Below are 55,514 nucleotides of genomic sequence, written 5' to 3' on the forward strand. Positions count from 1 at the left end.
TGGTAACAGTCAATCAGCCTAAGATGCTATATGCACTGTCTTAGGAGGGGCAATGAGATGTCCTCATCTTGAAGGCTGTTCAAAACAGAAATGGACTGCGAACGCTTAGTCATTCAAGAATCCCACCCGTACACCGCAAGGTGGAAGGCTTGCGGCTTTAGCCGTGGGAGTCTCAAAAGCATATTCAGGAAATGTACCAAAAGCCCGTACATCGCAAAGGGACATTAGCGAAGGCAGATCTACAGAAAATTGTTCTCGGGAATGAGTATGATGTGCAGCGCATGCTTTATTCGTTAATCCGTCCTATTTTCCCTGAAGCAAGAGTTGAAATTTATGAGGACGGGGGATATAAAAGCTATCGCTATGATATTTTTTTTGATGATTATGAAACGGTTATCGAAGTCAAATGCTCCCGTCCATCCATGCAGGAACGTGAACTCACCGAGCAAATCGGATCTGATGCTTTTCACTATCAAGAAAAGTACATTTACTTCTTTATCTACGATAAGCATAGAGTAATAGCAAACGTCGATGCTTTCTCCAAAGCATATAGTAAATCGCTGGATACACACGAAAAGCAGATCGAAACAATTATTATCCAGCCCATTTCTTTTTAGAACACGATCCAAGTTCGTAAAAAATAGCAAAGCTCCATATTATGAATAAAGGCACCCAGGATTTTATTTTCAGATTTAAGGGTAACGTTTGCCCAACGTCAAGTAGACAGTGGAAGAAGAAAAGATCTGACACCAATCATTTGGTTATGATTGGTGTCATTTTTATGCGCAGATTGTTGAAGAGAGTGCCGGTATGAGCAAGCCCCCATTTCGTTGAACACTAAAAAGCTTTGGACTGCAAGCTGACGTCCGGTACTCATTGGCTTCAGCTATTGGCCTAACGGACGGATGAGTTTTTCCAGTTGATTAGTAGGATTGGGGCCTGACCGCATACATGTGAGCGAGCTTTTTTATGCTTTTTACACCCAGCGCAACCCTTTCGGATAGTGATTTTTCAACAGGCCCTCCGATTGCTTGCCCCAGCCGATGGAAAAGCCGTCTACGGCGACGAGTGTCCAGCCGTTCGCTCCGTCCCGGGCGAGCGCTTCGCCTTTCAAATAGCGCAGCAGGTCGGGATCGTCCGCGCTGTAAGCGGCGACGCGGGCAGCCTCAGCGGGCGTGATGGCGAGCGCGAGCGCATGGGCAGGCTCCAGCCGATTTTTTTTCACCGTACCGAGATGCAGGCCGACGCGCGCGACCTTGAGCTTGTCCCAGTCCATTTCCGGGATGGGCGAGTAGTACAGTTGCTCGCCAAACAGGACAAAGGCGGATTCGTCGGCAAATGCGTCTGCGAGCTGCGGCATCGCTTCCTTGGCAAAAGCGCGCCAGGCAGCCAGCGCTTCCTTGCGTCCGGCGGGAGCGGCGGTTTTGGCGGCCCGCTTGTCCTTGCGCTTGCCAGACGCTGCGATTGGGGCTGCGTTTGCATCGGCGCTTTTTTGCAGCTTGGCGAGGTAGTGGCCTTCGCCTTGCAAGCGATGCGGCCACAGGCGCGCAGTATCGCTGAGCGCTTCGCAGGCGGGATTGGCCCAGCTTGGCTGACCGGGAGCGAACCATTCCGGCTGCGGCAGCGGGACGATTGTAAATTCCGGATGGCGGGCGAGAAAATCGACGAGAGACTGCTCGTTTTCCAGCGGAGCGAACGTGCAAGTGGAGTAGACGAGCGTTCCGCCCGGCTTGAGCATGGCGCTGGCGGCGTCGAGAATGTCTTGCTGCATGAGGTGGCATTCCGTCACTTTGTCCGGCGACCAGTCTTCCACCGCTTCCGGCAGCTTGCGGAACATCCCTTCGCCGGAGCACGGGGCATCAACGAGAATTTTATCGAAAAACTGCGGAAAACGCTCCTGCAGCCGCTCCGGCGTCTCGTTGGTCACGACGGCGTTTTTGACGCCGCAGCGCTCCAGGTTTTCCGCCAACGCTTTCACGCGAACCGGGTGAATTTCGTTGGCAACGAGCAAGCCTTCGCCGTTTAGTCCCGCAGCGAGCTGAGTAGACTTGCCGCCGGGAGCCGCGCACAGGTCGAGGATGCGCTCGCCCGGCTGTGCGTCGAGCGCCTCGGCGGCGGACATGGCGCTTGGCTCTTGCAGGTAGTACAAGCCCGCCGCGTGAAACGGATGCTTGCCGGGGCGGTCTTGCTCGCGGTAGCGAAACCCGTTTGCGCACCAGGCAACCGGCTCCAGCGCAAACGGGGAGAGCGAGAGAAAACGCTCGCGCGCGACCTTGAGCGGATTGACTCGCAAGCCGTGCGTGACGGGCTGGTCGTAGGAAGCGATGAACGCTTCGTATTCCTGTTCGAGCAGGTTTTTCATTCGTTCGGTGAAAAGTCCGGGTAGATTTTGTGTCATAAACGCCTCCGTTGTCAGATTTTGGCCGCATGTAAAAGGAAAAGCTAGAATCATGGCGAATCATAGAAAATGAGGTGAGAGCTTGTTATGAAGGGATCCCGTGCAGAACGCTACCGTTCCCGGCGGAGGAACGACTCGGAAGTCAGCCGATTTTGGATCATGGGGTTGCTTTTCTCACTGCTGGTGCTCGCTTTTGAATTCTTCATCGAAATTCCCGCCGATGCAGAGTGGCTTGTCGATATGGAGATGGCCTTGTTCTCGGCCAGCTTTACGTTGCTCGCTTTTTACCTGCTCGGGCTTACCTTTGCCTTTTCCCGCCACCAACAGGCAGGGAAGATCAATCACCAGATCATCATCTATGTATGGTTGGGAGCGATCTTGTTTCACCTTTTCCTGCTCATCAGCAATTTGTCCAATCAACATGTGTACAAAGCAGGGATCATTTTATTTTTAGGGCCTTTGTTTTTAACTGTCTACCATTTTATCACGTACTTGTCCGCTTTGCGCGAGGAGCGTGAGGAGCAGGAAGCGGCCACGGCTGCTTCGCTGGAGCGCACGGCTTACCAGATGATTCTGGAGGGCGGCAAGGTGTACAGCGAAATCAACCGGTTAAAAACAGAGTATCCGGAAGTGGACCAGATGCTTCGCGCCAACGACTTTCACGATAGATTGGAGCGCTACGCCCTGGAGATGCAGCAGTATTTGCAGGTGAAAAACTTCGAGCGCAAGGACGTGGAGCTGTTGGAGGGGCACTACTATTTCTTGGAAAATTTGCTGAGTCTCGCGAAGCAGCACCCGGGGATCATCGAATCTCGCGCGTATTCGCACCGCGCAGACAAGTAAAGCAAAAAGGAGAGGGAAGCAAATGTTTTGGAAAAAGGACAAAGGACTTGCGGAAAAAGAGACAGCAGCGGCAGCAGTGACACCCTTGGCAACAGAGAGCGAAGCACAGCAGCAAGACGCGTGGAAAAAGGAACTGCGCGGACTGTACGAACAGATAGGGGCGATCATTTCCCAGCACAATGAGGTAAATGCTCAACACGACGGGCTTGCCCGTCTGGCCACCCAAATGAAAAACGTCGTGGAGAAAATCCAGGCCATCAACGAAAAAGACGACGAGTCTGCCAACCAGCTCTCCGTGCGCGGAGAGCGGCTGACCGTCATCTGCAAAGATTCGGTCGAGCGCTCGGAGGCGGGCAAAAAGGCGATGACCGAAGTGGTCGATGTGATGAGCCAGCTAGAAAAAGAATCGACGAACACGTCCCGCTCGATGAGCCGGCTGGAAGAACGCTCCTCGGAGATCACGAGCATCGTCAAGGTCATTAGCGATATCGCCAACCAGACGAATTTGCTCGCGCTGAATGCCGCGATTGAGGCGGCGCGCGCAGGCGAGCAGGGACGAGGCTTCGCAGTCGTGGCGGACGAGGTGCGCAAGCTGGCAGAAATGACGGCGAACTCGACGAAAACGATTGCCGAGCTGATCGGCAAAATCCAGGAGGAAACAAAAGAAGCGCTCGCCAACAGCGAGAAGAGCGGCAACGCGATCAAAAACGGACTGGCGATCAGCAAGGAAGCGTCCGAAAAAATGGACGGAATCGTGCGCGCTTTCCACGAAGTCAACGAAGAAGTGGCAGGCGTCATGCAGATTATCCAGCAGCAAAAGCGCTTTGCCGACGAGGTGTCCAGCCAGGTCAATGCAGCGCGCGGCCTGTTGGACGACCTGAACGAAGATTTGATCGGCCACGTAAAAGAAGCGGGCGTCGTCGACCAGCTTTTGCAGAGCAGCCTGAAAGAAGTCAAAAAAGTATTGTCCTAATAAAATTATTCCTCGACAAAGTGAAACGGAAAGTCCCTCCCCGCAGTCTTAATGGGTGAGGGACTTTTTTGTGCAGCTAAGGCTAGGTTAATCGCTTGGCACAGCCGAGTTTTTTAGCCGAGGCGAGAGCTTCGCCGGGAGAGAGCGGCTAGCCCACCCGTTCTAGTACGGGTCTACTACAGGCAATGGCTGCTCCAGCATGTAGCGATACACAGGCACCTCATCTCCGGCTTCGACCGGAATGAAGTTGAAGGTGACATAGCTGTCGACCGATTCCGGCTCCAGGGCGAGTGCAATGAAGTTGGCGTTTGGCTGGGTCATGCTGAATACATAGCTGCCGGCCGGGAAAGTCTTGGTCGTCTTGGTCACATTGGTCGTGACTTCGTTTGTAAAATGCCCGTTTTCGTACGTCGTGTTTACTTTGTTTTCGCTGACGGTGTAGCGCTCGACAGGCACGGTTGTCTCTTCGGACAGCTTGCTTACCTCCACTCCGAGCTTTTTCAGCTTGGCTGCCACGTCGTGATAGGCAGCAGGCATGATGTAGGCGGTAGGGCGTTCGCGCTCCAGCACGGGGTAGGCGTCAGTCGAGCTGACCCAGTCGATGGGGACCGACACTTTTTTGGCCTGTGCCACGTCGACGACGACCAGCGACTGATTCGGGATGAGTTTGTTTTCGCTCGTGATGACGAGTTTGTCGTCGTCGTTTGCTTTTCTGCCTTTTTCGGTGACTTCCTCGCGGGCGCGGGCGACGGCTGCCTTGATCGCATCGGCATGGGCGGCGGTGGACTGGATGATGGCGGCGTGCGTGACGGCCTGGCTGTAGACGCGACGCTCAAAATCGGCCCGTCCGATGCCGATGCCGCGCGTTTCCACGAGGAAGGTCAACGTATTTTTCAAACCGAGCGCATTGCGCCCGATGCGCGTCTCCGTGCTGCCTTCCGTGGCGGTCACCTTGCCGTCCTTGCCTTTGGCGAGCGTGAAGTAGGCGTGGTGGGAAAGCTGCTCCTTGTCCAGCGCTTTTTGCGCATCGGCCAACAGGAGCGAGTCGGACAGCTTGCGCAGCGACTCGGGAATATTCAAGTTTTTGGCGGACGAGATCAGGACGTCATAGGAGGAGATTGCGCCCTTTTCCCCGACGTGGGCAAACTGGCTGTAGTTGACGCCGTATTCGTGCGCGTCGAGGATCACGTCTGGCTGAAACTCATTGATCGCCTGATGTACGGCTTGCACCTCGGGATACTCGACCTTCATGTAGTCGCGGTTGGCATCCAGATCGGTAGCGATGTAGCGCTTGAACTGGTAGGAGCCGTCCGGGTTGAGCCGGGGGACGATGGCGACGTTGACCTTGTCGAGCAAATCGGCGCCGAGCGCGTCTTCAGCCAGCCATTTGGCGATGACGAGGGCGGATTCTCCGGCGGCAGGCTCGTTTCCGTGAATTTGCGCTTGCAGCCAGACGAGCGGCTTTGTCTGGTTTTGCTTGACGGTCGTCATGTCTTTGCTGAACAAAAGGAGCGGGATGTCCCGTCCCTCCAGCGAGGTTCCGATCGAAACCAGCTTGGCGTGCTTGCTGGTTTCTGCCAACTTGCTTATGTATGCCAGCATTTCTTCCTGGGTAGTGAAGGCGACCTTTCCTTTGGCAAAGCCAGGGGTGCCGAAATCGAGTTGCGGGTCGGGGAACAGACTTTTGACCTCTGCAGGCTGTACATAGCTTGGGCCGAGGCCATAGTACGGAACAGGAGCGTCCGTCTGGGCAGCGTGGGCGGTCGGCGGCGCCCAGGGGAGTGCAAAACCGCTTGACAAAAGCGACACGGCAAGGGCAGCAGATGTGATGCAACGTACCTTCTTGGTCATAGGTTCCCTCCACGGATCAACAGAGAATGGTTGTACATTCTTAAAATATCAGATAATTTAAAAAATAATAATCACCCTCTTTATTCATTTTCACAGGAGAGAAAGCGGGACTTCCGTGTGATTCGCCATGAATAATATGGTATCATTTTCATATTGATACAAAAGTTTACTGTATTCAAACAAGTGAAATGGAGGAATTTTTCTTCAGGACAGGGGGATGACATGGTCAGAAAAATCAGCGTTTTGCTCCTTTTGATGACGGCCATCGCCGTATGCACCTTTATTCCCGGCCCGGCTTCTGTCTCAGCTTCCGCTACTGTGCCGCTCTGGCAAAAGCCCGCCGAAAAAGAAACGACCAGCAAGCCAAACGGCGCCACGCACAAAAAGCGAGAGTTTGTGTTTGGCGACGGAGATGTGTACTGGAGCCAGCAAATTAGCGGCAAGAAAAATGCGAAGCCATACGTTATCACCGTACCGATTCAGGGCAACAGCCAAAACATGATGTTCCGCTACCGGGCGTACAACGAATCGAAGCAGCCATTTTGGCAAGCCGTGACGCTGGATCAGGTCAAGACGCTCCCGCTTGCTGCCGGGTTCGTCGAAACAGAGGGACGATACATTTGGCTCGGCATGCCGATCGTCTACGTCGACAAGGGCCGAGGCACGATTGAAGAGCATCCCGAGCTGGCGCTGCCGATCCAGGTCAAACAAAGCGCAAACGGCGTCGTGCTGGAAATCAGGCTGCCGATCAAGGCGGGCTATATGAGCGAGATGTGGGCGCTGGAATCGAGGGAACCGCTCGTGCCGTGGGGCGAGCAAGCGATTGACCAAATCTGGCTTGCGCTCGATGTCACGCAAAACGCAAAGTGGCTGTATGACGGCTACTACTACAAAAGTCCCTCGACCTACGAGCCTACTTCCGCGAACGCCTATTGGCGGATTCCCGAAAATTACGTCTTGCGCTCCTTTTTGTACACGGGAGGCAGCAGGGCAGCGCGCAACATGGGATATGTGATGTTGAAAACAAGCTTGCTCCAGCAGGAGCCGGAGGGGTACTGGAAGACGCTTCCCCGTTCGCTGTGGCTGAGCGAGGACTACGGGATTCCGGACGGCTTTTACGATACGCGCTTTAACACGGGAGCAGCGGACTTGATGCTGCGCGGATGCGTCCAGTACGCGGAAGAGTCGTTTTGCCAGGCGGCGCAAAAATACGGGGCGTATTTTCAAAGGCATGCGGCGAGCAACCATTATGTCGTGAATGGGATTCAGTCGGGCTGGCTCGTTGCCGATTACGCTTCTGCGAAAAATCCCGCCGCCCAGACGCATGTCTCGCTCAACCACCAGTTGGCTGAAATCAATTTTCTGTACAGCAGCTACCTGCAATTTGGCGATCCGACCGACAAAGACCTGGCAGACCTGATGCTCGCGGGAGTTGTCAATCTGGGCACCCGCTGGCTGTTGGCAAACGGCGATTTGCACTACGCCTATTTTCCCGACGGCACATTCGGGAGAGCGGACTACCCGTACCTGACCTACAACGATCTGGTCGAAACCCAGCGGCTGTACCGTCTGCTCCACGGAACAGAGGAGCAGACGATTGCCCGGCTTACAGCGAGCAAGCTGGCCTGGATGCAAAAAAACAACGTCGCTTACAGATAAAAAGAAAAGGCTGCTGGATCGCTCGGTCTGATATTATCCCCTTTGAGTAGACAGTGAAAAAAGCCCAAGCATATTGGCTTGGATGGTACACTGATACGTGGAGGGGATCAGTCGCTTTGCTTTGGCTTTTGCAGGGCGAACAAGGTCAGAAAGCTGACCGCCTCCCGCAGCTCCACGCTCAAGCGCCCCGCGATATCCGGTGTGATGCCTTCCTTGTACACCGGCTCCTCCGCGAGCAGCGCGAAGCCGTTTTCTGCGGCAAGCTGCTTCGCCTCCCAAGGCATCATCGTGTTTTGAATCGTGTTTTCCTCGTACAGCCGCCGATAGCTGTGGGCGCGAGGTCCTGCTGTCGGACCCAAAATGCCGAGGACGAGAATGCCTCCCGGCGCGAGTACGCGGCGCAGCTCCAGCAAAGCTTTCAAGGGGGCGGGCGTAAATTCCACCACGTTAATGGACATCACACCTGCAAACGTACCATCTGCAAACGGCAGCTTGCTGATATCTGCTGTCTGAAACTGAACATTTTCCGGGAAATGCTTTTTCCGTTCCTCGGCGAGACGAATCATTTCCCCGGCAATGTCGACCCCCTCCACTGTATAGCCGTGCCCGGCCAGCTTGCAGCTTGCATAGCCATCCCCGCAGCCAGCGTCCAGAATCGGTCCCCGTCCGGGGGCGACGTGCCGCATGAAAAACGGGAGGATCGTGCTGCGGCTGCCTTTTTCCCACATCTGCTCACTGCGTTTGTGCCAGTCGGCGGCAAACGAATCCCACTGCCTGGCTGCTTCTTGACTCCATTGACTTGACAACCTTCCCACCTCCTGCTCGGATTTGCGCTGCCTTTATTGTACCAAGCGGGCGCTCGATTGCGTACTTTAATCGGTGAAAGCGTTTGAGCGTTTTCGCGTTATTCCGTGTTCTTGCGCGAGGAAGCGCTTCCAATGTAATCTCAAGATAACGACAAAATAATCCCAATAAACCAAAAAGTAATAATAATTGAAAAAGAAGGAAAGCGGAGGGGTAGGCAAATGAGCAACACCGATTTTTTCCCGATTCAGGACTGGGACTATCTGGAGTTTTACGTAGGAAACGCCAAGCAGGCGATGCATTACTTCACCAAGGCGTTCGGCTTTGAGCCAGTCGCGTATGCCGGGCTGGAAACAGGCTCGCGCGAAAAAGTCTCCTACGTGTTGAAGCAAAAGCACATGACTTTTGTCATCAGCGGCGCTCTGACGCCTGACCACCCTATCGCCGAATTTGTGAAAAAGCACGGCGATGGAGTGAAAGACGTCGCCCTGCGCGTGGACGACTGTGAGCAAGCGTACAGCGAGGCTGTATCCCGCGGCGCGATCCCGATTATGGAGCCGACCGAATACACGGACGAATTTGGTACCGTGAAAAAAGCGGTAATCGGCACATACGGCGAAAACATTCATTCCTTCATCGAACGGAAAAACTACAACGGCCCGTTCCTGCCCGGCTATACCGCTTTCGAGTCTTCGGTAAAAGCCGAGAGCACCGGACTGATCGGAATCGACCACGTCGTCGGAAACGTGGAAGTGATGGACGAATGGGTAGGTTATTACCAGCGGGTCATGGGCTTCACGGCGGTGCAAAACTTCAGCGAGGACGACATTTCCACCGAGTATTCGGCGCTCATGTCCAAAGTGATGCAAAACGGTACAGGCCGCATCAAGTTCCCGATCAACGAGCCGGCGGAAGGCCGCCGCAAGTCGCAAATCCAGGAGTTTCTGGAGTTTTACAAAGGTCCAGGCGTGCAGCACATCGCGATCTTGACCAACGACATCATCGAAACCGTCTCGAAGCTGCGTGAAAACGGCGTAGACTTCCTCACGGTGCCCGACACCTACTACGAAGACTTGAAGGAGCGCGTAGGCGAAATCGACGAGGATATCGAAGCGCTGAAAAAGCTGGGTGTCCTGGTAGACCGCGACGATGAAGGCTACCTGCTGCAACTGTTCAGCAAGCCGATTGTGGACCGTCCGACGCTGTTTATCGAAATCATCCAGCGCAAAGGGGCACGCGGCTTCGGCAACGGCAACTTCAAGGCGCTGTTCGAGGCGCTGGAGCGCGAGCAGGAGCGCCGCGGCAACCTGTAACGCTTCGTTTACACGCATCATCTGGAAACTGGAAAAGCCGTCTGTTGTGCGCCGAACGTGCAACAGGCGGCTTTTTTGCGTGAGGGAGGGCGAACAAGCAGAAGCAAAGCGTGCATGCCGCCGGAAAATCTGTGCGTTTGCGCCCGCGATGCTCGGCTTTTGGGACGGTTGCTTTTCGCGACAGGGAGGCTTGCGTGCCCTCAGACAAATTTTCCTGTTCTGCCTACTCTGATAATTCGCTTGACCGCTTCTTCGCCCGCTGGAGATAATGGAGCAAAGGGCAGCCGCTTGCCGGATTTCGAGCGGGCCCGGAAGTGTGCGAAGAGGGTGAGCCGATGAACATGTCTTTGATGATACCACTGGCGGAGCGGACGGCTGTTTTGATCGTAGCCGCTTTGCTGTTTACGCGGGTGCGGGCTTTCCGCAGCATCTTGAACCAGCAGGCGACCTGGCGGGAAAAGGCCGTGATGGTGCTCATCTTTTCCGCGATTTCGATTCTCGGGACGTACAACGGCATCTGGTACCAGGACGCGATCGCCAATTCCCGCGTCATCGGCACGGTAGTAGCCGGATTGCTCGCAGGCCCATGGGTCGGGCTGATGACGGGCCTTGTCGCTGGCATACACCGCTATTCGCTTGGCGGCTTCACCGACCTGGCCTGCACGATCTCCACGATCAGCGAAGGGGTCATGGCCGGACTGATTTACCAGTTTCGCCGCAACCGCAATCAGGAGATCGGCTGGACTACCGCGCTGGTCGTAGGCTTTTTGGCGGAATGGATGCAGATGGGGATTATTTTGCTCGTGGCCCGGCCGTACGAGGACGCGCTTGCACTCGTGCAATCGATCAGCATCCCGATGTCTGTCGTCAACTCGCTCGGCATCGCCATCCTGATTATCATTATTGACCTGGTGAAAAAAGAAGAAGACCGGATCGGCGCACTCCAGGCGCAGCGGACTATGCAGGTCGCGGATAAAACGCTGTCCTATTTGCGCGAAGGCTTGACCTATGAATCGGCGAAAAAGGTGGCGGAGGAAATTTTGCGCACGACGCGGGTAGCCGCCGTCGCGATTACCGATACGCGCTGCGTGCTTGCCCATGTCGGCGCAGGCTCGTCGCACCACGTGGTGGGAGAAGGCATCTCTACCAAGGCGACCAAGGAAGTGCTGGAAAGCAAAAAGCTGATGATCGCCCGGACAAAAGAGGAGATCGGTTGCATGGAGACGAGCTGCTCCTTGCGCTATGCGATTATCGTCCCGCTGATGCGCAGGCGGGAGGTCGCGGGCGTGCTCAAACTGTACCAGGATCGCTCGCGCATGCTCTCGGCGGTCGATCTGGAGCTGGTGCGCGGCTTGGGCAACCTGATTTCTACCCAACTGGAGCTGGCCGAGCTGGAAAAGCAGTCGCGGCTGCTCGCGGACGCGGAGATCAAAGCGCTGCACGCGCAGATCAACCCGCATTTTTTGTTCAATGCGCTCAATACGATTGTGTCTTTCATCCGCTTCCGGCCGGAGCAGGCGCGCGAGCTGCTGATTCATCTCGGCGAGTATTTTCGCCGCAACTTACACGACTCCAGCGGCTATGTCAGCCTGGCCGGAGAGCTGGAGCACATCGAGGCGTATTTGGCGATCGAACGGGCGCGCTTTGGCGAAAAGCTGCATGTGGAATACGACATTGAGGCCGGGGTGGAACGGTACACGGTACCTGGTCTGATTCTTCAGCCGCTTGTGGAAAACGCGGTCAAGCACGGGCTGCTCCCTAAGCGCGCGGGAGGCACGGTCAAGATTCGGGCGAGAAGAGTCCAGCACGATACGCTCGAACTGACCGTGGCGGACGATGGAGTCGGGATGGACACAGACCCGTTTTTGCTCGCCCAGACGCAAAAAAGCGATCGGCGCCGTCTGTCGGGAATCGGCCTGTCCAACGTGAAAAACAGGCTCGCCTCGATCTACGGCGAGCCTTATGGAATCGTCATCGAAAGCAGCGCGGGGAAAGGGACGACGTGTACGATACAATTGCCAATAGGAGTGAGTAGCAGTGCTAAAAGTGTTCATCGTGGATGACGAGGCACCGGCGCGGGAGGAACTGCGCTATTTGCTTGCGCAGTTTCCCGATGTGTCGGTAATCGGGGAAGCGGCTAGCGGGGAAGAGGCGATCGAAGCCGTCATGCAGTTGGAGCCGGATGCGGTCTTCTTGGACATCCACCTGCAAGATCGGGATGGCGTCGACGTGGGTCAGGAGCTTCTGGAGTCGATGGTGCGTCCGCCGGTCATCATTTTCGCGAGCGCCTATGAAATCCATGCGGTTCGCGCTTTTGAAACAGAAGCGGTCGATTACATCGTCAAGCCGTTTAGCGAGACGCGGCTGGAAAAGACGATGAATCGCGTCCGTAAGATGCTGCACGCGCAAAAAACGCGGGCCGAGCCAGCGCGCTTTTCCGAGGAACAACTGCAAAGCCTGCTGCAAACCGTCCTGGCCGATCAGCAGCCCCGGCGTGTACCTGTGGAAAAAAACGGAAAAATCATACTGATCGACCCGAACGAAATCGTCTTCGCCACCTTGGAAGGACGTTACGCAAGCATTTACACCGACTGCGAGCAGTACGCCACCAGCTTTACGCTGCAGGAGCTGGAGAGCCGCCTGTCGCGCCAGCAGTTTTTCCGGACGCACCGGGCGTTTATCGTCAATTTGGCAAAAACGGCTGAGCTGGTTCCGTGGTTCAAAGGCTCGATTCACCTGGTCATGCAGGACAGCCGCAAGACAGAGGTGCCCGTCAGCCGCAACGTGGTGAAGGAGTTGAAAAAGCGGCTGGGATTCTAGTGGCTGGATGCTACTTCGCTTGGGGATAGCGGGCGCAATCGACTACGGTGGTTGCGCCAGGCGTCATGCGGTTTTTTTGCGGCGTCACCTATCATTGCTTGGCTCGCTTCCATGATCGAAACAGGCTCTGGTGATGCGCATGGCGGAAAAACGGCTGGAAAAGCACTTTTCAACACTTTTCCCGGCAGCCAGGAATTGAAGAGTGGCGATAAAGCGTAGACTGGAGAGAGCTGAGAGAGAAGGGAGAAATGGTATGCTTCGCGTATATCCTTCAAATTTGAGATATTCTGTCGATCTGGGCTGGCTGCGCAGCCATCTGAGCTTTTCCTTCGGGGAGTATTTCGACGAAAACAATACGAGCTTTGGCGTCATGCGCGTTTGCAACGACGATTTTGTGGCGGGCGGCAAAGGCTTCGGCCCGCATCCGCACAGCGACATGGAGATTGTCACCGTCGTTTTGGCGGGCGCGATCAAGCATGAGGACAATCTCGGCCACATCGAAATTACTTCCGCAGGCGAAGTGCAGCGCATGACAGCGGGCAGCGGCATCGTGCATGCCGAGTACAACGCTTCGGAATCCGAGGAGCTGAACATACTTCAGCTCTGGTTCATGCCGGAGCGGCGCGGGCTTGCGCCTTCCTTTGAGAGCGTGCGCTACAATGCCTGCGGCCTCGTGAATCGACTGTTGCCTGTCGTGTCCAGAGAGGGAGGGGAAGGGATCGCTTCCATTCATCAGGACATGACGATCTATTTGAGCAGGCTGGAGCGGGAAAAGCAGCTTGTTTTCACGCAGGAGCGGGGACGCCGCGTGTTTCTGTTTGTCATCGACGGCAAGCTTGCGGTGAATGGAGTCGAACTGGCGGCAAGAGATTCCGCACGCATAGAGGATGAGCCCGTCTTGACGCTCGCCGCCGGGGAAGACAGCTTTTTCATGCTGATTGATTTGCCGTAAAGGAGGGATGAAGATGAAGGAAACGTTGTTGGTCAAGCATGCGGTTGGCGGGAGAACGTTCGTAGATTCTTCCAGACAGGCTGTAGCCTATCAGGTGCAGCAGGCGGGCGAGGGGTGGAAGTTCGTGCTTTCGGGCGTGCCAGTCGCTGTGTTAGAGGAAATTTTGAAGTGGAAAGACGAGCTGAACGTCTTTCTGTTTCAGGAGGAAGCGGGGCAGCCGGTCAAGAAAATCTGGTTTTACGTCAAGGATGGCCCTGTCACGTACGATGCAGCCGCCGAGCAGCTCACGATTGCGGCCGAGTCCCGAATCGAGTACGTTCCTGACAAGTTTGGTTCCAGCGCGTAAGCGAGTAAAGCAAGCCGAAGTGGGGACGGAGTGAGCCGAAGCGGTGACGAAGCGAGCCGAAGCGAGGCCGGAGCGAACCAAAGCGAAGCCGAACCAAACCGAATCTCGACCAAACCAAGCTTTATGAAGACTGAAGCAAAAAGAAGCAGGCACGGCCGGACTTAACAAAATCTCCGGGAAACAGCAGACGAGCACGCATTTACTACGCTATACGCGCCGATCCGCAACCGCTTGTCCAAAAACGAAAAAGACCCGTCTTCCGCACAAAAATACGTGCGCGGGCTGACGGGTCTTTTGCTTTTCAAGACGATTACAGCGAATGATGGTCGTTTTTCCTGCGGGTCACCAGATAGCCGCCAAGGACGATCAGTACAAGGCCAATCGCTCCGCCGATTTGGGTCGAGAGGAAGTTCGCCATCAGGAACACCAGAGCCACGACTGTCAGGATGCCGACGGGGATGAGCAGCGCAGCTTTGCGGCCGCCAAACACGTACAGTTCGAATAGGCCCAGCGCAGGTCCGAGCAGGAAAAACGGCCACGTCCGGCTCATGTCTCCGTCAGCGAGCAACTGGCTGAAAAAGAACAGCGGAGCGTAGACGAGCAAAATGCCGCCGGGAACGAGCAGCCCGGCGCGTTGGGGCTTCGGATTCATGAAGAAAAACAGATGAAAGCCGATGGCAGGGATGAGCAGAAAGACGGGCCACAGCTTGTCAATGGCAAGCGGGATGCCCAAATAAGTTGCCAAAACGAAGATCGCACCGATCCCGATTAGAAGATAGCCTCCGAGTTGTTGCATGAACGAGCTCTCCTTTTGGATGTGTTTGGCTAAGTGTAGCACGATTTGCCAGAGAGTGGATCAGCCTTGGGGCGGAGAGCGTTCTACGACCGCGGCTGCCTCTCTTTTGCCAAAAGGAAAGAGAGGCAGGCGGCCAGCAATCATGCTACTCGATATAGTATTTCAATGCGAACAAACCGATCACCACAAAGATAAGGCAAATGGAAAAAATTTTGATGCTTTTGATTGTTCCTTCGATCATTTCGATTTCTTTTTTGCTGTATTTCATTGAGTCGCGAGTCTCCCTTCCGGTTCATCATTCTTGTCCGAAAGCGAGGGTTGCCTAAAAAACGCGACCCGAATTTGAGCGGCATGAGCTTGAGCCAGTGGATCCGCTTTTGAATCAGGAACAAAAAAAGATCGAGAAGCGCGAGCAGCAAAAACAGGATAGCCGTCGGGGTATCCGTCAGGAAGTCCCGGTATAGTTTGAACTCGCCAGCAGCGATCGGCGAAGGGGGCCGATAGCCAGCGACGTGAAAGACGCCATGGTGCGCGGGTGAATACGCGGCTGGGGAGGCTGGGGAGTCCGGGGACGCCCATTCGCTTGGGAAGGAGCCGGATGGCAACAGGCACAGGCAGGCGATCAACAGCGCTGCCAGCCATGTGCGCACAGGAGAGGGGGAAGACGTCAGCAGCATGATGTTCCTCCGTTCAACATGATCCCGTCCCTTCTGTTACGAATCAGCAAGAGAAAGGTTTCGCTTTTTTGTATGCGTTTTCACTCAAACGGATATGTTGCATCTCGTGCTTGTTTTTGTACCGTTCAGCCATTTTTTGTTTAGGCCATGCCCTCCTTCGTGATACCTTGTGGTAAGATGAATTGCCTGAATTTTTAATTATTAAAAGAAAGAGAAAAGGAGGCGGATCGAATGAAAAAATGGCTTCTCTCCCTCCTGATTTGGGGCGGGATTGCCGCTTTGGGTGCGGTTGGCTTTGGGATCATCGCGCTCAGCCGCGGAGAGTCAGTCAACTCGTTCTGGTTGCTGACTGCTGCATTTTGCACTTATGCCGTTGCTTACCGTTTTTACAGCCGTTTTATTGCCAGAAAAATTATGGGGCTTGATGACAATCGGGCCACACCTGCAGAAGTAAACAACGACGGAAAAGACTTTGTACCGACGAACAAATGGATTTTGTTCGGGCATCACTTCGCCGCGATTGCCGGAGCGGGGCCGCTGGTAGGCCCGACCTTGGCGGCCCAGATGGGGTATTTGCCGGGGACGATCTGGATTATCGTCGGGGTCGTGATCGGCGGAGCGGTGCAGGATTTCGTCATTTTGTTCGGCTCCATGCGCCGCAACGGGAAAACGCTGGGACAGATCGCCAAAGAAGAGATCGGTCCGGTTGGCGGCGTGCTCGCCTTGGTCGGAATCATTGCGATTATGGTCATTTTGATTGCTGTTTTGGCGATGGTCGTTGTAAACGCTCTCGCGGAGTCTCCGTGGGCTACCTTTACGATTTTCATGACGCTGCCGATCGCTGTGTTGATGGGGCTGTACATGCGCTACATTCGCCCGGGCCGGGTAATGGAAGGCTCGCTGATCGGTCTGGCGCTCTTGTTCTTCTCCCTCTGGCTGGGACAGCTTGTCGCGGCTTCGCCAACGTGGGGCCCTGCTTTTACGTTCAGCAAGGTGCAACTCGCGTGGATGATTATCATTTACGGCTTTATCGCTTCGGTTTTGCCTGTCTGGCTGCTTTTGGCGCCGCGCGATTACCTCAGTTCGTTTTTGAAGGTCGGAACGATTGCCGTGCTGGCCGTAGGAATCGTGCTGACGCTGCCACCGCTGCACATGCCTGCTCTGACCAAGTTCATTGATGGGACGGGTCCTGTGTTTGCGGGCAACTTGTTCCCGTTCTTGTTCATTACGATTGCCTGCGGGGCGGTATCCGGTTTCCACGCGCTCGTCTCGTCCGGTACGACGCCGAAGATGATCGCCAAAGAATCGCATGCGCCGCTGATCGGCTACGGCGGGATGCTGATGGAGTCCGGCGTGGCGATCATGGCGATGATTGCAGCGTGTGTTCTGACGCCTGGCGTTTACTTTGCGATCAACTCTCCGGCGGCCGTTATCGGCGTGGACGCTGCGGCAGCCGCTTCGACCATTACCGGCTGGGGCTTTACCGTCACGCCTGACCAGTTGACGACGCTCGCCAACGACATCCAGGAAAAGACCGTTCTCTCCCGGACAGGCGGCGCTCCGTCGCTGGCGATCGGGATGGCGACGATCTTCTCCGGCATTTTGGGCGGAAAAGCGCTGATGGCGTTCTGGTACCACTTCGCGATTTTGTTTGAAGCTGTTTTCATCTTGACCACGATTGATGCGGGAACCCGCGTAGGGCGCTTCATGGTGCAAGACATGCTCGGCAACGTCATCCCGAAAATGAAGCAGGTCAACTGGCTGCCAGGGAACCTGATCGGCTCGGCGATCATCACGTTCGGGTGGGGCTACTTCCTGCTGCAAGGCGTGATGGACCCGCTCGGCGGCATCTACACCTTGTGGCCGCTGTTCGGAATCGCCAACCAGATGCTTGCTGCGATTGCCTTTACGGTCGGCACGACCTTGATTTTCAAAATGGGCAAGGCGGCCTATTCGTGGGTCACGCTCGTTCCGATGGCTTGGCTGACAACGGCTACGCTGACAGCAGGCTGGCAAAAGCTGTTCCATGCTGATCCGAAAATCGGCTTCCTCGCCCATGCGGAAGCATTCCAAAAGGCACTGGATGCCGGAACGCTGCCGAACGGCGTAAAAACGATTGAGGCCGCGCAAAAAATGATTCTGAACGACCAGATTGACGCAGCGGTGTGCGCGATCTTCATGGTCATCACGATCGGCATTATCCTCGACGGGGCGCGCGTGTGGATCAACATCCTGCGCGGCAAGCAGTATCCGCTGTACGAGTCGCCGTACATCCAGTCCAAAGGGCCTGTGATTGACGGAAAAGGACACCATGTCGCATGAAACGAAAGCTGAGAGAGATGCGTAAGGCGCTGCGGCGGGTCAGCTCGGCGATCAAAACGGTTTTCGGCATGCCGGACTACGATCGCTACCTCCAGCATTGGTACGAAACGCACGGCGCTCCAGGCATTTTTCCGATGACCGAGCGCGAGTATTACATGTACGCCCTGCGCGAACGGTTTGAAAAAGGCGGAGTGACGCGCTGCTGCTAGTTCGCTCAACAACAAAGGGTGCCTCGACTGTCATTAGCTGACGGGCGGGCACCCTTTTTCACGGGGGAGCAAGGCGCAGAGGGCGCGTTCGGGCAGCCAGGCTATTGCGCCGCATCGGCTGTTCCATATCGCTGTAGGCGGTAGCAAGCTGCTCAGTTTCTGCCTGGACAGGTGTTTTTTCCAGAAAAAGCAAAACGAGAAAAGGCACGGGCATCCGGAGCATGACTCGTTTCCTCGGAAAATCCCTCTTGACGGTGTTATTTCTGGGACGAATTTTCGGCAAAAACGTTACAGTATTTTCCAGATGGCAATTCAGGCAATCCGCTTGCTTTGCGTGTGGTGTAACCGCAGGTAAAGTATGGTACACTAAAAAGAAAGTCAAGTTTTAGGTGGCGATATGCGTGCAAGCATCAACTCTGGCGGCGCTAAAAGAGCTGGCTCTGCAATGCGCCCGTTCAGCGGGTGAGCTGAGTCTGAAACGAATGAAGGAGCCTTTTACCGTCGAATATAAGACGTCTGCCTCCGATCTTGTCACGGCCGTAGATAAAGAAGTGGAGAAGCATGTCGTCAACATGATTTTGCAGCGGTTTCCGGATCACGGGATTTTGGGGGAAGAGCGCACCTTTGCGGAAGACCCTGCCAAGTACGAGACGCTGTGGGTCATTGACCCGATCGATGGTACGACCAACTTTGTGCATCAGCAGATCAATTTTTCCGTTTCCATTGCCGTTTATCATAAGGGAGAGGGCCTTGTCGGCGTGGTTTACGATCCTTCGCGCGACGAGCTGTTTTACGCCGTAAAAGGCGAGGGAGCGTATTTGAACGACCGCCCGCTTCGTCTGGACCGCGCAGTCAGCCTGGAAGAAGCGCTGTTGTGCACGAGCGTTTTTTGGAACAAGCGCGCCGAGCAGATGGGCATTGATTTGATCGTGAAAAAGCTCGCCGGAAAAGTGCGCGGAATGCGTCTTCTGGGCAGTGCCGCGCTGGAGATGGCGTACGTTGCGGCCGGAAGACTGGATGGGTACGTGAGCCTTTCGCTCAACGCGTGGGATTTTGGGGCCGGGCGAATCATCGTGGAAGAAGCAGGCGGCCGGGTGACGACAATGACGGGCACACCGTTGCCCTACGACCAAAAAAGCAGCGTGATGGCCTGCAACCCGACCTTTTATGAGGAACTGCAACATTACCTGAAATCCGAAAATACGGATGTACCGTCATAAAACGAACAGGCACACAGACAAAAACCTGCTGGATATGGGCATCCAGCGGGTTTTCCTTTTAGGCAGGGCAAAATGGGGCGGGATGGTTGCCAGGCGCATATGCTATCACAGCATAGCCAGACGACGAAGAGCAACTGCGTTTGGCACGAAGTCGGCTTGTCCCAGAAGGAGGGATAAACATGACGCTGATCGGGGAAAGTGTCCAGTTGATCTTGCAGCACCAGGCGAGAACCGGGGCGTATCTCGCTTCGCCCGGTTTTGCTCACTATCAATATGCGTGGTTGCGGGATGGAACGTTTACGGCATACGCGATGAATCGGATCGGCGAGCATGAGAGCGCCCGCAAGTTTTACCGATGGTGCGATTTTGTGATCCGAAAGCATGAGGCAAAGGCAAGAGCGGCCATTGCAGCAGCGAAAACAGGAGCAGATGCGGGCAAGGACCGCTTTTTGCATACGCGCTTTACAGCAGACGGAGAAGAAGTGGCTGGCGAATGGGGCAACTTTCAGCTCGATGGCTACGGGACATGGCTGTGGGGGCTGGCGGAGCATGTACGGATGAGCGGGGAGCATGATTTGATCCAACAACTGAAGCCTTCGATTGAGCTGACCATTGATTATGTCACAGCGTGCTGGCAGCTCCCTAACTTTGATTGCTGGGAAGAGGGCGGAGAGCGAATCCACCCGGTAACGCTGGGCGCGATTTATGCCGGAATCAAAGCGATGGAGCCTTGTTTGCCCGAGCGCGCTGCCGAGCTGGCGCGGCTAGGCGAGACGATTCGCCAGTTCATACGGGAGCATGGCACAGCCCACGGGCGATTTATCAAATCAGTGGGCGATCAGGCGGTGGATGCCAGTCTGCTCTGGCTGGCTTTGCCGTACGGGGTGGTCGCGGCGAATGATCCGCTCATGCAAAAAACGGTGCAAGCTATCGAAAAAGAGCTGCGCGCAGGCTATGGCGTGCATCGGTACCCGACTGATACGTATTACGGCGGGGGACAGTGGCTGCTGTTAACGGCCTGGTTGGGCTGGTATTACGTGCAGACGGGTAGGCGCGAGGAAGCAGAGAAGATGCTCGGATGGATCGCTTCCCAACGCCAGCCGGGCGGCTTTCCGGAGCAAGTGCAGGAGCATTTGCTGTCGCCTGGGCATTACGAGTCGTGGGTCGAAAAAGAAGGCAAACCAGCCGTGCCGCTTCTCTGGTCGCATGCGATGTTTCTCGTCCTTGCAACAGAGCTTGGCATGCAGCTATAGCCAGGAAGCGGGCTTCCTGGCTTTTTTTATGTAGATCAAGCATGGATACGGGCAACCAAGGATGCGTCAATTGTCAGGCGCAGCCAAGTTTTTTTAATTGCTGACAGCTCTTGTCACCATTTCTTGCTATGCTCAGCTTGAGCCTGAACCGTGTCAGGATAAAAAGCGATCACCGCATCCATCTCGCGTCGCAGCGAGACGATGAGGGCAGCAGGCGCTTCTACTGTCGCTTCTCGTCCCAAACCGAGAACAAACCGGGCTACCCAGTCCAACTCCGAGGAGGCGACAGTGTCGGTAATCAGTGCGGAGCCATCAGCCAATAGGGAAATCCGGTTGCCGAACTGATGGTGGCTCTCGGCCAGTTTGCAGCCTTTTCTCGTCAGGCGGATGCGCAGAGGAAGCAGCTCTGGCTCTTCCGGCTGGGCCACGGGCAGATCAAGGGCGGGGGCAGGGGCGTCCACGATCGTCATCGCCTGGATGAGCGCGAGCTTCACGTCGAGCTTTGGCTCCGCCTCCGCCGGGAGAAACAGGACGGGACATTTGATGTGTGCATAGGCGTCTTCGTAGTGCAAATCGCAGACCGTCTCCATGATTTGCAGGTTGATCGCAGCGGGAATCTGGTACGTAATCCAACCGTCAGGGAGCGGGTAGATCGTCACGTGCTCAAACCATTTTTCGTAATACGGGTCCCATGGTTGCCAATGCTGCTTCGCGTATGGAACAAATTCCTCCCATCCAAAAGGCGACCAGGCATCCTGAGAGCAAGACCGTCATCATTCCTCCTGTCAAACATTTGCTGCCGATTGATGTGCCGATCGAAACAAGCAAGGAAATCGTGGCTTTTCTAAAAAGCTTGCTTCCGGAGGCTGCTTCCGGCTGAGCCGGGCTTCATCGTCGCGAGCAGGACGCCGCCGAGCGTGACGACGCCACCAGCCAGCGTCACCAGCGTAGGAACCTCGCCCAGCCACGCCCAGGCGATGAGAAAAGCGAGCACGGGCGTCATGTAAAGCGAGCTTGTAGCCTCCGAGGTCCCGACGACAGAGGTCACATAGGCGAGGGCCAGGTAAGCGACGACGCTGGGGAAAATGCCCAAATAGACGACGCTGAGCGTCACATCCCACGGCGCTTGTGCGATTGCTGTGCCCAGTCCTGGCCAAAAGCAGAGCATGAAGAGCGTGCCAGCCCAAAGCGTATAGGCCGTGAAGGCAAACACGCCGTATTTTTCCACGTACCGTTTTTGAAAGGCAAAATAAATGCTTTCGCTGATCGCGGCAAGCAAAATCAGGAATATTCCGTCACTTGCTTGCAGCGCCTCGCCCATCCCGAGCGAGCAGATGACGACTCCGGCAAACGCGATCAGCGCTCCACACCAGCCTCTTGGGCCAAACTGCTCCCGGAAGAAGACGAGCGCGAACAAGGCGGAAAAAATCGGCGTCGTCGTAACAAACAGGCTGGCTGCTCCCGCGCTCACGGTCTGTTCCCCGAAGTTCAGCGCAGTATGGTAGGCGGCAAAGCCAAGGCCGCCCAGCAACACAAGCGCGGGAAGGTCCTTCCACGCGGGCAGGCGCAGGCGGAAAAACGGAGCGAGCAGCAATAAAAACAGCGAGCCGATGAGAAAGCGCAGCAAGGATAAATGCTCCGGCGAATACGCCTGCAGGCCGACGCGAATTCCCGTGAAAGCAGAGGCCCACAGGAGCAGGCTGATGCTGTGGGCAGCGAACAGTCGTCTTTTGGAATAGGCAGCCACGGTCAAAACGTCCTCTCTTTTTGTGATAAATCCAACCAGTCGATCTTCCTTGCTTCATGGTAAGCAAGAAGTGGTAAAATAGCTGCAACCACTCAGCCAACAAAAAAACCAACCACTTTGCCACTGAAAAAGGAGACGGGAGGAAACGAAGGTTGGAGCGAGAACGACAGCAAGCCGCTGGCAAGCTTCCGAAATATCAGCAAATTATCGCCTATATCAAGCAGAAAATCTCGACAGGAGAATGGCCGATCGGCAGTAAAATTCCTAGCCAGCGCGTTCTGGCAGACACATTTGGCGTCAACCGCAGCACAGTGGTTACGGCTCTGGAGGAACTGGCAGCAGACGGTTTGATCGAGGGCAAGCTGGGGATGGGGACTGTGGTCGTCAACAATTCGTGGACATTGCTCGCCACCACGCCGCCTCCCGATTGGAACGAATACGTCAAAGCGGGCTGGCACAAGCCGAGCCAGGCCGCCGTGCACCAGATCAATCAGGATGAATCCGACAGCAGCCTGATCCAGCTTGGCAAAGGGGAGCTGTCTCCGGAAATTTTTCCACTGGAGCTGATGAAGCAGGTTATGGAGCGGGTGACAGCGCGGCTCACGCGGTTTGGCTACGAGGAGCCGAGAGGGTATTTGCCGCTGCGGGAGGCGGTGAGCGAATACGTGAAAAGGCAAGGAATCGAGGCTTCCGCTTCCTCCATCCTGATCGTTTCGGGGGCGTTGCAGGCGCTGCAGCTCATTTCTGTCGGGCTGCTGCATCGCGGTTCTACCGTTTATTTGGAGCAGCCTTCCTATCTCAATTCGTTGCATGTGTTCCAATCTGCGGGGATGAAGCTGGCGGGCTTGCCGATGGATGAGGAGGGGCTAGTCCCGGCAGGAATGGCCGCCCGCCGCCGCCAGGAGAGCGGAGCGATTTTGTACACCAATCCTTGCTTCCACAACCCGACAGGCATCCTGATGACGGAAAAACGTCGGCAGGAGCTGATGCGGGTGTGCGAGGAAGAGCGCCTGCCTGTGATCGAGGACGATATTTACCGCGAGCTGTGGACGGCACAACCTCCGCCCCCGCCGCTCAAGGCCCGGGATCGGCACGGCCACGTCCTGTACCTCGGCAGCTTGTCCAAATCGCTGACCCCCGGCTTGCGCATCGGCTGGGTAGTCGGACCGGAGCCGGTCATCGCCCGGCTGGCGGACATCAAGATGCAGACGGATTACGGCGCCAGCTCGCTCTCCCAGCGCGTGGCGGCAGAGTGGCTGGCGAGCGGGCTGTACGAGCAGCACATGCACTACGTCCGCAAAGAGCTGGCGAAGCGCCAGGCCGCAGCGATTTGTGCGCTGGAAAAGCACATGGGCCAGCTCGCCAGTTGGGACGTGCCTGGCGGCGGCTTTTTCCTCTGGCTGAAAATCAGGGGCAAAGTCTCCATGACGGAGCTGTTCGCCCAGGCGCATCGGCAAGGGCTTCTCATCAATCCGGGCAACATTTACGGCCAGGCCGGGGAAGGGTATGTGCGGCTTTCCTACGGGTACGCCTCGCTGACGGAGCTGGAGGCGGGAATCGAGCGGCTGGGCCGGATTGTGGCAAGGCTTTTGCACAAGGCAGAGGAGTGATTGCCGGGTACGGGCGGCGGCGGGCGAAGCTTCCCGGTTTGGCTTGCGGCAGAACAAGCCTCTCGCCCGCAGGCCACGCTCTGCAAGCCGGATTTACGTATCAGCGGACGCCTTTTTGCGCTGGCGAAGCGGCGGCAGTTCTTTGACATACTGCTGGCTGTGCACGGCAAATTCGGCGGTCAGCGGGGAGATCGTCTGCCAGTTTCGCACGGCGAGCACGACCTCGCGCCTGATCGTCGGCACCAGCGGAACCGCTACCACTTTTGGCAGGACGGCAGGCATGTACAGCTCCGGCATGATCGTGATTCCGATGTATTCCTGTACCATCGTCAAAATGGTGTACACCTCGCGCACTTCAAACGTAACGGCGGGCGTGATCCCGCTTTCGTGCAGCATTTTTTTGATGCAGCCGTCTTTGGGCATGATGAAGCAATGCTCCGCGATCTCTCCAAACCGGAGCGCCGTCCGCTCCTTCAGCGGATGCGTCTCGGGCAGAATGACCATCATCTCGTCCGAAAGCAGCGGAATGGTTTGCAGCTCCCGGCCGGGCATGGCTGTAAAGGCGATGTCGACGACCGAGCTGTTCATCCAGTTGTCGATCTCGTCGCTGTCGCCTTCGAGCAGCAAGATGTCCACCTCTGGAAAACGTTTGCGAAAGCTGCCCAACAGCCCCGGCAAAAAGCGGCAGGCCACGCTCGGGATCGACGCGATGCGCAGCGTGCCGGAAGCGAGCCCCCGCGCCAGATTGGCTTCTTCTGTCATGCACGAGGCAATCGTCAAAATGTCGCGGGCGTGCTGCAGCATCCGCTCCCCGATGCTCGTCGGGACGATGCCGTTGCGGCTGCGATGGAACAGGCTGACGCCAAGCTCCTTTTCCAAGGACTGAATCATTTGCGACACCGCCGATTGCGTAAACCCGATTTCTTCCGCAGCGCGCGTGAAGCTGCCTGCTTTCGCTGCGGCGACCAATATTTGCAGTTGGGTGAGCGTCATGCTTGTTCGCCCCTTTTTTATTAGTAAAAGCTTATGAAAAGTATTATAAAGCATTGTTTTACTGATGAAAAACTCTCTCGTATAGTAAAGGGCGTAGAACGAACATCTTTACATGGGACACGAGGAGGAACAAGCCATGCATCCTGACTGGCAGAAAATCGCAAACGAGTTTATCCAGGCGACATCCTACCGGGTGGGCGAGCTGGAAAAAGGCTGGGCTTCCCGCTACGATTTTTCCAAGCGGCCCAGGACGTACTTGCATTACGAGGACATTTTTGCCCGCGTTCCTTTGGGCGAACCGGACTTCCCCGCCCCCGCCGATCTGTGGGAGCTGTTGCAAAACCGCCGTTCCAAGCGAAACTTTTTGGATCAGCCGCTGACGCTCAACGAGCTGAACTTGCTGCTTTGGGGCACGCAGGGCATCACCGCGGACATGGGCGACTACCAGTTGCGCACGACTCCGTCGGCCGGGGCGCTGTATCCGATTGAGACGTATTTGCTCATCAACCATGTAGAGGGGCTGGAAAAAGGGCTGTATCATCTGAATGTGCGGGACTGGTGCCTGGAAGGGCTGAAACAGGAGGACACGTCCGAGATTGCCTACCGGCTCACGGAGGAACAGGAAATGACGCGGCGCGCTGCGGTCAACTTCGTCTGGACGGCAATGGTCGACCGCACGCGGCATAAATACCGGGAGCGGGCGTACCGCTACATCTGGTGGGACGCCGGACACACCGCGCAGAACTTGCACCTGGCCGCAAACGCGCTGGGGCTGGGCGTAACCACCATCGGCCACTGGATGGACCATGATATGCACGAATATTTGGGGATTGACGGGACGGAGCATTTGTCCGTATTGATGGCCTCGGTCGGCAAGCTTGCGGGAGGGCATTGGCTGGAGGAGAGAAGGCCGAAGTGAGGGGAGAAGGATGGGGATGCTTGTCCCCATCCTTTTTGGAGGTGAGTTCAAGCATCCGGGCCTAGCGTAATGCCACGCTCCCGGAGTGTCTTTTGCAGGACAGCGGCCATCAGGCGATAGCCGATGACATGGGGGTGGAGTCCATCGTCGGCCAGTTCGCTGCGCAGCGTGATGCCGTCCGCTTCGGTCAACTCGGAGTGGTAGTCGACGTAGATGGCGCCTGTCTCTTCCGCTATCTCCTGAAAGCGCGCATTGATGGCGACAACCAGCTCGTTCCGTTCATGGTTTCGGCTGTATCGGTCCATGCAGGTAGGCAGCAGGGAGCAAAGGATCGGCTGGATGCCGTGTTCGGTTGCCATTTTTACCATCGCTTCCACATCTGTCGTCACCTGATGCCTAATTTCCTCGGGCGTCAGGCGGTCTTCCGGCGAAAAAGCATCCAGTGCCCACGTATTGTTGATCCCGATCAAGATTACGGCATAGCGGGGCTTCAGTTGGACGACATCCGCAGCAAACCGTCGCCGGGCGTGCTCCGTCGTATCTCCGCCGATGCCGCGGTTGACGAGGACTTGTCCAGAGCGGCCGAAAAAGGTGGCAACGTCCCACCAATGCGTGATGGAATCGCCGAAGAAAAGAAAGTCAATGCGTTGCTGGTGATAGAGCAGAGCTTCGTTATGGTAGTCAAATTCGTTGCGGCGGCGATCAGCAGCCGCCTCTATACTGAAAAATCCGGGTTTGATGAGAGCGGGCCGTTTCTCGTTCATTCGTCATCCCTCCTGTCCAAAAGTGTAGCACGGTTTTTTAAGCCAAAGTGCAGGTGCGGCCATATTTTGCTTGATTTTGCGGATGGCAAACGCTAACATATGATACTGATAACCATTATCAGGACGTGATGATGTCCAGCCAAAGAAGGTGAACGATGTGTCCATTGCCAAAGTCATTCGCGAGCGCCGCTCGATTAAAAAGGGCTATAAACCGGATGCCGTGCCGGAAGAACTCGTACTGGAACTGCTGAATGATGCGGTGTACGCACCGAACCACGGTTTGCGTGAGCCATGGCGCTTTTTGTTTGTGCCGTCCGAGAAAAAGGAAGCGTTTGTAGAGAAGCTGATTACTGTCTATCCGGCGGAAACGCACCCGGCGCGCCGCGAGATGTACAACCAGCCAGCCGCTTACCTGATCGTCATCATGCCGGAAGACCCGCGGCAAAAGCAGTGGGAAGAAGACTTCAGCGCCGTTTGCGCGCTGATTCAAAACTTCCAGCTCCTGGCCTGGGAGCGCAATCTCGGCGTCGTCTGGAAGACCAACCAGCACAACTGGGACCCAAAAGCGCATCAGCTTCTGGGCGTGGCGCCAGGCGAGAAGATCGTCGGCTTTTTGCACCTCGGCTTTTTCGACCAGGAAGATGTGCCGGAAGCTCGCCCACGGACGCGGGCGGAAGAGAAGTTTACGCGGTTTGAATAAGGGCTGTTCTAGCAAAGACATCGGCTAGGCAGATTAGAAAACTTGGCTGCGCCAAGCCATTGGCGAAGCCTTCGTTGCCCTTATACTGGACAAGAATCTTATCCATTCTTATCTGTACGTGAAAAGCGAGGCCCACAGGGTCTCGCTTTTTTATCAACAAATGTTTGCCAATCACGCTTTTGGACCTGCTACTCCCCTTTACCTCGGCCCACTGCTCAAATGCTCATGAATCAGCTTCCACTCGCCTGCCTCCGTTTTGACAAACACATTCGTGGCCCGTCCGCTCCCGGAGACGAACTCGCCGTTGTAATAGCCTTCGTACCGGTACGTGTACAGACAGGTCGCGGAGTGCTGGTCGGCGCTGATCCACTGCACGTCAGTCGCGGCGTACACTTCTTCCTTGATGACGTTCCAGGCGTTTTCGAAGTAGCTGCGGATTTCAGGCAGCGAGGTGCAGGTCTTGTCTGAAAACCAGTAGACGGCCTGCGGGTGCAGCACCTTTTCCACGTTCGAAAAGTCGTGCGTGTTCGTAGCGGCGATGTATTGCTCCAATGCTTGCTGATAACCCATGGTGAACATGACCTCCCCGACAAAATTCAGAAAATACGGCTTCTTTTTTGTATTGTAAAGGATTTCCTGATCGCGTACCAGACCATGAAAAAAAGCCCGCCCGATCTAGAAGGGGGCTATTCGGGCGGCAATGGAGGACGTAATGTCCATCGTAGGGTCTGACAATTTCATCATAGTGCGGACATGTTAAGGGAGAGTAGAGGCAGCATGAAGCATTTGTTAATTTTGGGCGTAGTGCAAGCGAGGAGGGCAAGCACCTGTTTTTTTTATTTTGCCGATCAACTAGACAGGCATCCATACGGACAGCAGTCGGCTGTCATAAGCTGAAAAGAAGTGCTGGTCCTTTGCAAGGTCAGCTCTGCTCTACGACGTGAGAAGAGAGGAGAGGAAAGCCATGGGATGCAGGCGCGGCGGCGGTTTTGGCTTCGGAGGTGGCGGGTTTTTCTGGATCATCCTCATCATTCTTCTGGTCACTTCTTTCTGGGATGATTAAGCTCTGATTGGCAGCATAAGCAAAAAAGACTCTGCACGCGGCTTGCGAGCCGAGCCGGCAGAGTCTTTTTTGTACAGAGAAAAGATTCTTATCCGTAAAAGCGGAACTAAGGCAGCGCCAATGGTTTGGCGCGACCAAGTTTTCGAACTGTTGGAACAAACTGTTGGAACAAAGCCAGAAGCTTTACGCCTTCAAATGCTGCAAAAACTGGCGGGTGCGCTCCTCGCGCGGCGACGAGAACAGCTTGGCCGGGGTATCGCGCTCGACGATGACGCCCTGGTCCATAAAAATGACCTCGTCGGCCACTTCGCGGGCAAAGCCCATTTCGTGCGTGACGACGACCATCGTCATCCCTTCCTGGGCCAGCTCCTTCATGACTTTCAGCACTTCGCCGACCAGCTCGGGGTCGAGCGCAGAGGTCGGCTCGTCGAACAGCATGACTTGCGGGTCCATCGCCAGCGCGCGGGCAATCCCGACACGCTGCTGCTGGCCGCCGGAGAGCTGTGCCGGGTAATGGTCGAGCTTGTCGCCTAGCCCTACTTTGGACAACAGCTTGGCCGCTTTGGCCCGCGCGCTCTCTTTGCTTTCCTTTTTGACGGTCACAGGGCCTTCCATGACGTTTTCCACGGCGGTCATGTGCGGAAACAGGTTGTAGCTTTGAAACACCATCCCTGTCTGTTTGCGCAGCCGCGGGATGCTTGCGCGTTCAAGCTTTTGCGAAAAGTCCAGCTTGACCTCGCCGATCTGCACGCTGCCGCTGGTCGGCACTTCCAGCGCGTTCAGGCAGCGCAACAGCGTCGTTTTCCCGGAGCCGGAAGGGCCGATGATGACGACGACCTTTCCTTTTTCCACGGTCAGGGAGATGCCTTTTAACACGTGCAAGTTGTGAAACTGTTTATGCAAATCCGTGATGGTAATCATCTGGGTTCACCTGCTTTTTAGACGTAGCGGTCCAGCTTGTTTTCAATCCGGTCCTGGATGAAAGAGAGGACGAAGCAAATCATCCAGTAAATGAGCGCCGCCTCCGAATAGACGAGCAGCGGCTCATAGGTCGCGGCGACGATCTCCTGTGCCTTGCGAAACATCTCGGGAACGAGAATCGCCGCCGCCAGCGACGTATCTTTGACCAGGCTGATGAACGAGTTGGACAGGGGCGGAACAGAGACGCGTGCTGCCTGGGGAAGCACGACCCGGCGCAGCGCCTGCCAGTAGGTCATCCCGAGCGAGTACGCCGCTTCCCACTGTCCTTTGTGAATGGACAGGATGGCAGCCCGCACGACTTCGGAAGAATAGGCGCCGACGCTGAGCGAAAAGCCGATGATCGCAGAAGGGAACGGGTCGATCATGATGCCGACGCTCGGCAAGCCGAAGAAAATGATGAACAGTTGCACCAAGAGCGGCGTCCCGCGAATGAGCGATACATAAAAACGGGCGATGCCCACCAGTGGCTTGATGCCGGACAGGCGGGCCAAAGCGGTTAAAACAGCGATAATCAGGCCGAAGAAAAAAGAAACGATGGCAAGCGTCAAAGAATAGAGCAAGGCTCCTTTCAAAAGAGGCAGAAAGGAGCTTTGCGCAATATCCATCCATCGGTTCAGGCGTTCCGGGTTGTCAAAGAAGTTACTTAGAAACATCTGCACCAAACCATTTCTCGGAAATTTTTGCGAGGGTACCGTCTTTCGTCATATCATCCAGCGCTTTGTTGAACGCGTCAACCAGCTCTGTGCTGCCTTTGCGGAAGAGGAACCCGTTTTTCGCGACGTTCGGATCTTTGGCGACAATTTTGATCGGCGTATCCGGCTTTTGCTTGAGGAAGTCCAACAGCGACAGGCCGTCGTTGATCGTGATGTCGACACGCTTGGAAGTGAGCAGGTCGATCGCCTGGTTGAAGCCTTCTACCCCGACGATTTCTGCGCCGTTTTTCTTCGCGATGTCCGTGAGGTTGCTCGTCAGCGTCTGTGCCGCTTTCAAGCCTTTGATATCTTCAAAGCCTTTGACGGTCGTGTTGTCCTTGTGGGTCACAAGAACGGCCGTCGAAACGGTGTACGCATTGGAGAAATCGTATTTTTCCTGACGGTCCGGGCGGATTCCCACCTGGTTCGCCACGACGTCAAAGCGCTTGGAATCGAGTCCGGCGAACATGGCGTCCCACTGGGTTTCCTGGAACACAGGCTCGACGCCGATGCGCTTGGCGACTTCCGTTACGACTTCTACGTCATAGCCGGTCAGCTTGCCAGATTGGTCGTGGAAGGTGAACGGAGCGTAAGTGCCCTCGGTCCCGATCAAGATTTTTCCGTCCGCTTTTACTTTTTCCAGCAAGTTTTGCTCTTTTTTCTCTTCGCTCGCTGCTGGTGCTGCGTTGTTTTGTGGCGCTTGGGAAGAAGAGGAGCCGCAGCCTGCCAAAGCGACCAGTAAGGTAGATGCGAGAACGGAAAACAATAGTTTTTTCATAAAGGAACCCCCACTAAACCGATATGTTTTTTTGATAGGAACATACTAAAAGGGACGGACAATTTTGTCAACGAACGTTTACTTGGTGATGTCTTCGCCGAACCATTTTTCGGAGATGGATTTCAGCGTGCCGTCCTGGTGCATGTCATCGAGCACCTTGTTGATCGCGTCCACCAGCTCTGTGCTGCCCTTGCGGAACATGAACGCGGTCGGCTGGCCTTCTTCGTTTTTGGTCACGATCTGAATTGGCGTGTCCGGCTTTTGCTTCAGGAAGTCGAGCACGGACAGGTTGTCGTTGATGACGACGTCGACGCGTTTTTGTGCGATCAGGTCAATCGCCTGGTTGAAGTTGTCGACGGCGACGATCTCCGCTCCGTGCGAACGGGCGAGGTCGGCGTAGTTGCTGGTCATGGACTGGCCGGCCTTCAAGCCTTTGATGTCAGCGAAGCCTTTTACAGCCGTATTGTCCTTATGGGTGACGAGAACGGCGCGGGAGATCGTGTACGGCTTGGAAAAATCGTATTTTTCCTGGCGGTCTGGGCGAATCCCTACCTGGTTGGCAATCACGTCAAAGCGTTTGGAATCCAGTCCGGCGAACATGGCATCCCACTGGGTTTCCTGAAACACCGGCTCGACGCCAAGGCGCTTGGCGACTTCGGTCACGACCTCGACATCGTATCCGGTCAGTTTGCCGGACTGGTCATGGTACGTAAACGGCGAGTATGTACCTTCCGTTCCGATGACGAGCTTTTTCTCCGCTTTGACTTTTTCCAGCAGGTTTTGCGACGCTGCTGGCGGCGTTGCATTATCGGATTGGGAAGGCGCGCCGGAGCTGCTGCAGCCAACGAGTCCCAACAACAGGCAAGAGAGCAGAGTAGAGAAAATGACTTTTTTCATGATGATAATCCCCTTTATGTTGATCGAATTTCATGGATTCATAGTAGTAGGCTCATCGGGCTTTGTCAATCATAAAAATGCTAAATCCGATTCGGTTACTATGAATTGGTTTTTGCGCAAACGGTTCCTTTTCAGGATTCTCCAATTGCCCCGGGGCTATGTGCGAATGAGAGCCGCTTATTGTGCAAGTAGTGGTTGAGGTTGTGGGCGCACATAGCGTACAATGAGTACGACCTTGGGAGTTTGCCTGCTTTTTTATGGAGAAAAAGCGGTGAAATAGATGGGACAACAACGAACCGATAAAAGGAGTCAATCAGCATGTTAAACGACTGGCGTATGTACACGGATGCAAGCGGAACGGAGCAAAAACACGTAGCCTGGCACGAAGTATTGCGGGAAATTGCGCAGTTGGACGGCGTGAACCGGACGCTCGTGCATGCGGCTTACGGCGACCATGTGGATCTGGTGGTGGCTGGCGGAAACAAAGGCAAGGTGCTGGTTCAATGGAAGGAACACGAGCCGGGCGAGCAGCATTTTGTGTTGACCACGGGCGAGCAGAGCGCGGTGATGGCGTCGCTCGTCATTGAAGGCGGCGAGGCGGTGTTTCCGCTCTCCTGGTGCATCCCGCTGGAGAAGGCTGTCCCGCTGTGCGGCGATGTGCTCCGAACTTGCGACAAAGGCGAGCCACAAGAACTGCAATGGCTGCCAGTAGAAATGTAGGCGGGGGAAGCGGGCGATGGAATTTCAAACGTTGCAGCAATCCGTTCTCATCATGGCCGTCATTATCGGCATCGGTAGCCTGATCGGTTACCGCCAGCCGCTGACGGCCGATTCCCGTCAGCTTGTCATTACGATCATTATCAACGTGGCGATGCCGTGTATCATTTTGGACGGAATTTTTCAGACGCAAATCGACCATCAGCTTTTGATTCAAATTTTTGCAATATTCGTCATTTCGATCGTCCTGAACTGTCTGGGCATTTTTCTCGGTTGGGCGGGGGCCAGGACGCTGCCGTTGCCTGCGAAAAAGCGGCGGGAAATCGCGATTTTGTCCGGGCTTGGCAACACCGGCTTCATCGGGCTTCCGCTGTGCGCCGCCTTGTTCGGGCCAAAAGGCGCCTTGCTGGCGGCGATCTTTGACGCTGGCGTAGACGTCGTGCTCTGGACGGTTGGCGTCATGATGCTGCAGGAAAAAGGCTCGTTTTCGCTGAAAGGGCTGAAGACGCTTGTCAACATTCCGATGATTGCGATTGTATTCGGACTTGGCTCCGCCCTGGTCGGCTTTGCCCCGCCAGAGCCGGTCAAGCATCTGTTCGGCACGCTCGCGAAGCTGGCTTCGCCGCTCGCCATGATGTACATCGGGATGCTGCTTCCGCTGTTTTTGCGCAACAAGCCGCAAGTGTCCCTCCCGCTGCTCGGGATGCCGCTGGCCTTCAAGCTGTTCGTCTTTCCGCTGCTGACGGCCTTGCTGCTGTCGACCTTTTCGCTGGACAGCGATATCGTCAGCGTCACGCTCGTGCAGGTGGCGATGCCTACGTTGACGCTCGCCTCGATTCTGTTCGGGCGGTACAAGGCCGACGAGGAAATGGGCGCGATGACGACGGTGTTTTCCACACTGCTGGCGCTATTGACGATTCCAGCCGTCGTGCTGATGGGAAACTGGCTGTTGCACTAAAGCGTGCTTGCGCCAGGAAAAGCTCCGGTCCTGCCGCAGATGGCAGGCCGCTTTTTTTTTGGCGCAAGCACTGAAACGAATAAGAACAACCGAAAGTCTAACAAGATAGAAACAATCCGACAGCAATGGAATGGAGGAACAAAGATGAGAGGAAAGACATGGATGGCCGTTGCGCTGAGCCTCCAACTTCTTGCCGTGGCCCCGGCGCTCGCGGCAACGGGCGGTACGCAAACGGCGACGGTTTTGGTAGATGGAAAAGCTGCGGCTCTGCAAAAGCAGGCGATTCTCCAGCAGCAGAAAACATACGTGTCTGCCGCGGACGCAGCCAGCTTGCTGCAAGCGGCCTGGACGCTCGACGGACAAAAAGGGCAGTTTAAGCTGGGCGAGCGGACGATTGTGTTCCAGTTGGACGCGGGAACAGTGACGGTGGACGGCAAGACGGTAGCAGGCGGCGAGGCTGCGCTCGTCCGCGGCAAAGAGGTGTACGTGCCGCTGCGCTGGCTCGTGGAGCAGGCAGGGCATGAGATTGCCTGGAATGAGGAGAAAAAGGCGGTGGAAATCGTGTCGAAAGCGCAAAACGATGCATTTGTCCTCGTGGACGAAAAACAGTTGAGCAAAGAAGAGCAGGACTTCATCGAGTCGGTCAAAGGAAAGCGGGGCGTCCATCAGCGGGGAGACTTGTACGTCATTGCCCGCGGCCAGGCTCCCCATCCCGGCTATGGCTTGCAAGTTACAAAGGTCGAGCAAAAATGGGAGCAGCTTTTTGTGTACGTCAAGCAGACAGAGCCTGCGCCGGGGATGATGTATCCGCAAGTGATCGCCTACCCGTATTTGACGGCAAAAGTGAAGCTCCCACCGTACACGACGATCTCGTTTATAGACGCGGATACGAACAAGCCGCTGTTCGAGGGTCAGGCGCAAGGACAGTAGGCGTTTTTCCAAGCAGCGTTTTGGCGCTTGTTTTTCGCGTGAAGCTGGTATATGATGGTGGATAAGATTTACCTAATCCTTGGGAATGGAGGTGTATGTACGTGTTCGGAACCGTTCAGGCATGGTTTGTGGTAGAAACTTCCAGTATGACGCATGATTTTTCTTTCAACGGGACCAGTCTGCCCATTTTTGCGCATACAACTGAACGGAGTTTCCACAGGCGTACCATGCATCGACCAGGGACGGTTTGTTCTTGTTCATAATGGGTGACTGACTCGCGCGGCGTTTTGCGCTGGCGAGTGGCTCCCCTTACGATGCCGCAGGTAATGGCCTGCGGCTTTTTTGCGTCCATTTTTGCCTGTTCGCGGGCAAGCGCGGGGGCAAAAGTCGGCCGGGGCCAGCCAAGGAAGTCCATTATTTTAAACCGTTATCACTAACCAAGGAGGAAATGAACTCATGATTATCGTCGCGACTACACAATTGGAAAAATCGTACGGAGCCGATCCGGTTCTGCAAGGCGTTACACTGGAAATAAAGGCGGGCGAGCGGGTAGGGATCGTCGGGCCGAACGGAGCGGGGAAAACGACCTTGTTCAAGCTGCTGGCCGGAATCGAAAGCCCGGATGCGGGCGAGCTGTACCGCGCCAAAGGAACGGTATGGGCATACTTGCCGCAGTCTCCGCACTACCCGGCAGACTGGACGGGCGAGGATGTGGTGGCAAGCGCGTTTGCCGATGTGCGTCACATTCAAGAGCAGATGCGCGAGCTGGAAGGGCAGATGGTCCTGCTCTACGAAAACGAGGCCGAGTTGAATCGGCTGATGCAGCGCTACCAGAAGCTGCAGGACGAGTTTGAGCAGTTGGACGGCTACCAGTGGGAGACGCGCATGGCGCAGGTGACGCAAGGCTTAGGCGTCAGCGCGGAGCTTTTGGCGACGCCTTTTGCCCAGCTTAGCGGGGGCGAAAAGACGAAGGCGGGGCTGGCCAAGCTCTTGTGCCAAAAAAGCGACGTCCTGCTGCTCGACGAGCCGACCAACCACCTCGATGTGGAATCGATGGAGTGGCTGGAGCAATTTTTGCAGAGCTATCCGGGAACGGTGTTGATTATTTCCCACGACCGCTACTTCCTGGATGCCGTCGTGACGTCGATCTACCATGTCGACGGCGGGGAAGCGGAGTACTACATCGGCAACTACAGCGCTTTTGCCGCCGAACGGGAGGAGCGCTTGCTGCGGCAGTTTGCCGCCTATCAGGAGCAGCAGAAAAAAATCAAAAAGATGAAGGAGACGATCAAGCGGCTCAAAGAGTGGGGCAACCGCTCCAACCCGCCGAACGAAGCGTTTCACCGCCGGGCGAAGAGCATGGAAAAGGCGCTGGCGCGCATCGAGCGGATCGAGCGGCCGAAAATGGAAGCCGACCGGATGGGCTTGCAGTTCAAAAAGACCGACCGGAGCGGCCAGGATGTGCTGATCGTAAAAGGCGTGCACAAAGCGTACGGGGGCAAGCCGTTGTTTTCCGACGCCAGCCTGCTTTTGCGCTTCGGGGAGCGAAAGGCGTTGCTCGGGCCGAACGGCTGCGGAAAATCGACGCTGATCCGCATGCTGTTGGGCGAGATCGAGCCGGATGCGGGCACGCTCAAACTGGGCAGCAGCGTCAAGGTCGGTTATCTTTCGCAGCAAGCGCTGGAAGGGGACCAAAACCAGCGGCTGATCGACGCGTTCCGCGACGTGGCGAAGGTGACGGAGGCAGAAGCGAGGCATTTGCTGGCGCGGTTTCTGTTTTACGGCGAGCATGTCTTCAAGCGGATCAGCCAGTTGAGCGGCGGCGAGCGCATGCGGCTGCGCCTGGCCCAGCTCATGCACCAGGACATCAACCTGCTCATCCTGGACGAACCGACCAACCATCTCGATATCGAAGCGCGGGAAACGCTTGAGGAAGCGCTCGCTGATTTTCACGGCTCCTTGTTCATCGTCTCCCACGACCGCTATTTTTTGCAAAAAATGGTCGACGGCGTCTTTTGGGTGGAGGACCGACAGCTTGTGCACGACGTCGGCAGCTACGAGGAAGCGCGCGAAAAGCAGAAGCGGCGCAGCGCAGCGCGGGCTGACAGGCTCGCGGAGGAATCGCGCGGCAAAGGGACCAAGCCAGAGCGGCCAGCGGCAGAAAGCAAACCGTCTTCGGCAGGCGCGCCCGCTTGCGCACAGACAAAACGCCCCAATGCCTACAAGCTGTCCGAGCTGGAAGCGCGCATTGCCAGACTGGAGGAGCAAAAAGAGCGCTTGAACAGGCTGCTTCTGGAGGCAGGGGCGGACTACCAGCAACTGGCGGAGTGGCAAAAGCAAATCGAGCAGGTGCAAGCCGAACTGGATGAGTCGTACTTCGCCTGGATGCAAATGCAGGAAGCATAGGCGCAACTCGCTTTTGCCTGGAGCTTGAGCAAACCAAAAGGCAGCGGAGGCCGCGGACGAGAAAACAGTCCGGGACTTCCGCTGCCTTTGGCGTTTGCCGCGCATACGGGCTTTTGCTTAATTCGAGGTTTGCATGGTCGGCTCCGGGTCGGGCAGCCGCCGATAGCTGCCGAAAAACCAGAGCAGAATCAGCACCATCAGGACGCCGCCGAGAAAAAACGGTCCGCTGTGGGAAAATTGGTAGACCGCGCCGCCTGCCAGTGGACCCAAAATCCGTCCGAGGCTGTCCATCGAGCTGATCGCCCCGCTGGTCACGCCTTGCCCTTGCGTAGTGCGCTGCGTAATCATCGCGGTAGCGGTTGCCCGGATCATGCCTTGTCCAGCCCCGAACAAGGACAAAATCAAGGCCAGCGCCCAAAAGTTGCCGGACAGCGGAATCGCGAAAAAGCCGATGCCGTAAAAGATCATCCCCAGCGCAAGCACAGAGGCTTCCCCGAACTGCTTGACCAGTCTGCCGATCAGGCCGCCCTGCACCAAGGCCGCGATAATGCCCATGACGAGGAACATGTAGCCGAGGTCTTTGGACGTAAAGCCGTACAGATCGCTGATGAACAGCGCAAAGGTCGTCTCCAGCCCGGAAAAGGCGAACGAGACGACAAACAGGATCGCATAGAGCAAAGACAGGGAACCGAACAGAGAAGTGAACGGGTTTTCCCTTGCTTCTTTTTGCAGGCTCGTCCGCTTTTCCTTGGGCAAGCTCTCCGGCAAGGCGACAAGAATGAAGAGGAACGTAACGAACGCGACGATTCCCGAAGCGTAAAACGGAATCGCAAACCCGTACCCGCTGAGCAGGCCGCCAATGACGGGGCCGAACACAAAGCTGAGCCCGATTCCGGCACCGACTACGCCCATTCCTTTTGCCCGCTCTTCAGACGGAAACAGGTCTGCGACCATGGCTGTTACCGTAGGCAGAGCCGCTGCGGAGACGATGCCGCCCAGGATGCGGTACATGAGCATTTCCGCATAGCTGTCCGCCATCCCAAACAGGATAAACGTGACGGCAAAGCCGAGAAGGCCAAAAGAGACGAGCGGCTTTCGCCCGATCCGGTCGGAGAGGCTTCCCCATACAGGTGCGAACAATAGCTGCATGATGTTGTAGCTGGCGAACAAAACGCCGATTTGAAAGGAAGACGCACCCAGTTTTTCTGCAAAGAAAGGGAGAATGGGAATGATGATGCCAAACCCGAGCATGGTCAAAAAGGCGATGAAGAACAAGAGGGCCAGGTACTTCTTATTCACAACATTTACCTCGTTTCACACAAATATCAGCTACTATTTGCTTGCATTTTCCACCTTACGTGAACGAAGTGTCGAAGTCAAGCGAGCGGCGTGGGCAGCATTGCCGATAGCGTGCTATAATGGAAAAGAAACAAGAAACGTTTTGCAAGTTGTCTAGTATATATCCATGAGGTGTTTGTCACATGTCTACTGCAATGCTGTACTACCTGGCCTGGCATGAAGATGACTGGCTGGATGAAGTTCTCGACCGCTTTCCTGAGGTGAATGCGATCGTGCCTACAGCGAAAACGTTTGAGCTGATCGCCGGGCAACGGGAGTCGAATGAGGTGACGCGCGCGGTCCTCGTCTTGAATGCGGCACAGGAGCAGGACAGATGCCGCGAATTTTTGCGTCTGTGCCAGGGACATCCCCAGCTTTCCAAAGATCCGCTGTACATTGTCGGATTGAAGCCTGAAGAGGAGGAGGCGTGGCAGGAAGCGTATCCGCATGCGAAGATCATCGTCATTACCGGCTTTGCTGTCGAGTTTGACTACGATGCCGTCCTCGCGAGGATGGAAATCGATCTGGAGGGAGCCCATTGAAAGCGAACCCCAATGAGTTCGATTTAAAGACGTTTCTGCACCGCTTCGGTTTGTTCATCTACACGGGAGACCCGGAGGGGGATCTGCTCTTGATAGAGGACGAGATTCGCGAGCTGTACGAATTGAATGTCATTGAAAAAGAAGAGTTTATGGAGGCCATGTCAGCCGTGCGCAGCAAGCGCAAGGCGCTGGACGGCCGCTAACCGAAAAAAAGAAAAACCGGAACGAGGCGTGTTTATCTGCCGCTCTTAGGATGCGGCGGTGATAAGCGCGTTTTTTTGTGCAGATCAGGCTTCGCCAATGGCTGGACGCAGCCGCGACCGCTTTCTTAAGAAATTCTTCATAAATCCTTTCCAAAAACGTAAGGCATTCTCTCCATTTTAGAAAGGTTTACCCTGTAGCATAGAGAGCAGGATGGAGAGAAGGAGCGGCGGTGGCGATGACAGACTACGCAACGTTTTTGCGGGAATTATGGAAAGAACTTTTACGGCAGCTCGTTCCCGATGAAGTTTCGGTGATGAGCCTGGGCCCAAAGATCGCGCATGAGGATGCGGCATTTTCCGTTGTGTACGCAGCCGTTTTTTCGGCGGCGCTCGTCGGAGTGGCGGCGAGCTACATCGCCGGAGCATGGATGGGCGCACCTGCTCTGGCCCGGCTGTTCGGCCGCCGCTGGGCTGCCCGCCTGCGCCCGGGATGGGGACTTGGGCAAAGGGAGCGGGAATATGTAGGCTGGGTACTGGCGATCAGCGTTTTTATCCCGGTGGTTCGCTACCTCGTTCCTTTTGCTGCGGGCTTGTATCGGTTGCCGCTGCGCCAGCTTTTGCTGTTTTTTTTGCCCAGCACGTTCGTCTGGACCCTTCATTATTTTCTCATGGGCTACTGGTTCCCGGACGAGTTGGACGCGCTGTTGGCAGGAGTGTACCAGTACAGGAAAATTACGTTGGTGACGGCAGTTGTGGCCGCCGTCTCCTACATCACGATTCGCCAGTACATGCGAATGAAGCTTTGGATGGGAGCCACAAACGCGAAGCACAGGGGAGAATTGCAAAAGGAGCCGACTGCCTGAGAGGGAAAACGCCCAGGACAGCCGGCTCTTTTTCATGTTGGGGAAGGCGCCGCGGGCAGCTCCCAGCCGAAGCTGTCAAACCACTTGTTCCGCCTGTAATTGGCAATCGCCTGTCTGACATACGGAATGACGTTGTCCGGCAACTGGTCGAGGTCCGCCCAGACCAGCTCGTCGCATTTGTCCGGTTCGGCGTTCACGATCTCGCCCTGCCAGCTTGTGGCGGCGACAAAAAAGTCGATTCGCTCGTCGGTGGAGCGCCTGTGCATGACGCCGACGAGCGAGAGGGCAGAGGGAGCAATCTCGATGCCGCACTCTTCCCGGGCTTCGCGGATGGCCGCTGTCTTGACTTCCTCGTTTCCATCCAGATGTCCGGCCGGGACGCTGTAATTTCCGTCCTCATAGCCTGTATTGTAGCGGCGCAGCAGCAAAATCTCGTTGCCTCTCACGAGAAAAAGATGCACGGCAACCGGCATGGTAAAATGGGTTCGCATAGCGCAGCTCCTTTTCTCAGCCTTCCTCTGGACGATGATTTTCCGCAGCTTGTCTGCGCCGTTTTTCCCTGTTCTTTTTCAGGACGGGCGAGCTGCTCATGGCGGCAAACAGCATGCCGAACCCGGCGATTGCCAGCACGATGCCAATGATGAGGTAGATGGTAGAAGACATTCGAAAAAGACCTCCTTATTCTATGAAAGCAAGCATGAATCTGACTTTGAACTGTGCTATAATGGCACAGTGTGTTTTACCCGATACTACGTATTGACTTATAGAAAAGCACAGGGAGGATTTCGCGAGATGACTCAGCATACGTCTGTCGATCAGCTATCCATTAACACCATCCGCACGTTGGCTATTGATGCCATCGAAAAGGCCAATTCCGGCCACCCAGGAATGCCGATGGGCGCTGCCCCTATGGCTCATGTTCTGTGGAGCCGTTTCATGAAGGTCAACCCTAGCAATCCGCAGTGGATGGACCGCGACCGTTTTGTCCTGTCTGCAGGACATGGCTCTATGCTATTATACTCGATGTTGCATTTGATGAAATACGATGTTTCGCTGGAAGACCTACATAACTTCCGCCAGTGGGGCAGCAAGACGCCAGGCCACCCGGAGTTTGGGCATACGGCTGGTGTTGATGCGACGACCGGACCGCTGGGACAAGGAATCGCGATGGCTGTCGGGATGGCCATGGCGGAAAAACATATGGCGGCTGTTTACAACCGCGACAACTTTGACATCGTCAACCACTACACCTACGTCATTTGCGGCGACGGCGACCTGATGGAAGGCGTGTCCAGCGAGGCTTCCTCCCTGGCGGCTCACCTGAAGCTCGGCAAAATGATCGTGCTCTACGATTCGAACGACATCTCCCTGGACGGCGAGCTGTCCCGTTCCTTCTCGGAAAACGTGGCGGCACGCTACCAGGCATACGGCTGGCAATACTTGCGCGTAGAAGACGGAAACGATCTGGCAGCGATCGAAGCTGCAATTGCAGAAGCGAAAACAGATCTCGACCGTCCTACCTTGATCGAAGTCAAAACCGTCATCGGCTACGGCAGCCCGAACAAAGGCGGCTCCAGCGCTTCCCACGGCGCACCGCTCGGCAAGGACGAAGTGAAGCTGACAAAAGCGAACTACGCGTGGACGCATGAAAACGAATTCCACGTGCCGCAGGAAGTAGCCGACTTCTACGCAAGCCTGGCAGAAGCGGGCGAAAAAGCGGAAGCCGCGTGGCGCGACAAGTTTGCGGCTTACGCCAAGGCGTACCCAGAGCTGGCTGCGCAATTCACGACAGCACAGGAAGGCCACCTGCCGGCAGGCTGGGATGCGAACATGCCTGTGTACGAAGCAGGAGCCAAACTGGCGACTCGCGTAGCTTCCGGCAACGCGATCAACGCGCTGGCGAAAACCGTTCCGTTCTTCCTCGGCGGTTCCGCTGACCTGGCTCATTCCAACAACACCGTCATCAAAGAAGCGGGCAACTTCCTGCCAGGCTCCTACGATGGCCGCAACATCTGGTTCGGCGTTCGCGAGTTCGCCATGGGTGCTGCCCTCAACGGGATGGCCCTGCACGGCGGCGTGAAAGTGTACGGCGGTACGTTCTTCGTCTTCTCGGACTACCTGCGTCCGGCGATCCGTCTCTCTGCCCTGATGAAACAGCCAGTGGTGTACGTGTTCACGCACGACTCCATCGCTGTCGGCGAAGACGGTCCGACGCACGAGCCGATCGAGCAGCTCGCTTCCTTGCGCGCGATGCCGGGACTGACCATTTTGCGTCCGGCAGATGCGGTGGAGACGAACGAAGCGTGGAAATACGCGGTATCCCGCACAGACGAGCCAGTCGTTCTGGTGCTGACTCGCCAAAACTTGCCAGTCCTGCCTGAGACGATCGAAAAAGCGGCAGAAGGCGTGACCAAAGGCGCTTACGTACTGGCGGATGCGCCAAGCGGCAACCCGCAGCTCATCCTGCTGGCTACCGGCTCCGAGGTGTCTCTGGTGATGCAAGCCCGCGAAGAGCTGCTCTCCCGCGGAATCGAAGCGCGCGTCGTGTCCATGCCGAGCTGGAACCTGTTCGAGCGCCAGCCGAAAGAATACCGCGATGCGGTCATTCCGCCAACGGTAAAAGCACGGGTAGCCGTGGAAATGGGCTCTCCGATGGGCTGGGAGCGTTACGCCGGGGATGGCGGCAAAGTCATCGCGATCAACCAGTTCGGCGCATCCGCACCAGGCGAGCGCATTATGCGCGAGTACGGCTTTACGGTGGAAAATGTGGTCGCAACAGCAGAAGAGCTGCTCAAATAAATGGTTTTTGCTCCGTAAAAAAAGCCTATCTCTCTCGGGAGATAGGCTTTTCCAGTGACAAATGGGAATCAGTATGGAATGATAGACACGTGCCAAAACCAAAAGGAAGAAACTTTTTTCAAAAGCATCCGTCTATATAAGATGCGGGGGAGAGAGAAAACCAGGAGGTAAGAAATGGCAACAAAGGCCAAGAAGAAAGTCAGGAAGAAGAAAAACAACTTGCTGATGATTGCCGTAGGATTCGCAGTCTTTCTCATCTTGAGCGTCATTGGGGGATACTTCTCCCTGTTGTATGCGGGAGACCGGATGATTGCGGAAAACGAACAGAAGCTGAAAGATTTGAAAACAGAACCAACCGTCATATACGACAAAAACGGCGAAGAGATGACGAGCCTGATTCGTCAAAAAAACCGTGAATACAAGCCGATCAACGAGATGCCGAAAATTTTGATTAACGCGTTCCTCGCCGTCGAGGACAAACGCTTTTTCGAGCACAAGGGCGTCGACATGATCCGGATCGGCGGAGCCATTATCAATGACATTAAAAAAGGTTCACTGGCTGAAGGGGGAAGCACGATTACCCAACAGCTAGCCCGCAACGTATTTCTCACCCTGGACCAAACGTTTTGGCGCAAGACGAAAGAGATGAGTATCGCGATCGGACTGGAGCGCCGATATTCGAAGGATCAGATTTTGGAAATGTACTTAAACCGCGTCTATTTGGGCGAAGGGGAGTTCGGCGTCGAGGATGCGTCCAATTACTACTTCGGACACTCTGTCAGCGATGACGAATTCACCATTGCCAAAGCAGCGATGCTGGCGGCGATTCCGAAAGCGCCGACGACTTATTCGCCGTTCAACGACCCGGAAAAGGCGAAGCTGCGCCGGGATACCGTCATTCGCCTGATGTATGAGCAGGGCATCATTACCGAAGCGCAAAAAAACGAAGCGCAGGCAGAGCCGCTGCCAACCGAACCGACGGAAGTAGCCGGAGCCAGCCTGAAAAAAGGCTACCGCGCCTTTTTCGACCATATGGTAGAGGAAGCGGACGCCAAGTACGGCGTGACAGAGGAAGAGCTGTACCGCGGCGGCTGGCAAGTGTACACGACGTTTGATCCGAAAGTGCAGGATGCCATGATCGCCGAGTATGCCAACGCGAAAAACTTCCCGAAAGACGGGGCGAAGCGCGGCGTCGAATCGGCCATGATCGTCGTGGATGCGAAAAACGGCGGCATCGCCGGGATGATGGGCGGCCGCAACTACGCGGCAAAAGGCTTCAACTACGCGACAGACATGAAGCGTCAGCCGGGCTCCAGCTTCAAGCCGCTGGCTGTGTACGCGCCAGCGATTGACTCAGACAGCAAGTGGGGGCCAAATTCTTCGCTCAGCAACAAAAAGCAGAGCTTTAACGGCTACGAGCCTCGCAACTACAACAACAAATACAGCGATTCCGTAAGCATGAACCGCGCGTTGATCGATTCCCTCAACGTGCCGGCGGTTTGGCTGTTGAATGAGATCGGCGTCCAAACAGGCATCGATTACTTGCAAAAATTCGGCATCGAGCTGGCGCCGGAGGACCGTAACCTGGCGATTGCGCTCGGAGGTCTCAGCAAAGGGACGTCTCCGCTGAAAATGGCGCAAGCCTATACCGCTTTTGTCAACGGCGGGGTCATGTCCGAGGCGCACACGATCACGAAAATCGAAAACAAGAGCGAAGGTGTCGTCCGGGAGTACGAAGGCAAACAGACCGAAGTACTGAAGCCGAAAGCGGCTTGGGCTGTTCACACCATGTTGGAAAGAGCGGTTCAGGAAGGGACGGGGAAAGCGGCCCGCATCTCCGGTCGCCACGTTGCCGGAAAAACGGGTACGACCCAGTCGATCGCCGGGGACAGCAGCGTGAACAAGGATGCCTGGTTCGTCGGCTATACGCCGGAATACGTCGGCGCCGTCTGGATGGGCTTCGACCCCGAGGACAAACAGCACTTGATGCGCCAGGGCAGCAGCTTGACCGCGCAAATGTTCTCCAAGGTGCTCGCAGCAGGCTTGAAGGGCGTGAAGGCGACAGACTTCGTGCGGCCGGATGGCGCAGTGGAGGAACAGCCGGAGGAAGAAGCAGCTCAACCGCTGCAACTGGCGGCAGACCTGACACTCGACAACAACCAGTTGAAAGTCGTCTTGAGCTGGATTGGCGGAGCGCCTGATTACACATACGATGTGTACCGCGTCAAGCAAAATGGCGAGCGCGAGCTGATCGCGGCGGGATTGAAGGACACGACGTTCGTCGATGCGCTGGATAATCCGAACGAGTACCGCTATGTCGTCGTTCCGCGCAACGCCCAGGGCGAGGAGCAGACGCCTTCGCCGATTACGAGCATTAACTCGCAAAACCTGGAAAACTTGATTAATGCAGGAGATAGCCATCACGAGGACGGCAACAGCCAGGAGCAAAACCCGGACGGAACAGGAACCGACAACGGCGACGGCACGATCCAGTTCCCGCCGAACTTTGGCGGCAACAACAATCCGGGCAACGGCGGCCAACCAGGCGGCCAAGATCCGAACGGAGGCCAGGGAAATCAAGGCAATCCAGGAAACCCGGGAAATGCTGGCGAAATCCCGCCAGACATCGCCAATCCGGACAACGGGCAATCAGGCGGTTCTACAGGCGGCAATCAGCAGCCGGCACAGCCTGTAGATGGCGCTCAGCAACAGACTGATCCCAATGGAACGAATGGCGGTTGAGTAGCATAGGATAGACAACTCGACAGATTCAACTATTTGCACATCTTCTTTCGCGTGGTACAATACCAGTAAATCGGGAGACAGGGGGGACAGTCCATGTCTGACTTCGCACAAAGAGATTTGCCCACTTTTTTCAAGGACCAATTACGCCGAGCCAAAGTGAATTTTGAGCGAGCTCTCGACTGTAAACATACCGATTTTGACGACCTTTACCCATATATGAACGAGCAGCCACAGTTTTTCTGGTACAAACGTTACGTCGCCTGGTCAGAGCTGCTGACTGTCGTGCGGCTGGCTGAGGAATTGGGCGTCGATTGGACAGAGGATTTTAGCGAGCAGCAGGTGGAATTTGTCAAAGGCAAAGTTCTGCAAGGAAAAGTGCTCGATTACTGGAATCCGGAAGAAGAACAGGAAGAAACGATCAGTCAGTTGGAAGAAGAAAAATAAGGCCATAAAAAATAAGGCGCGTTCCCGATGGCGGGGCGCGCTTTTTTCAGTGGAAAACGAGGTTTGCCGCCGGGCAAAAACATGGCGATGACCGCTTGCCGCGAGCAAAGCGGTCATCGCGTTTTTTTGGATGGAATCGCCACGTAACCAGCGATGATACTGGTTCGTCTTTTCATAGGGAGATTAATGCAGCCAGGTGTATATGACGTTGGGCGTCTCTTCCTCGGGTCCCGCCGGAAGGATGAAGAGAGCCGGGTTGCTCCACGGCTGGGCGGGTACGGGGGCATTCGAGATGATAAATTCCGTGCCCAGCGAGACAAAGGTGTACAGCTCCTCCACGGCGGCATTGAACAGCCGGACACAGCCGAGCGAGACGGACGTTCCGATGCTCTCGGGGTGGTTGGTTCCGTGGATGGCGTAGCCGTTGCCTTGAAACACCAGACCGCGTGTTCCGTAAATGTTGTCGTGGCCGCGCGGTTGGTTGATCTTTTGCAAAATCGTGTAGTAGCCCTCGGGTGTCGAGTCGTTTTTGCCGATCGCTGCCGGATAGCTGCGGACGAGATGCGTACCGCTGACCAGTTGCAGCGTATGCGACTTTTGCGAAAGCCGGACCTGGAGAGGGGCGAGCGGCGACAGCGGCTCCGGATAGCCTGGCAGCGGCAGGACGTCGCGCAGGCTCGCCCATGCCGATTCGCTCTGAAAAGCGTGCGGATGGTACGGGTAGCTTTTCAGCAACAGCCGCTTTGGCGGGAACGGAACCTGCGGCAAATAGTTGCCGGGATAGCTGCCCGCCAAATCCGCCAGACTGGCAGGGAGAGTCCCTTTTTGCTGGTAGTAGCGATAGAGGGCGTTGCGCAATGTCAGCACATGCTGCAACGTTTGCTGCTCGACTGCCAGATCGCCTCTCGCGGCTGCCAGCGTCGCCTCCGTATCAAAGCTGGCAGGAGAACCGAACCAGCGCTGGCTGATGACCGCCCGGCTGGCTGGATTGTACTGCAGAACGCCCAGCACCTGTTTGGGCTGATAAAACAACAACGGCGTAAACAGCGGCGAGCCGGGAACCTCTGGAACAACGAGTACGGTGTAAGGCTGTGCGAGCGCCGGGCGCCGCGCCTCTACATAGCGACGCACCTGGCTTTGCAACTCCTTGGGGCTGAGCATCGCGGGAACGGCAATCACCTCGACGTGCGGCTGCACAGGAGCAGGCGCGCTGGCGGGGACTGCCTGTGGCTGCGCGCTGGCAGCAGGCGCCCCATCCTGCAAAGGTCCGGGTGAAAACACAAATTGGGCGTACAAAAAAGCGAGCGAAGCGAGAAGCAGGCGTGCCCGGTTGCGCCAGCCTTGGCGGCTTTGCTCGCGCAGCAATTTTTGATAGGCGTCTCGCGCCTCGTCGTAATAGGGGCCTTGTTTGGCAAAAAGACTTTGTCTGTAAGCGGCCAGCGCCTGTCGCGTGTCTCCTTGTGCCTCGCGGGCCTGGCCGAGATGATACCAGCCGATCGCTTCATCCGGGTGTTGTTGTGTGAACCACCGGTAAAAGGAGAGATCGCTCTGTTCTGGATATTTCATATGAAAGGCGCTTTTTTCCTGAAGAAAGGAAACCTTGTCCACCGATACTCCCCCCTATATGGTTGTATCGGCGTGGCTCGGCAAAAAAGTGAGGGTGGAGGGGAAAATATTGGTTTATTTACGGACGATCAAGCTGCTGCGCGAGCAGTTTCCCGATGCCAGGCGGTACCCGTTTGACCTGCCGTCGTTGCGCGCGCTCGAAGCGATCGAGCTTGCGGCCAGTGTGACGTTTTTTGTCGGGGAAAACGGCTCCGGCAAGTCGACCTTGCTCGAGGCGATCGCCTATCAGTGCGGCTTTCACACGGCAGGCGGTTCCCGCCACAACTACTACAGCGTAGACAAGGCGGAAGCGAGCCTCGGCGACTACATCCGGCTGTCGTGGATGCCCAAGCAGACCAACGGATTTTTTCTGCGGGCGGAAAGCTTCTACCAGTTTGCCAGCCACATCGACGAGATTGGCGGCACAGCCAGCTATGGCGGGAGATCGTTGCATTCGCAATCGCACGGGGAAGCGTTTATGGCTTTGTTCACCAACCGCTTTAACGGAAAAGGAATCTACCTGCTGGACGAGCCGGAGGCGGCTTTGTCGCCGAAGCGGCAACTGGCGTTTTTGTACCTCATGCGCGAACTCGTCGAGGAAGGGGCGCAGTTTCTGATCGCCACGCACTCCCCGATCTTGCTGGGCTACCCCGGCGCGGACATCTATACGTTTGACGAATCTCCCGCGCAACCGATCCGCTATCAGGATACGGAGCATTACCAGTTGACCCGGAGGTTTCTGGAGAAGCCGGATGCTTTTTTTCGCGATTAATTTTTTTCCTGCTGTCACAAAAAAGGCGTCGGCGGTTTCTATAAGGTGTAGAACGCAAGAGGGAGCGTCAAGACAGTGGCTGTGCAGGAAGGAGGAGGATTGATGGAGATGCAGGCAAAGCTGGCGGTGAACCAGATGCGGGCCAGAGCGGAAACGGACTCGTTTCAGGAGCTGTTTACGGCCTACTACCCGTTCGTTGTCCGACAGATCATGCGGATTGTGCGTGAACAGCAAACAGCGGAGGATATCGCCCAGGAAGTGTTTCTCTCCTTTTACCATACAGATCGCTCCGCCATCGAAAATATTCCGGCTTGGCTGGCCAAAGCGGCTCTCTATGCGGCCTACAACCATCTGCGCTCCGAAAAGCGCAGGCAGGACAGGCAAGAGCGCGGGACAGCGGATCAGGCTTGTGTCATGCCTTCGTCCGAAGAAGTATGGCTGGAGCAGGAAGCGCTCAGCCACGTCCGCGAGGTGCTCGATGAGCTGGATGAGCGGGAACGTACCTTGCTGCTTATGAAATACTCCGGCTTTCCTTATGCCGAGCTGGCAAAAGCGACGGGAATGCAGGCCAGCTCCGTCGGGACGGTTCTGGCGCGAGCGAAGAGCAAGTTTCGCAGGCTATATGAGCGGGTCAGGGGGGAAGAAGGATGAAATGTGCCGACACAGGCTTGATTCAGACGTTTTTGGACGGGGAATGCGACGCGCAGCAAAGCGAAACGTTTCGCGCTCACCTGGCTGAGTGCGAACAGTGTCAGGCTCGCCTGGAAGAGCTGACGGCTCTCGATGTCTGGACGCGCGAAAAAATCGAAGCGCACGTTTTTGCCCAGGCGGACCAGGCGAAGATCGATACCGACGCCGCGTGGCAGCGTTTCTCGCAAACCGCAGGAACAACGAAAAAGAGCGATCTGCGCGAGTGGGACAGCCACGAGCAGCGCAGCGCGAAAAGGAGCTGGAAACAGATGAACAAAACGACAAAACGCTGGATGACGGCAGCGTCAGCAGCAGCCGTAGTGGCGGTATCCCTTTCTTTTCCGCAAGTGCAGGCGGCCGCCAATGATTTTCTGTCCATTTTCCGCATGAGCAAGGTCGAATTTGTCAAAGTGACGCCGAAGGACTTGCAGCAAGTGGAAAGCTGGATTGCAAACGGCAATGTCGGCGAGATGGATTTGCAAGGAATCGGGAAAATCTGGATCGACGGCGTGGATAAAGACAAGCAGGAAAACCGAAACCAATACTACAACAGCAGAGAGGCCGCCGAGAAAGCGGGCGTCAAGCTGCCGAAGCTGCCGGATGGGCTGATCGTGGACGGCGTAGAGGTGACTTCCCCGTATCGCGTGCACCTGGAAATCAACACCGAGCGGGCGAACAAGCTGCTGGCCCAACTGCAGGTAGAGGCGAAATTCGATGAGAAGCTGGACGGCCAGCGCATCTCGTTGGAAATTCCGAAGATGCAAAAGACGTGGATCGCCACTGGCAAAGACAGCTATTCCTACTCCGTGGTGGACGCGCCTGAGCTGAAAGCGCCAGAGGGCGTAGATTTGCTCCAGTTGCGCGAGACAGTGCTGGCGCTGCCGTTCATTCCGGATCAGGTGAAAAAGCAAATGCTCGACATCAAAGACTGGAAGCATACGATTCCGGTGCCGTACATGGCTGACGGCAAGAGCGACATGAAGGAAGTCAAGGTAAACGGCGAGGACGGCATGCTGGTCACCGGCAGGTACGATACGCATCTCGTCTGGCAGCAGGACGGAAAAATTCACATGCTCGAAGGCAGTGACAAGAGTGGAGAAGCGCTGCTGGCTTTGGCGAAGCAGTTGAAATAGGGCAGGCAAATCGCGCGAGCGGATTGGCAGAGTTTTCCTGAAAGGGGAGGCTCTGCTTTGTCCCGTTTATCGTCAGAAAGAGGAGGCAACAGATGTCTGATTACGTCATCGAGACCTGGGAGCTGTCCAAGCAGTACAACGGCAAGGCAGGGTGCAAAAACATCACCTTGCAGGTGCCGCGCGGTTCCGTGTTTGGATTTCTCGGGCAAAATGGGGCTGGAAAGAGCACCTTTGTCAGAACGATGCTCGGGCTTTTGCACCCGACGAAGGGCAGGGCGGTCATGCTCGGCCACCCGATCGGCAGCGTCGCGTCGCGCCAAAAAGTCGGGTATTTGCCCGAGCTGTTTCGTTATCCGGATTGGCTGACCGGACAGCAGCTCCTGGAGCATCATGCCGAGCTGTGCGGCCTGTCCAGGACGGAGAGCAAGGCCGTCATCCGCCATGTGCTGGAGCTGGTGGGCATGGCTGGCCGCGAGCGCGAGCGGATTCGCGGCTACTCCAAAGGCATGCAGCAGCGCATCGGGATCGCCTGCGCTTTACTGTCCGATCCCGAGCTGATTTTTTTGGACGAGCCGACTTCAGCGCTTGATCCGATTGGGCGAAAAGAAGTGCGCGAGCTGATTGCCAGGCTGCGCGATCAAGGCAAAACGATTTTTCTCAACAGCCATCTGCTCAGCGAGATGGAGAGCGTCTGCAACTACGTCGGCATCATCCATCGCAGCGAGCTGGTCGTGCATGGGGAATGGCGCAAGCTGAGCAGCGTCGCTCCTCAGATTGAGCTGACCGTAGAGGCGGCGAGCTTTGCCGCGAGCGAAGAACTGCCGGCCTTCGTCACTGACCGGCGGCTGCACAGACAAGACGCTGACCGCTCTACGTGGCTGCTGACGCTGGATCGGGACAATCGGGTGCCGGAGCTTTTGCAGGCGTTGATCGCCAGAGGCGTCGCGGTGCATGGGGTTGTGCAAAAGCAGCAGTCGCTGGAGGAAGTATTTTTGTACTGGGTGCAAAAGAAGGAGGGGGAAGCGCATGTGGCCGATCATGAAAATCACGTATAGGGAGATGCTCTCCAAGCGGATTTTTACGATTACGATGATGATGTCGCTTGCCTTCCTGCTGCTGTTTGGCGTGGCGACCTGGTTTGCGGCGCGGGAGCTGGGCCGTGAGCTGGGAGGCAGCGCGACCGACGTGCTGATGCAAAAAAACTTTTTCTCCACCCAACTGCTCGGCATGGGCTTGTACTTCGGCTCCTTCATTACCGCGCTGCTCGCGATTTTAAGCAGCGTCGGCAGCATTGCGTCTGAAGTGGAGAGCCACCAGATTGATACGTGGCTCGCCCGGGCGCTGCCGCGGCACAAATACGTGCTCGGCAAATTCGGCGGGCTTTCGAGCATGCTCATCCTCTACGCCATCCTGATGTTTTTGGGCATCCTCGGGATCAATCAGTGGGTGGGCGGAGGCGTACTGGCCGCAGACGTGAGCGCCCAGCAAGTGTTGTCCTCCCTGGGCTATTTTGTCCTGATGCCCGTCATTCTGGTCTGCGTGTCTCTTTTGCTCAGCAGTGTGACGACGACGGTGACAGGCGGAATCGTCCTGATTATTTTGTACGGGATCAGCTTTATCGGCGGGTTTGTCGAGCAGATCGGGTCGATCATCGGACAAGACGCGCTCATCAACATCGGCATTATTTCCAGTCTGCTGTTTCCGACCGACTCGCTGTTCAGGCAAGCGACTGTTGTGCTGTTTGACACGGCAGACGATCCGCTGTCCTTTGCGACGCAAGGCATATTCGGCACCATGTCTCCGCCGAGCGACGCGATGCTTTTTTACACTGTTATTTACGGAGCGGTGATGTTGGCGCTGGCTGTCCGCTTGTTCGGAAAGCGCGATGTGTAACGGGAACAGCCCGAGCCGGACAGCTCGGGCAAAGGCAGCCTGGCGCTGGAGTTAGTTGCGGTCTGTCTCCGAGCGGGCCTGGACCGTTTTTTGTTCTTGTTGTTGCAGAAGCTGGATCAATTGGTCCAGCTTTTCATTTCGTTCGCGGTCCAGCGAGGTCTTGTTTTTCATGAAGCGGATCAGGCTGAAAATCAAATAAATGATTAGACCGTAAAACAGCAACATTATCAAGAGCGGGATGGCAGAAACACCGACGTTAAGCATGAAAACCTCCAGTTTGGGAAAATATAGGTTGTCTTATTGTAACATGCAACGGGACGAGTGGACACGATATTCGTGAATTTTATGACGTTAATGAAAATAATGCGGGTAAAACTGTTTATGCGCAAATTCTATTCGGACTTTTACGAAGATTGCTATAATGGAAGCGCAAAATGAAAGCGCATTCTTCCGAGGAGGAAATCGGGAAGCAGATGGTGGGCGGCGATAACGAGGCGGTGTTCGCGGGAAACTCGATCATCTCCGAGACAGTCGGTTCGCTCGGACCGGGGCTGCGGGGACAGACGCCGATCTATAATGACGCAGGGCAAGTGATGGGAGTCGTGTCTGTCGGCTTTTTGCTGGCAGATATTGACGAGACGATCGAATCGTACCGCGACCGGATTGTCGTGGTGGGGATCGTTACGCTGCTGTTGGGCGTTGCTTGCACGATGCTGCTTGCTTGCTCGGCAAGCTGAACCAGGCCAACGAACGCAAAATCGAGCTGAAAATCGACCCGGACAGCAACTTCCGCGACATTCCCGCCGCGATTGACCGGGCGCAACTGATTGTCATTTTGGGCAATTTGCTCGATAATGCGATGGACGCCGTTTTGTCGCCGGGGGCGTTTGCGCAGGAGGTTACGATTTTTTTGTTGGACATGGAGGAAGTGCTGCTGATCGAGGTGGAAGATCGCGGGCCAGGCATCTCGCGCGAAAACGCCGAACGGGTATTCGAGCTGGGGTTTTCGACCAAAGTGAAACCGAATCACGTCTACGGCCTGCATCTGGTGCAACAGGCGGTCGCGAAGCTGCACGGCAATATTACGCATACAGGCAATCCGTCGGGCGGAACGATTTTTACCGTGACGCTTCCGAAAAGAAGCTCGCACGTCGCAGACATGAAGGAGGGAGAGCAGCGTTGAAAAGCATGGCGGGGAGCAACATACGGGTACTGATTGTCGAGGACGACCTCAGAATCGCCGAGGTGAACCGACGATTTGTGGAAAAAGTGGAGGGCTACGAGGTTGTAGGCATTGCCACCAATGGACAGGAGGCGCGGGACCAGTTGGAGCTATTGCAGCCGGACCTGGTGCTTTTGGACATTTATTTTCCGGACATGGACGGGCTTGATTTTTTGTCGGTGATGAAGGAAGAGTTTCCCGTGTGCGACTGCATCATGGCTGTTCAGGGAAGACAGGGCACCCCCGCCGATATAACAAGCGACGTACACAAGGACAAGAAAGTCGGCCAAAAGCAGCGCATAAACGTTTCCTGCTGCCGAACCCTTTTGTAAATCAACAGGAAGACGATTGATAGAAGAAAGCCGGCGGTGTGTATGCCCGTCAACGTATAGCAAAAGAGAGGATCGCCGACGTCTTTGAGCAAGACCAGATCGGCATACAGAAAAAAAGGATAGCACATGAGCAGAAACAGCGAGGTCATGCGCAACCGGGTGAATAACAAGTTGGTGTTCCATTCATGAAAGGCTTCATCATGCTATTCATCTGTTGATCTCAATCCTTTGCTGGAAGGTCGAAAAAACTCCACGTAAGCACGAACGATTCCGATAGCGTGTTCACGTGGAGGCATGTGCCTTGTCCAAAAGGCGCGTTTCTTCTATTTAATGATGCAGCTTGCCTCTACCCGATAAATACGCTGTCCGCGGGAAGAAAAGCGCTCTTCGTACTCCGTCATGACGTTCTCCTCTGCGAGCTTCGACTGGTGCAGGTCAAAAGTGATGTTGCGCATCTGGAAGCGCTCGGCAGCGAACTGATTGAGCGAAAACTCAAAGAGCTTTTCATTGTCTGTCTTCAGATGAATCTCTCCGTCCTCGGCAAGCACCTGACGATAGTTGTTCAGGAAGCGAGGATGGGTGAGACGGCGTTTGGCGTGGCGTGTCTTGGGCCACGGATCGCTGAAGTTCAGATAGATGCGGGCAATCTCGTGATCGGCAAACAGCTCGGTCAGCTTGGAAGCGTCAAACTGGACAAAGGCCAGATTCGGAATCGGCTTGTACTCTGTCCGCTGCAAGGCGCGCAACACGACCTCCGCTTTCAGCTCGACAGCAATGAAATTAATATCAGGGTGACGCTGTGCCAATGTATTAATGAAGCGTCCTTTTCCACAGCCGATCTCCACGTGGATCGGATTGTCATTTCCGAAGCGTTCTTTCCAGCTTCCTTTATAGGAAAGGGGATTGTCCACAAACGTCGGATATTCTCGCAGGGCCGCTTCGGCACCTGGAATGTTACGCAGTCGCATGATGTGCCTCCTTAAAACGAACTCTTTTCTACTTTACGCTGACTCCCTGCAGGTTGCAAGCATAGAGAAGGAAGAGTAGAGAGAATCCAGTTTCTTCCCCAGCGAAAATCGCGAGAACAGGAACTTTTTGCAAGAGGAACTAGGCCATAAGTCGCATGTTATGCGGGAAGTAGACGCTTGGCACTGGATACAATTGGTCAAATTGCGAGGAACATTTTGGCAAGAAAATAAACTGAAAATTTGAGGAATGCCCATGATATCGGGCTTGAGCGCGTCAAGCGGTAATCGTATCCATTTGCCCAAGCGGTTTTTGCCAAGTTTTTGGTAATTTCACCGGGTAACAGCTTTGGTAAAGTAGAGAACAAGTGAGAGGTCAGCCAAACTTTGCATAAAGTAAGCTTCTACCGAAACGATTTCGTAGAAGCGTGTTCTGTCAAAAGGGAGGATGAACAACATGAAACTGCGAAAAACCCTCATCGGAATTGTAATGGGCTTGACACTTGGCGTAACGGCGATTGCCATGCCGATGCCTGGAGAAAATGTAGCTCATGCTGCTTGGTCGCAAGCAAAAGCGGACAAGGTTATTGCCACTGGGAAAAAATATTTGGGTACACCTTATAAATTCGGGGCAAGCAAAAATACGACAGCCGTCTTTGACTGCTCTTCTTTCACGCAACGCGTTTTTCGTGTGGCAGTAGGCAAGAGCTTGCCGCGAACGTCGCGCGACCAGGCGAAAAAAGGAATCAGTGTGTCCAAAGCCAACCTGAAAAAAGGGGATCTGGTCTTCTTCAAGGCGAGCACAACGACGAAGTCCAAGCGGATTACCCATGTAGCGATTTACGCTGGCAACAACAAGCTACTACATACCTACGGGCAACCGGGTGTGACTTTTACAGGTTTTAAAGGCACATCCTGGGAGAAGCGCTTTGTCTCGGCGCGTCGCGTCCTGTAGCGTTATTTCGAATCTCTCTACTTATTCATACGTCTCACAGCGCCGTTCGTTGCGAGATAGGAGCAAGAAAATCTTGGAAAAAGCGAAGCAGGCAAACAGGAGGGCGGTCCAGTCGGATCGTCCTTTTTTGCTGTCCAAGCGCCGGGGGAACGCCTCTTTTTTAGCATGCCCGATTCGCTTCGCGCAACAGCAGAAGCATGGGCAATTGCCTTGATTTATCAATAGCAGTTTGCGTGTACAAGGAGTAGTATGGATGACGGATAAGCTAGGAGAAAACCTTGATGGAGAACGGAAAAAAGGAGCAATCCGATGCAGACAGGTGGAGGCAAAAAAAGCAAAAACTTCTCGTTTGCCATGATCGCGTTGATGATGGTGCTGATTTTGTTGACCGGATGCGCCGCTTTTTTCGGGGAAGAACGAAA

56 protein-coding genes and 1 pseudogene (1 of these 57 running past the window's edge) are annotated in these 55,514 nt (G+C 55.6%); 36 read left to right on the forward strand and 21 right to left on the reverse strand.

Translation table 11 applies throughout. The annotated features are described in order from the left end of the window. Positions 1–191: 191 nt before the first annotated feature. Positions 192–617 carry a PD-(D/E)XK nuclease domain-containing protein gene (locus tag AC27IT_RS21225; RefSeq protein WP_327944366.1) on the forward strand — a complete coding sequence of 142 codons (426 nt, stop codon included), beginning with the start codon at positions 192–194 and terminating at the stop codon, positions 615–617. A gap of 359 nt (positions 618–976) precedes the next feature. On the opposite strand, the gene AC27IT_RS21230 is transcribed toward AC27IT_RS21225, so the two are convergent. Further along, positions 977–2,398: an RsmB/NOP family class I SAM-dependent RNA methyltransferase gene (locus AC27IT_RS21230; protein ID WP_007776769.1), complete on the reverse strand. Its 1,422-nt coding sequence runs from the start codon at positions 2,396–2,398 to the stop codon at positions 977–979. A gap of 87 nt (positions 2,399–2,485) precedes the next feature. On the opposite strand from AC27IT_RS21230, the gene AC27IT_RS21235 reads away from it, so the two are divergent. Continuing rightward, the gene (locus AC27IT_RS21235; RefSeq protein WP_005831565.1) at positions 2,486–3,241 is read left to right on the forward strand and encodes a hypothetical protein; all 756 of its coding nucleotides are present in this window, start codon (positions 2,486–2,488) and stop codon (positions 3,239–3,241) included. A 22-nt stretch (positions 3,242–3,263) separates the two neighbouring features. Further along, a complete protein-coding gene (locus AC27IT_RS21240) occupies positions 3,264–4,214 on the forward strand; it encodes a methyl-accepting chemotaxis protein (RefSeq protein ID WP_026557830.1) in 951 nt (316 codons plus the stop codon). Between the two features lie 162 nt (positions 4,215–4,376). On the opposite strand, the gene AC27IT_RS21245 is transcribed toward AC27IT_RS21240, so the two are convergent. Next, complete coding sequence (locus tag AC27IT_RS21245) at positions 4,377–6,065, reverse strand: M14 family metallopeptidase (RefSeq protein WP_283858067.1); 1,689 nt, start codon at positions 6,063–6,065, stop codon at positions 4,377–4,379. A gap of 222 nt (positions 6,066–6,287) precedes the next feature. On the opposite strand from AC27IT_RS21245, the gene AC27IT_RS21250 reads away from it, so the two are divergent. Beyond that, positions 6,288–7,724 carry a hypothetical protein gene (locus AC27IT_RS21250; RefSeq protein ID WP_026557832.1) on the forward strand — a complete coding sequence of 479 codons (1,437 nt, stop codon included), beginning with the start codon at positions 6,288–6,290 and terminating at the stop codon, positions 7,722–7,724. A gap of 107 nt (positions 7,725–7,831) precedes the next feature. Here the strand turns inward: AC27IT_RS21250 and AC27IT_RS21255 are convergent, their stop codons facing one another. Further along, positions 7,832–8,530, reverse strand: coding sequence for a class I SAM-dependent methyltransferase (locus AC27IT_RS21255; protein WP_197186837.1), 699 nt, complete (start codon positions 8,528–8,530; stop codon positions 7,832–7,834). A 219-nt stretch (positions 8,531–8,749) separates the two neighbouring features. On the opposite strand from AC27IT_RS21255, the gene hppD reads away from it, so the two are divergent. From hppD to AC27IT_RS21280, 5 genes are all read left to right on the forward strand, one after another. Next, entirely contained in the window at positions 8,750–9,841 is a 1,092-nt protein-coding gene (hppD, locus tag AC27IT_RS21260; protein WP_197186838.1) for a 4-hydroxyphenylpyruvate dioxygenase, read from the forward strand. A 335-nt stretch (positions 9,842–10,176) separates the two neighbouring features. Next, a complete protein-coding gene (locus AC27IT_RS21265) occupies positions 10,177–11,904 on the forward strand; it encodes a sensor histidine kinase (protein WP_283858066.1) in 1,728 nt (575 codons plus the stop codon). Then, entirely contained in the window at positions 11,879–12,661 is a 783-nt protein-coding gene (locus AC27IT_RS21270) for a LytR/AlgR family response regulator transcription factor (RefSeq protein ID WP_005830346.1), read from the forward strand. The genes AC27IT_RS21265 and AC27IT_RS21270 overlap by 26 nt, the downstream gene beginning before the upstream one ends. A 253-nt stretch (positions 12,662–12,914) precedes the next feature. Then, on the forward strand, positions 12,915–13,613 hold the full coding sequence (locus AC27IT_RS21275; protein ID WP_025843848.1) for a pirin family protein: 699 nt from the start codon (positions 12,915–12,917) through the stop codon (positions 13,611–13,613). 13 nt (positions 13,614–13,626) lie between these two features. Beyond that, positions 13,627–13,959: a hypothetical protein gene (locus AC27IT_RS21280; RefSeq protein WP_051556813.1), complete on the forward strand. Its 333-nt coding sequence runs from the start codon at positions 13,627–13,629 to the stop codon at positions 13,957–13,959. A gap of 310 nt (positions 13,960–14,269) precedes the next feature. On the opposite strand, the gene AC27IT_RS21285 is transcribed toward AC27IT_RS21280, so the two are convergent. Both AC27IT_RS21285 and AC27IT_RS21290 read right to left on the reverse strand, forming a co-directional pair. Beyond that, positions 14,270–14,755, reverse strand: a complete 486-nt coding sequence (locus AC27IT_RS21285; RefSeq protein ID WP_025843850.1) for an LPXTG cell wall anchor domain-containing protein — start codon at positions 14,753–14,755, stop codon at positions 14,270–14,272. A gap of 140 nt (positions 14,756–14,895) precedes the next feature. Next, the gene (locus tag AC27IT_RS21290) at positions 14,896–15,432 is read right to left on the reverse strand and encodes a hypothetical protein (protein ID WP_283858065.1); all 537 of its coding nucleotides are present in this window, start codon (positions 15,430–15,432) and stop codon (positions 14,896–14,898) included. Positions 15,433–15,663: 231 nt separating this feature from the next. Here AC27IT_RS21290 and AC27IT_RS21295 point away from each other — a divergent pair, with 231 nt between their 5' ends. Beyond that, positions 15,664–17,754, forward strand: coding sequence for a carbon starvation CstA family protein (locus AC27IT_RS21295; RefSeq protein WP_026557834.1), 2,091 nt, complete (start codon positions 15,664–15,666; stop codon positions 17,752–17,754). Beyond that, positions 17,751–17,963, forward strand: a complete 213-nt coding sequence (locus AC27IT_RS21300; protein WP_005830341.1) for a CstA-like transporter-associated (seleno)protein — start codon at positions 17,751–17,753, stop codon at positions 17,961–17,963. Before AC27IT_RS21295 ends, AC27IT_RS21300 begins: the two co-directional genes overlap by 4 nt. Before the next feature lie 58 nt (positions 17,964–18,021). Here the strand turns inward: AC27IT_RS21300 and AC27IT_RS21305 are convergent, their stop codons facing one another. Further along, entirely contained in the window at positions 18,022–18,186 is a 165-nt protein-coding gene (locus AC27IT_RS21305; RefSeq protein WP_327944363.1) for a hypothetical protein, read from the reverse strand. A 178-nt stretch (positions 18,187–18,364) separates the two neighbouring features. Between AC27IT_RS21305 and AC27IT_RS21310 the strand changes: the two genes are divergently transcribed. Next, positions 18,365–19,183, forward strand: coding sequence for an inositol monophosphatase family protein (locus AC27IT_RS21310; RefSeq protein WP_007778946.1), 819 nt, complete (start codon positions 18,365–18,367; stop codon positions 19,181–19,183). Positions 19,184–19,362: 179 nt separating this feature from the next. Then, positions 19,363–20,436, forward strand: coding sequence for a glycoside hydrolase family 15 protein (locus AC27IT_RS21315; protein ID WP_283858064.1), 1,074 nt, complete (start codon positions 19,363–19,365; stop codon positions 20,434–20,436). 113 nt (positions 20,437–20,549) lie between these two features. On the opposite strand, the gene AC27IT_RS21320 is transcribed toward AC27IT_RS21315, so the two are convergent. Further along, positions 20,550–21,095 carry a WCX domain-containing protein gene (locus AC27IT_RS21320; protein WP_283858063.1) on the reverse strand — a complete coding sequence of 182 codons (546 nt, stop codon included), beginning with the start codon at positions 21,093–21,095 and terminating at the stop codon, positions 20,550–20,552. Between the two features lie 185 nt (positions 21,096–21,280). Then, positions 21,281–22,183, reverse strand: a complete 903-nt coding sequence (locus AC27IT_RS21325) for a DMT family transporter (RefSeq protein ID WP_283858062.1) — start codon at positions 22,181–22,183, stop codon at positions 21,281–21,283. A 152-nt stretch (positions 22,184–22,335) separates the two neighbouring features. Between AC27IT_RS21325 and AC27IT_RS21330 the strand changes: the two genes are divergently transcribed. Further along, positions 22,336–23,793 (forward strand): aminotransferase-like domain-containing protein, encoded by a 1,458-nt coding sequence (locus AC27IT_RS21330; protein WP_283858061.1) that lies wholly within the window; start codon positions 22,336–22,338, stop codon positions 23,791–23,793. Between the two features lie 93 nt (positions 23,794–23,886). Here AC27IT_RS21330 and AC27IT_RS21335 read toward each other — a convergent pair whose 3' ends face one another. Further along, on the reverse strand, positions 23,887–24,786 hold the full coding sequence (locus AC27IT_RS21335; RefSeq protein WP_283858060.1) for a LysR family transcriptional regulator: 900 nt from the start codon (positions 24,784–24,786) through the stop codon (positions 23,887–23,889). Positions 24,787–24,922: 136 nt separating this feature from the next. Here AC27IT_RS21335 and AC27IT_RS21340 point away from each other — a divergent pair, with 136 nt between their 5' ends. Beyond that, entirely contained in the window at positions 24,923–25,705 is a 783-nt protein-coding gene (locus tag AC27IT_RS21340) for a SagB/ThcOx family dehydrogenase (RefSeq protein WP_025843855.1), read from the forward strand. Positions 25,706–25,752: 47 nt separating this feature from the next. Here the strand turns inward: AC27IT_RS21340 and AC27IT_RS21345 are convergent, their stop codons facing one another. Next, on the reverse strand, positions 25,753–26,469 hold the full coding sequence (locus AC27IT_RS21345) for a GDSL-type esterase/lipase family protein (RefSeq protein ID WP_283858059.1): 717 nt from the start codon (positions 26,467–26,469) through the stop codon (positions 25,753–25,755). 157 nt (positions 26,470–26,626) lie between these two features. On the opposite strand from AC27IT_RS21345, the gene AC27IT_RS21350 reads away from it, so the two are divergent. Beyond that, positions 26,627–27,169: a nitroreductase family protein gene (locus AC27IT_RS21350; protein ID WP_005836576.1), complete on the forward strand. Its 543-nt coding sequence runs from the start codon at positions 26,627–26,629 to the stop codon at positions 27,167–27,169. A gap of 198 nt (positions 27,170–27,367) precedes the next feature. On the opposite strand, the gene AC27IT_RS21355 is transcribed toward AC27IT_RS21350, so the two are convergent. From AC27IT_RS21355 to AC27IT_RS21375, 5 genes are all read right to left on the reverse strand, one after another. Then, positions 27,368–27,739, reverse strand: coding sequence for a YybH family protein (locus AC27IT_RS21355; protein WP_026557837.1), 372 nt, complete (start codon positions 27,737–27,739; stop codon positions 27,368–27,370). A gap of 676 nt (positions 27,740–28,415) precedes the next feature. Next, on the reverse strand, positions 28,416–29,153 hold the full coding sequence (locus AC27IT_RS21360) for an amino acid ABC transporter ATP-binding protein (RefSeq protein WP_005836569.1): 738 nt from the start codon (positions 29,151–29,153) through the stop codon (positions 28,416–28,418). Between the two features lie 17 nt (positions 29,154–29,170). Beyond that, positions 29,171–29,866, reverse strand: a complete 696-nt coding sequence (locus AC27IT_RS21365) for an amino acid ABC transporter permease (RefSeq protein ID WP_025843858.1) — start codon at positions 29,864–29,866, stop codon at positions 29,171–29,173. Next, the gene (locus AC27IT_RS21370; protein WP_025843859.1) at positions 29,853–30,683 is read right to left on the reverse strand and encodes an amino acid ABC transporter substrate-binding protein; all 831 of its coding nucleotides are present in this window, start codon (positions 30,681–30,683) and stop codon (positions 29,853–29,855) included. Before AC27IT_RS21370 ends, AC27IT_RS21365 begins: the two co-directional genes overlap by 14 nt. A 78-nt stretch (positions 30,684–30,761) precedes the next feature. Continuing rightward, positions 30,762–31,580 carry an amino acid ABC transporter substrate-binding protein gene (locus AC27IT_RS21375; RefSeq protein ID WP_025843860.1) on the reverse strand — a complete coding sequence of 273 codons (819 nt, stop codon included), beginning with the start codon at positions 31,578–31,580 and terminating at the stop codon, positions 30,762–30,764. Positions 31,581–31,898: 318 nt separating this feature from the next. Here AC27IT_RS21375 and AC27IT_RS21380 point away from each other — a divergent pair, with 318 nt between their 5' ends. From AC27IT_RS21380 to abc-f, 4 genes are all read left to right on the forward strand, one after another. Next, positions 31,899–32,300, forward strand: coding sequence for a hypothetical protein (locus AC27IT_RS21380; RefSeq protein WP_005836559.1), 402 nt, complete (start codon positions 31,899–31,901; stop codon positions 32,298–32,300). Positions 32,301–32,316: 16 nt separating this feature from the next. Further along, on the forward strand, positions 32,317–33,255 hold the full coding sequence (locus AC27IT_RS21385) for an AEC family transporter (RefSeq protein WP_005836557.1): 939 nt from the start codon (positions 32,317–32,319) through the stop codon (positions 33,253–33,255). A gap of 144 nt (positions 33,256–33,399) precedes the next feature. Next, a complete protein-coding gene (locus AC27IT_RS21390; RefSeq protein ID WP_025843861.1) occupies positions 33,400–34,185 on the forward strand; it encodes a stalk domain-containing protein in 786 nt (261 codons plus the stop codon). A gap of 456 nt (positions 34,186–34,641) precedes the next feature. Beyond that, complete coding sequence (gene abc-f / locus AC27IT_RS21395; protein ID WP_025843862.1) at positions 34,642–36,591, forward strand: ribosomal protection-like ABC-F family protein; 1,950 nt, start codon at positions 34,642–34,644, stop codon at positions 36,589–36,591. A gap of 117 nt (positions 36,592–36,708) precedes the next feature. Here the strand turns inward: abc-f and AC27IT_RS21400 are convergent, their stop codons facing one another. Next, entirely contained in the window at positions 36,709–37,890 is a 1,182-nt protein-coding gene (locus tag AC27IT_RS21400) for an MFS transporter (RefSeq protein ID WP_005836552.1), read from the reverse strand. 182 nt (positions 37,891–38,072) lie between these two features. On the opposite strand from AC27IT_RS21400, the gene AC27IT_RS21405 reads away from it, so the two are divergent. The 3 genes from AC27IT_RS21405 (at position 38,073) to AC27IT_RS21415 (ending at position 39,537) form a co-directional block, all read left to right on the forward strand. Continuing rightward, positions 38,073–38,471: a hypothetical protein gene (locus AC27IT_RS21405; protein ID WP_005836550.1), complete on the forward strand. Its 399-nt coding sequence runs from the start codon at positions 38,073–38,075 to the stop codon at positions 38,469–38,471. Further along, complete coding sequence (locus AC27IT_RS21410; RefSeq protein WP_025843863.1) at positions 38,468–38,674, forward strand: YqgQ family protein; 207 nt, start codon at positions 38,468–38,470, stop codon at positions 38,672–38,674. The genes AC27IT_RS21405 and AC27IT_RS21410 overlap by 4 nt, the downstream gene beginning before the upstream one ends. 236 nt (positions 38,675–38,910) lie before the next feature. Beyond that, positions 38,911–39,537, forward strand: coding sequence for a DedA family protein (locus AC27IT_RS21415; protein ID WP_025843864.1), 627 nt, complete (start codon positions 38,911–38,913; stop codon positions 39,535–39,537). Between the two features lie 32 nt (positions 39,538–39,569). On the opposite strand, the gene AC27IT_RS21420 is transcribed toward AC27IT_RS21415, so the two are convergent. Further along, positions 39,570–40,028, reverse strand: a complete 459-nt coding sequence (locus AC27IT_RS21420) for an NUDIX hydrolase (protein WP_005836543.1) — start codon at positions 40,026–40,028, stop codon at positions 39,570–39,572. Between the two features lie 16 nt (positions 40,029–40,044). After that, entirely contained in the window at positions 40,045–40,200 is a 156-nt protein-coding gene (locus AC27IT_RS21425; protein WP_005836541.1) for a hypothetical protein, read from the reverse strand. Between the two features lie 129 nt (positions 40,201–40,329). On the opposite strand from AC27IT_RS21425, the gene tkt reads away from it, so the two are divergent. From tkt to AC27IT_RS21440, 3 genes are all read left to right on the forward strand, one after another. Further along, the gene (gene tkt / locus AC27IT_RS21430) at positions 40,330–42,336 is read left to right on the forward strand and encodes a transketolase (protein WP_025843865.1); all 2,007 of its coding nucleotides are present in this window, start codon (positions 40,330–40,332) and stop codon (positions 42,334–42,336) included. Positions 42,337–42,510: 174 nt separating this feature from the next. Continuing rightward, the gene (locus tag AC27IT_RS21435) at positions 42,511–45,078 is read left to right on the forward strand and encodes a transglycosylase domain-containing protein (RefSeq protein ID WP_025843866.1); all 2,568 of its coding nucleotides are present in this window, start codon (positions 42,511–42,513) and stop codon (positions 45,076–45,078) included. A gap of 96 nt (positions 45,079–45,174) precedes the next feature. Then, the gene (locus tag AC27IT_RS21440; protein WP_005836536.1) at positions 45,175–45,525 is read left to right on the forward strand and encodes a hypothetical protein; all 351 of its coding nucleotides are present in this window, start codon (positions 45,175–45,177) and stop codon (positions 45,523–45,525) included. 183 nt (positions 45,526–45,708) lie between these two features. Here the strand turns inward: AC27IT_RS21440 and AC27IT_RS21445 are convergent, their stop codons facing one another. Further along, positions 45,709–47,133 carry a L,D-transpeptidase family protein gene (locus AC27IT_RS21445; protein WP_487092082.1) on the reverse strand — a complete coding sequence of 475 codons (1,425 nt, stop codon included), beginning with the start codon at positions 47,131–47,133 and terminating at the stop codon, positions 45,709–45,711. Between the two features lie 67 nt (positions 47,134–47,200). Here AC27IT_RS21445 and AC27IT_RS21450 point away from each other — a divergent pair, with 67 nt between their 5' ends. The 5 genes from AC27IT_RS21450 (at position 47,201) to AC27IT_RS21470 (ending at position 51,618) form a co-directional block, all read left to right on the forward strand. Continuing rightward, positions 47,201–47,902 (forward strand): AAA family ATPase, encoded by a 702-nt coding sequence (locus AC27IT_RS21450; protein ID WP_007778994.1) that lies wholly within the window; start codon positions 47,201–47,203, stop codon positions 47,900–47,902. A gap of 102 nt (positions 47,903–48,004) precedes the next feature. Further along, positions 48,005–48,553 carry an RNA polymerase sigma factor SigX gene (locus AC27IT_RS21455; RefSeq protein ID WP_007778996.1) on the forward strand — a complete coding sequence of 183 codons (549 nt, stop codon included), beginning with the start codon at positions 48,005–48,007 and terminating at the stop codon, positions 48,551–48,553. Next, positions 48,550–49,725 (forward strand): anti-sigma factor family protein, encoded by a 1,176-nt coding sequence (locus AC27IT_RS21460; RefSeq protein WP_025843868.1) that lies wholly within the window; start codon positions 48,550–48,552, stop codon positions 49,723–49,725. Before AC27IT_RS21455 ends, AC27IT_RS21460 begins: the two co-directional genes overlap by 4 nt. Positions 49,726–49,817: 92 nt before the next feature. Then, positions 49,818–50,780 (forward strand): ABC transporter ATP-binding protein, encoded by a 963-nt coding sequence (locus tag AC27IT_RS21465; protein ID WP_025843869.1) that lies wholly within the window; start codon positions 49,818–49,820, stop codon positions 50,778–50,780. Beyond that, on the forward strand, positions 50,752–51,618 hold the full coding sequence (locus AC27IT_RS21470; RefSeq protein ID WP_007787288.1) for an ABC transporter permease: 867 nt from the start codon (positions 50,752–50,754) through the stop codon (positions 51,616–51,618). Before AC27IT_RS21465 ends, AC27IT_RS21470 begins: the two co-directional genes overlap by 29 nt. A gap of 51 nt (positions 51,619–51,669) precedes the next feature. Here AC27IT_RS21470 and AC27IT_RS21475 read toward each other — a convergent pair whose 3' ends face one another. Then, complete coding sequence (locus tag AC27IT_RS21475; RefSeq protein ID WP_005828385.1) at positions 51,670–51,882, reverse strand: hypothetical protein; 213 nt, start codon at positions 51,880–51,882, stop codon at positions 51,670–51,672. A 170-nt stretch (positions 51,883–52,052) separates the two neighbouring features. Between AC27IT_RS21475 and AC27IT_RS21480 the strand changes: the two genes are divergently transcribed. The 3 genes and pseudogenes from AC27IT_RS21480 to AC27IT_RS21490 all read left to right on the forward strand — a co-directional run. Beyond that, positions 52,053–52,355 carry a hypothetical protein gene (locus AC27IT_RS21480; protein WP_487092083.1) on the forward strand — a complete coding sequence of 101 codons (303 nt, stop codon included), beginning with the start codon at positions 52,053–52,055 and terminating at the stop codon, positions 52,353–52,355. After that, positions 52,340–52,801 carry a sensor histidine kinase gene (locus tag AC27IT_RS21485; protein WP_260507424.1) on the forward strand — a complete coding sequence of 154 codons (462 nt, stop codon included), beginning with the start codon at positions 52,340–52,342 and terminating at the stop codon, positions 52,799–52,801. The genes AC27IT_RS21480 and AC27IT_RS21485 overlap by 16 nt, the downstream gene beginning before the upstream one ends. A 5-nt stretch (positions 52,802–52,806) precedes the next feature. Further along, positions 52,807–53,076 (forward strand): annotated as a pseudogene (locus AC27IT_RS21490) (response regulator); the annotation flags it as partial. Positions 53,077–53,495: 419 nt separating this feature from the next. On the opposite strand, the gene trmB reads toward AC27IT_RS21490, so the two are convergent. Further along, entirely contained in the window at positions 53,496–54,140 is a 645-nt protein-coding gene (gene trmB / locus AC27IT_RS21495; RefSeq protein ID WP_005828387.1) for a tRNA (guanosine(46)-N7)-methyltransferase TrmB, read from the reverse strand. A 454-nt stretch (positions 54,141–54,594) separates the two neighbouring features. On the opposite strand from trmB, the gene AC27IT_RS21500 reads away from it, so the two are divergent. Both AC27IT_RS21500 and AC27IT_RS21505 read left to right on the forward strand, forming a co-directional pair. After that, a complete protein-coding gene (locus AC27IT_RS21500; protein WP_005828388.1) occupies positions 54,595–55,092 on the forward strand; it encodes a C40 family peptidase in 498 nt (165 codons plus the stop codon). Between the two features lie 309 nt (positions 55,093–55,401). Continuing rightward, a protein-coding gene (locus AC27IT_RS21505) for a polysaccharide deacetylase family protein (RefSeq protein WP_007787277.1) crosses the window boundary here: on the forward strand, positions 55,402–55,514 show its start. The gene runs 319 nt beyond the window's last position; only the first 113 of its 432 coding nucleotides appear in the window; its start codon is at positions 55,402–55,404; its stop codon lies off the right edge, out of view.

The sequence above is a fragment of the Brevibacillus sp. YAE8 genome (assembly GCF_057543335.1).

Excerpts from the sequence above, each read along its gene's own strand:
- AC27IT_RS21380 (WP_005836559.1), top strand. The coding sequence starts at position 31,899 with ATGTTAAACGACTGGCGTATGTACACGGATGCAAGCGGAACGGAGCAA.
- AC27IT_RS21285 (WP_025843850.1), bottom strand. The coding sequence starts at position 14,755 with ATGCAACAACTCGGAGGCTATCTTCTAATCGGGATCGGTGCGATCTTC.
- AC27IT_RS21470 (WP_007787288.1), top strand. The coding sequence starts at position 50,752 with ATGTGGCCGATCATGAAAATCACGTATAGGGAGATGCTCTCCAAGCGG.
- AC27IT_RS21295 (WP_026557834.1), top strand. The coding sequence starts at position 15,664 with ATGAAAAAATGGCTTCTCTCCCTCCTGATTTGGGGCGGGATTGCCGCT.
- AC27IT_RS21405 (WP_005836550.1), top strand. The coding sequence starts at position 38,073 with ATGTCTACTGCAATGCTGTACTACCTGGCCTGGCATGAAGATGACTGG.
- AC27IT_RS21475 (WP_005828385.1), bottom strand. The coding sequence starts at position 51,882 with ATGCTTAACGTCGGTGTTTCTGCCATCCCGCTCTTGATAATGTTGCTG.
- abc-f (WP_025843862.1), top strand. The coding sequence starts at position 34,642 with ATGATTATCGTCGCGACTACACAATTGGAAAAATCGTACGGAGCCGAT.
- AC27IT_RS21280 (WP_051556813.1), top strand. The coding sequence starts at position 13,627 with ATGAAGGAAACGTTGTTGGTCAAGCATGCGGTTGGCGGGAGAACGTTC.
- AC27IT_RS21290 (WP_283858065.1), bottom strand. The coding sequence starts at position 15,432 with ATGCTGCTGACGTCTTCCCCCTCTCCTGTGCGCACATGGCTGGCAGCG.
- AC27IT_RS21250 (WP_026557832.1), top strand. The coding sequence starts at position 6,288 with ATGGTCAGAAAAATCAGCGTTTTGCTCCTTTTGATGACGGCCATCGCC.
- AC27IT_RS21315 (WP_283858064.1), top strand. The coding sequence starts at position 19,363 with ATGACGCTGATCGGGGAAAGTGTCCAGTTGATCTTGCAGCACCAGGCG.
- trmB (WP_005828387.1), bottom strand. The coding sequence starts at position 54,140 with ATGCGACTGCGTAACATTCCAGGTGCCGAAGCGGCCCTGCGAGAATAT.
- hppD (WP_197186838.1), top strand. The coding sequence starts at position 8,750 with ATGAGCAACACCGATTTTTTCCCGATTCAGGACTGGGACTATCTGGAG.
- AC27IT_RS21460 (WP_025843868.1), top strand. The coding sequence starts at position 48,550 with ATGAAATGTGCCGACACAGGCTTGATTCAGACGTTTTTGGACGGGGAA.
- AC27IT_RS21300 (WP_005830341.1), top strand. The coding sequence starts at position 17,751 with ATGAAACGAAAGCTGAGAGAGATGCGTAAGGCGCTGCGGCGGGTCAGC.
- AC27IT_RS21365 (WP_025843858.1), bottom strand. The coding sequence starts at position 29,866 with ATGTTTCTAAGTAACTTCTTTGACAACCCGGAACGCCTGAACCGATGG.
- AC27IT_RS21275 (WP_025843848.1), top strand. The coding sequence starts at position 12,915 with ATGCTTCGCGTATATCCTTCAAATTTGAGATATTCTGTCGATCTGGGC.
- AC27IT_RS21240 (WP_026557830.1), top strand. The coding sequence starts at position 3,264 with ATGTTTTGGAAAAAGGACAAAGGACTTGCGGAAAAAGAGACAGCAGCG.
- AC27IT_RS21265 (WP_283858066.1), top strand. The coding sequence starts at position 10,177 with ATGAACATGTCTTTGATGATACCACTGGCGGAGCGGACGGCTGTTTTG.
- AC27IT_RS21345 (WP_283858059.1), bottom strand. The coding sequence starts at position 26,469 with ATGAACGAGAAACGGCCCGCTCTCATCAAACCCGGATTTTTCAGTATA.
- AC27IT_RS21360 (WP_005836569.1), bottom strand. The coding sequence starts at position 29,153 with ATGATTACCATCACGGATTTGCATAAACAGTTTCACAACTTGCACGTG.
- AC27IT_RS21385 (WP_005836557.1), top strand. The coding sequence starts at position 32,317 with ATGGAATTTCAAACGTTGCAGCAATCCGTTCTCATCATGGCCGTCATT.
- AC27IT_RS21340 (WP_025843855.1), top strand. The coding sequence starts at position 24,923 with ATGCATCCTGACTGGCAGAAAATCGCAAACGAGTTTATCCAGGCGACA.
- AC27IT_RS21230 (WP_007776769.1), bottom strand. The coding sequence starts at position 2,398 with ATGACACAAAATCTACCCGGACTTTTCACCGAACGAATGAAAAACCTG.
- AC27IT_RS21465 (WP_025843869.1), top strand. The coding sequence starts at position 49,818 with ATGTCTGATTACGTCATCGAGACCTGGGAGCTGTCCAAGCAGTACAAC.
- AC27IT_RS21415 (WP_025843864.1), top strand. The coding sequence starts at position 38,911 with ATGACAGACTACGCAACGTTTTTGCGGGAATTATGGAAAGAACTTTTA.
- AC27IT_RS21390 (WP_025843861.1), top strand. The coding sequence starts at position 33,400 with ATGAGAGGAAAGACATGGATGGCCGTTGCGCTGAGCCTCCAACTTCTT.
- AC27IT_RS21420 (WP_005836543.1), bottom strand. The coding sequence starts at position 40,028 with ATGCGAACCCATTTTACCATGCCGGTTGCCGTGCATCTTTTTCTCGTG.
- AC27IT_RS21455 (WP_007778996.1), top strand. The coding sequence starts at position 48,005 with ATGGAGATGCAGGCAAAGCTGGCGGTGAACCAGATGCGGGCCAGAGCG.
- AC27IT_RS21305 (WP_327944363.1), bottom strand. The coding sequence starts at position 18,186 with ATGCTCCGGATGCCCGTGCCTTTTCTCGTTTTGCTTTTTCTGGAAAAA.
- AC27IT_RS21370 (WP_025843859.1), bottom strand. The coding sequence starts at position 30,683 with ATGAAAAAACTATTGTTTTCCGTTCTCGCATCTACCTTACTGGTCGCT.
- AC27IT_RS21245 (WP_283858067.1), bottom strand. The coding sequence starts at position 6,065 with ATGACCAAGAAGGTACGTTGCATCACATCTGCTGCCCTTGCCGTGTCG.
- AC27IT_RS21375 (WP_025843860.1), bottom strand. The coding sequence starts at position 31,580 with ATGAAAAAAGTCATTTTCTCTACTCTGCTCTCTTGCCTGTTGTTGGGA.
- AC27IT_RS21225 (WP_327944366.1), top strand. The coding sequence starts at position 192 with ATGTACCAAAAGCCCGTACATCGCAAAGGGACATTAGCGAAGGCAGAT.
- AC27IT_RS21500 (WP_005828388.1), top strand. The coding sequence starts at position 54,595 with ATGAAACTGCGAAAAACCCTCATCGGAATTGTAATGGGCTTGACACTT.
- tkt (WP_025843865.1), top strand. The coding sequence starts at position 40,330 with ATGACTCAGCATACGTCTGTCGATCAGCTATCCATTAACACCATCCGC.
- AC27IT_RS21355 (WP_026557837.1), bottom strand. The coding sequence starts at position 27,739 with ATGGGTTATCAGCAAGCATTGGAGCAATACATCGCCGCTACGAACACG.
- AC27IT_RS21480 (WP_487092083.1), top strand. The coding sequence starts at position 52,053 with ATGAAAGCGCATTCTTCCGAGGAGGAAATCGGGAAGCAGATGGTGGGC.
- AC27IT_RS21235 (WP_005831565.1), top strand. The coding sequence starts at position 2,486 with ATGAAGGGATCCCGTGCAGAACGCTACCGTTCCCGGCGGAGGAACGAC.
- AC27IT_RS21440 (WP_005836536.1), top strand. The coding sequence starts at position 45,175 with ATGTCTGACTTCGCACAAAGAGATTTGCCCACTTTTTTCAAGGACCAA.
- AC27IT_RS21335 (WP_283858060.1), bottom strand. The coding sequence starts at position 24,786 with ATGACGCTCACCCAACTGCAAATATTGGTCGCCGCAGCGAAAGCAGGC.
- AC27IT_RS21425 (WP_005836541.1), bottom strand. The coding sequence starts at position 40,200 with ATGTCTTCTACCATCTACCTCATCATTGGCATCGTGCTGGCAATCGCC.
- AC27IT_RS21435 (WP_025843866.1), top strand. The coding sequence starts at position 42,511 with ATGGCAACAAAGGCCAAGAAGAAAGTCAGGAAGAAGAAAAACAACTTG.